This window comes from Pseudazoarcus sp. NS20, from assembly GCF_059703745.1.
Window position 1 is genome coordinate 1 of the sequence record NZ_BAAKIY010000005.1, and the last position, 53,519, is coordinate 53,519.

63 protein-coding genes (1 of these 63 running past the window's edge) are annotated in these 53,519 nt (G+C 63.1%); 13 read left to right on the plus strand and 50 right to left on the minus strand.

All coding sequences use genetic code 11. The features are described from left to right. Positions 1-268: 268 nt before the first annotated feature. The 6 genes from dnaB to hrpA form a co-directional block, all read right to left on the minus strand. Positions 269-1,657: a replicative DNA helicase gene (gene dnaB / locus AC6H0W_RS14210; RefSeq protein ID WP_497577851.1), complete on the minus strand. Its 1,389-nt coding sequence runs from the start codon at positions 1,655-1,657 to the stop codon at positions 269-271. A 127-nt stretch (positions 1,658-1,784) separates the two neighbouring features. Continuing rightward, on the minus strand, positions 1,785-2,237 hold the full coding sequence (gene rplI / locus AC6H0W_RS14215; RefSeq protein ID WP_497577852.1) for a 50S ribosomal protein L9: 453 nt from the start codon (positions 2,235-2,237) through the stop codon (positions 1,785-1,787). 12 nt (positions 2,238-2,249) lie between these two features. Continuing rightward, complete coding sequence (rpsR, locus tag AC6H0W_RS14220; protein WP_497577853.1) at positions 2,250-2,525, minus strand: 30S ribosomal protein S18; 276 nt, start codon at positions 2,523-2,525, stop codon at positions 2,250-2,252. Continuing rightward, positions 2,485-2,841, minus strand: coding sequence for a primosomal replication protein N (gene priB, locus AC6H0W_RS14225; protein WP_497577854.1), 357 nt, complete (start codon positions 2,839-2,841; stop codon positions 2,485-2,487). Before priB ends, rpsR begins: the two co-directional genes overlap by 41 nt. A 10-nt stretch (positions 2,842-2,851) precedes the next feature. Further along, a complete protein-coding gene (gene rpsF / locus AC6H0W_RS14230; protein WP_497577855.1) occupies positions 2,852-3,235 on the minus strand; it encodes a 30S ribosomal protein S6 in 384 nt (127 codons plus the stop codon). 132 nt (positions 3,236-3,367) lie between these two features. Beyond that, on the minus strand, positions 3,368-7,294 hold the full coding sequence (gene hrpA, locus AC6H0W_RS14235; RefSeq protein ID WP_497577921.1) for an ATP-dependent RNA helicase HrpA: 3,927 nt from the start codon (positions 7,292-7,294) through the stop codon (positions 3,368-3,370). Between the two features lie 214 nt (positions 7,295-7,508). Between hrpA and AC6H0W_RS14240 the strand changes: the two genes are divergently transcribed. Together AC6H0W_RS14240 and AC6H0W_RS14245 are read left to right on the plus strand one after the other, a co-directional pair. Then, positions 7,509-8,120 (plus strand): hypothetical protein, encoded by a 612-nt coding sequence (locus AC6H0W_RS14240; RefSeq protein ID WP_497577856.1) that lies wholly within the window; start codon positions 7,509-7,511, stop codon positions 8,118-8,120. Further along, positions 8,108-9,157: a metal-dependent hydrolase gene (locus AC6H0W_RS14245; RefSeq protein ID WP_497577857.1), complete on the plus strand. Its 1,050-nt coding sequence runs from the start codon at positions 8,108-8,110 to the stop codon at positions 9,155-9,157. The genes AC6H0W_RS14240 and AC6H0W_RS14245 overlap by 13 nt, the downstream gene beginning before the upstream one ends. 15 nt (positions 9,158-9,172) lie before the next feature. Here the strand turns inward: AC6H0W_RS14245 and AC6H0W_RS14250 are convergent, their stop codons facing one another. Next, positions 9,173-9,769: a Yip1 family protein gene (locus AC6H0W_RS14250; protein ID WP_497577858.1), complete on the minus strand. Its 597-nt coding sequence runs from the start codon at positions 9,767-9,769 to the stop codon at positions 9,173-9,175. A 153-nt stretch (positions 9,770-9,922) separates the two neighbouring features. Between AC6H0W_RS14250 and AC6H0W_RS14255 the strand changes: the two genes are divergently transcribed. Further along, positions 9,923-10,426, plus strand: a complete 504-nt coding sequence (locus tag AC6H0W_RS14255) for a DNA-deoxyinosine glycosylase (protein WP_497577859.1) — start codon at positions 9,923-9,925, stop codon at positions 10,424-10,426. Then, positions 10,423-11,661, plus strand: coding sequence for a TIGR03862 family flavoprotein (locus AC6H0W_RS14260; protein ID WP_497577860.1), 1,239 nt, complete (start codon positions 10,423-10,425; stop codon positions 11,659-11,661). The genes AC6H0W_RS14255 and AC6H0W_RS14260 overlap by 4 nt, the downstream gene beginning before the upstream one ends. Here the strand turns inward: AC6H0W_RS14260 and crcB are convergent. Continuing rightward, complete coding sequence (gene crcB, locus AC6H0W_RS14265; protein WP_497577861.1) at positions 11,642-12,037, minus strand: fluoride efflux transporter CrcB; 396 nt, start codon at positions 12,035-12,037, stop codon at positions 11,642-11,644. The genes AC6H0W_RS14260 and crcB overlap by 20 nt on opposite strands. 134 nt (positions 12,038-12,171) lie before the next feature. Between crcB and AC6H0W_RS14270 the strand changes: the two genes are divergently transcribed. Continuing rightward, positions 12,172-13,902 carry a glutamine--tRNA ligase/YqeY domain fusion protein gene (locus tag AC6H0W_RS14270; RefSeq protein ID WP_497577862.1) on the plus strand — a complete coding sequence of 577 codons (1,731 nt, stop codon included), beginning with the start codon at positions 12,172-12,174 and terminating at the stop codon, positions 13,900-13,902. Between the two features lie 69 nt (positions 13,903-13,971). Here the strand turns inward: AC6H0W_RS14270 and mnhG are convergent, their stop codons facing one another. From mnhG to AC6H0W_RS14340, 14 genes are all read right to left on the minus strand, one after another. Next, on the minus strand, positions 13,972-14,328 hold the full coding sequence (gene mnhG, locus AC6H0W_RS14275; protein ID WP_497577863.1) for a monovalent cation/H(+) antiporter subunit G: 357 nt from the start codon (positions 14,326-14,328) through the stop codon (positions 13,972-13,974). Further along, complete coding sequence (locus AC6H0W_RS14280) at positions 14,325-14,636, minus strand: monovalent cation/H+ antiporter complex subunit F (RefSeq protein ID WP_497577864.1); 312 nt, start codon at positions 14,634-14,636, stop codon at positions 14,325-14,327. Before AC6H0W_RS14280 ends, mnhG begins: the two co-directional genes overlap by 4 nt. Continuing rightward, the gene (locus AC6H0W_RS14285) at positions 14,626-15,135 is read right to left on the minus strand and encodes a Na+/H+ antiporter subunit E (RefSeq protein WP_497577865.1); all 510 of its coding nucleotides are present in this window, start codon (positions 15,133-15,135) and stop codon (positions 14,626-14,628) included. The genes AC6H0W_RS14280 and AC6H0W_RS14285 overlap by 11 nt, the downstream gene beginning before the upstream one ends. A 1-nt stretch (position 15,136) precedes the next feature. After that, positions 15,137-16,630, minus strand: a complete 1,494-nt coding sequence (locus AC6H0W_RS14290; RefSeq protein ID WP_497577922.1) for a proton-conducting transporter transmembrane domain-containing protein — start codon at positions 16,628-16,630, stop codon at positions 15,137-15,139. Continuing rightward, positions 16,630-17,046, minus strand: a complete 417-nt coding sequence (locus tag AC6H0W_RS14295) for a sodium:proton antiporter (protein ID WP_497577866.1) — start codon at positions 17,044-17,046, stop codon at positions 16,630-16,632. Before AC6H0W_RS14295 ends, AC6H0W_RS14290 begins: the two co-directional genes overlap by 1 nt. Further along, positions 17,046-19,613: a hydrogen gas-evolving membrane-bound hydrogenase subunit E gene (gene mbhE / locus AC6H0W_RS14300; protein ID WP_497577867.1), complete on the minus strand. Its 2,568-nt coding sequence runs from the start codon at positions 19,611-19,613 to the stop codon at positions 17,046-17,048. The genes AC6H0W_RS14295 and mbhE overlap by 1 nt, the downstream gene beginning before the upstream one ends. Before the next feature lie 414 nt (positions 19,614-20,027). After that, positions 20,028-20,744, minus strand: coding sequence for a pseudouridine synthase (locus AC6H0W_RS14305; protein WP_497577868.1), 717 nt, complete (start codon positions 20,742-20,744; stop codon positions 20,028-20,030). Between the two features lie 208 nt (positions 20,745-20,952). Then, positions 20,953-21,351, minus strand: a complete 399-nt coding sequence (locus tag AC6H0W_RS14310) for a Na+/H+ antiporter subunit G (RefSeq protein ID WP_497577869.1) — start codon at positions 21,349-21,351, stop codon at positions 20,953-20,955. A gap of 10 nt (positions 21,352-21,361) precedes the next feature. Further along, complete coding sequence (locus AC6H0W_RS14315; protein ID WP_497577870.1) at positions 21,362-21,631, minus strand: K+/H+ antiporter subunit F; 270 nt, start codon at positions 21,629-21,631, stop codon at positions 21,362-21,364. Then, complete coding sequence (locus AC6H0W_RS14320) at positions 21,628-22,146, minus strand: Na+/H+ antiporter subunit E (RefSeq protein WP_497577871.1); 519 nt, start codon at positions 22,144-22,146, stop codon at positions 21,628-21,630. Before AC6H0W_RS14320 ends, AC6H0W_RS14315 begins: the two co-directional genes overlap by 4 nt. Further along, on the minus strand, positions 22,146-23,669 hold the full coding sequence (locus tag AC6H0W_RS14325; protein ID WP_497577872.1) for a monovalent cation/H+ antiporter subunit D: 1,524 nt from the start codon (positions 23,667-23,669) through the stop codon (positions 22,146-22,148). Before AC6H0W_RS14325 ends, AC6H0W_RS14320 begins: the two co-directional genes overlap by 1 nt. After that, positions 23,666-24,013, minus strand: a complete 348-nt coding sequence (locus tag AC6H0W_RS14330) for a Na+/H+ antiporter subunit C (protein ID WP_497577873.1) — start codon at positions 24,011-24,013, stop codon at positions 23,666-23,668. The genes AC6H0W_RS14325 and AC6H0W_RS14330 overlap by 4 nt, the downstream gene beginning before the upstream one ends. Position 24,014: 1 nt before the next feature. Next, entirely contained in the window at positions 24,015-26,870 is a 2,856-nt protein-coding gene (locus AC6H0W_RS14335) for a monovalent cation/H+ antiporter subunit A (protein WP_497577874.1), read from the minus strand. Between the two features lie 329 nt (positions 26,871-27,199). Continuing rightward, the gene (locus tag AC6H0W_RS14340; RefSeq protein WP_497577875.1) at positions 27,200-28,150 is read right to left on the minus strand and encodes a D-2-hydroxyacid dehydrogenase; all 951 of its coding nucleotides are present in this window, start codon (positions 28,148-28,150) and stop codon (positions 27,200-27,202) included. Between the two features lie 231 nt (positions 28,151-28,381). Between AC6H0W_RS14340 and AC6H0W_RS14345 the strand changes: the two genes are divergently transcribed. Beyond that, entirely contained in the window at positions 28,382-29,119 is a 738-nt protein-coding gene (locus AC6H0W_RS14345) for an IclR family transcriptional regulator (protein WP_497577923.1), read from the plus strand. Positions 29,120-29,134: 15 nt separating this feature from the next. On the opposite strand, the gene AC6H0W_RS14350 is transcribed toward AC6H0W_RS14345, so the two are convergent. Together AC6H0W_RS14350 and AC6H0W_RS14355 are read right to left on the minus strand one after the other, a co-directional pair. Next, positions 29,135-30,016: an NAD(P)-dependent oxidoreductase gene (locus AC6H0W_RS14350; RefSeq protein ID WP_497577876.1), complete on the minus strand. Its 882-nt coding sequence runs from the start codon at positions 30,014-30,016 to the stop codon at positions 29,135-29,137. Further along, positions 30,016-30,894 carry a 2-hydroxy-3-oxopropionate reductase gene (locus AC6H0W_RS14355; RefSeq protein ID WP_497577877.1) on the minus strand — a complete coding sequence of 293 codons (879 nt, stop codon included), beginning with the start codon at positions 30,892-30,894 and terminating at the stop codon, positions 30,016-30,018. The genes AC6H0W_RS14350 and AC6H0W_RS14355 overlap by 1 nt, the downstream gene beginning before the upstream one ends. 84 nt (positions 30,895-30,978) lie before the next feature. Between AC6H0W_RS14355 and ybiB the strand changes: the two genes are divergently transcribed. Then, on the plus strand, positions 30,979-31,899 hold the full coding sequence (gene ybiB / locus AC6H0W_RS14360) for a DNA-binding protein YbiB (RefSeq protein WP_497577878.1): 921 nt from the start codon (positions 30,979-30,981) through the stop codon (positions 31,897-31,899). 45 nt (positions 31,900-31,944) lie between these two features. Here the strand turns inward: ybiB and AC6H0W_RS14365 are convergent, their stop codons facing one another. Both AC6H0W_RS14365 and AC6H0W_RS14370 read right to left on the minus strand, forming a co-directional pair. Then, complete coding sequence (locus AC6H0W_RS14365; protein ID WP_497577879.1) at positions 31,945-32,922, minus strand: pirin family protein; 978 nt, start codon at positions 32,920-32,922, stop codon at positions 31,945-31,947. A 13-nt stretch (positions 32,923-32,935) separates the two neighbouring features. Next, positions 32,936-33,535 (minus strand): FMN-dependent NADH-azoreductase, encoded by a 600-nt coding sequence (locus tag AC6H0W_RS14370; protein ID WP_497577880.1) that lies wholly within the window; start codon positions 33,533-33,535, stop codon positions 32,936-32,938. Positions 33,536-33,629: 94 nt separating this feature from the next. On the opposite strand from AC6H0W_RS14370, the gene AC6H0W_RS14375 reads away from it, so the two are divergent. Further along, positions 33,630-34,541, plus strand: a complete 912-nt coding sequence (locus AC6H0W_RS14375) for a LysR family transcriptional regulator (protein ID WP_497577881.1) — start codon at positions 33,630-33,632, stop codon at positions 34,539-34,541. 73 nt (positions 34,542-34,614) lie between these two features. Further along, positions 34,615-35,142, plus strand: a complete 528-nt coding sequence (locus AC6H0W_RS14380) for a disulfide bond formation protein B (protein ID WP_497577882.1) — start codon at positions 34,615-34,617, stop codon at positions 35,140-35,142. On the opposite strand, the gene AC6H0W_RS14385 is transcribed toward AC6H0W_RS14380, so the two are convergent. The 4 genes from AC6H0W_RS14385 to AC6H0W_RS14400 all read right to left on the minus strand — a co-directional run bounded on the left by AC6H0W_RS14385 (position 35,132) and on the right by AC6H0W_RS14400 (position 37,638). Further along, complete coding sequence (locus AC6H0W_RS14385) at positions 35,132-35,437, minus strand: PilZ domain-containing protein (RefSeq protein ID WP_497577883.1); 306 nt, start codon at positions 35,435-35,437, stop codon at positions 35,132-35,134. The two genes, AC6H0W_RS14380 and AC6H0W_RS14385, sit on opposite strands and share 11 nt — an antisense overlap. A 64-nt stretch (positions 35,438-35,501) precedes the next feature. After that, positions 35,502-35,876, minus strand: coding sequence for a sirohydrochlorin chelatase (locus AC6H0W_RS14390; RefSeq protein WP_497577884.1), 375 nt, complete (start codon positions 35,874-35,876; stop codon positions 35,502-35,504). After that, a complete protein-coding gene (locus AC6H0W_RS14395) occupies positions 35,873-36,682 on the minus strand; it encodes a tRNA threonylcarbamoyladenosine dehydratase (protein WP_497577885.1) in 810 nt (269 codons plus the stop codon). The genes AC6H0W_RS14390 and AC6H0W_RS14395 overlap by 4 nt, the downstream gene beginning before the upstream one ends. After that, positions 36,679-37,638: an MBL fold metallo-hydrolase gene (locus AC6H0W_RS14400; protein WP_497577886.1), complete on the minus strand. Its 960-nt coding sequence runs from the start codon at positions 37,636-37,638 to the stop codon at positions 36,679-36,681. Before AC6H0W_RS14400 ends, AC6H0W_RS14395 begins: the two co-directional genes overlap by 4 nt. Positions 37,639-37,726: 88 nt before the next feature. On the opposite strand from AC6H0W_RS14400, the gene AC6H0W_RS14405 reads away from it, so the two are divergent. After that, a complete protein-coding gene (locus AC6H0W_RS14405) occupies positions 37,727-38,863 on the plus strand; it encodes a MalY/PatB family protein (RefSeq protein WP_497577887.1) in 1,137 nt (378 codons plus the stop codon). Between the two features lie 52 nt (positions 38,864-38,915). Here the strand turns inward: AC6H0W_RS14405 and ssb are convergent, their stop codons facing one another. After that, positions 38,916-39,404: a single-stranded DNA-binding protein gene (gene ssb, locus AC6H0W_RS14410; protein WP_497577888.1), complete on the minus strand. Its 489-nt coding sequence runs from the start codon at positions 39,402-39,404 to the stop codon at positions 38,916-38,918. Between the two features lie 22 nt (positions 39,405-39,426). Next, positions 39,427-40,635, minus strand: coding sequence for an MFS transporter (locus tag AC6H0W_RS14415; protein ID WP_497577889.1), 1,209 nt, complete (start codon positions 40,633-40,635; stop codon positions 39,427-39,429). 161 nt (positions 40,636-40,796) lie between these two features. On the opposite strand from AC6H0W_RS14415, the gene uvrA reads away from it, so the two are divergent. Together uvrA and AC6H0W_RS14425 are read left to right on the plus strand one after the other, a co-directional pair. Next, a complete protein-coding gene (gene uvrA, locus AC6H0W_RS14420; protein WP_497577890.1) occupies positions 40,797-43,652 on the plus strand; it encodes an excinuclease ABC subunit UvrA in 2,856 nt (951 codons plus the stop codon). 25 nt (positions 43,653-43,677) lie between these two features. Next, a complete protein-coding gene (locus AC6H0W_RS14425; protein WP_497577891.1) occupies positions 43,678-43,977 on the plus strand; it encodes a hypothetical protein in 300 nt (99 codons plus the stop codon). A gap of 4 nt (positions 43,978-43,981) precedes the next feature. On the opposite strand, the gene AC6H0W_RS14430 is transcribed toward AC6H0W_RS14425, so the two are convergent. Together AC6H0W_RS14430 and galE are read right to left on the minus strand one after the other, a co-directional pair. Beyond that, positions 43,982-44,365, minus strand: coding sequence for a DUF2237 family protein (locus AC6H0W_RS14430; RefSeq protein WP_497577892.1), 384 nt, complete (start codon positions 44,363-44,365; stop codon positions 43,982-43,984). A gap of 15 nt (positions 44,366-44,380) precedes the next feature. Next, the gene (galE, locus tag AC6H0W_RS14435) at positions 44,381-45,400 is read right to left on the minus strand and encodes a UDP-glucose 4-epimerase GalE (protein ID WP_497577893.1); all 1,020 of its coding nucleotides are present in this window, start codon (positions 45,398-45,400) and stop codon (positions 44,381-44,383) included. 65 nt (positions 45,401-45,465) lie between these two features. Here galE and AC6H0W_RS14440 point away from each other — a divergent pair, with 65 nt between their 5' ends. Further along, positions 45,466-45,888 (plus strand): RNA-binding S4 domain-containing protein, encoded by a 423-nt coding sequence (locus AC6H0W_RS14440; protein WP_497577894.1) that lies wholly within the window; start codon positions 45,466-45,468, stop codon positions 45,886-45,888. A gap of 47 nt (positions 45,889-45,935) precedes the next feature. Here the strand turns inward: AC6H0W_RS14440 and rplQ are convergent, their stop codons facing one another. The 16 genes in view from rplQ to rplE are tightly spaced (at most 55 nt apart) and all read right to left on the minus strand, a layout consistent with a single transcriptional unit that may run on beyond the window. Continuing rightward, a complete protein-coding gene (rplQ, locus tag AC6H0W_RS14445; RefSeq protein WP_497577895.1) occupies positions 45,936-46,334 on the minus strand; it encodes a 50S ribosomal protein L17 in 399 nt (132 codons plus the stop codon). Positions 46,335-46,358: 24 nt separating this feature from the next. After that, positions 46,359-47,339: a DNA-directed RNA polymerase subunit alpha gene (locus AC6H0W_RS14450; protein ID WP_497577896.1), complete on the minus strand. Its 981-nt coding sequence runs from the start codon at positions 47,337-47,339 to the stop codon at positions 46,359-46,361. 40 nt (positions 47,340-47,379) lie between these two features. Further along, a complete protein-coding gene (rpsD, locus tag AC6H0W_RS14455) occupies positions 47,380-48,009 on the minus strand; it encodes a 30S ribosomal protein S4 (protein ID WP_497577897.1) in 630 nt (209 codons plus the stop codon). A 26-nt stretch (positions 48,010-48,035) separates the two neighbouring features. After that, positions 48,036-48,425 carry a 30S ribosomal protein S11 gene (gene rpsK, locus AC6H0W_RS14460; protein ID WP_497577898.1) on the minus strand — a complete coding sequence of 130 codons (390 nt, stop codon included), beginning with the start codon at positions 48,423-48,425 and terminating at the stop codon, positions 48,036-48,038. Positions 48,426-48,439: 14 nt separating this feature from the next. Further along, entirely contained in the window at positions 48,440-48,805 is a 366-nt protein-coding gene (gene rpsM, locus AC6H0W_RS14465; RefSeq protein WP_497577899.1) for a 30S ribosomal protein S13, read from the minus strand. Positions 48,806-48,860: 55 nt separating this feature from the next. Then, positions 48,861-48,974 (minus strand): 50S ribosomal protein L36, encoded by a 114-nt coding sequence (gene rpmJ, locus AC6H0W_RS14470; RefSeq protein WP_497574675.1) that lies wholly within the window; start codon positions 48,972-48,974, stop codon positions 48,861-48,863. Positions 48,975-48,999: 25 nt separating this feature from the next. Then, a complete protein-coding gene (gene infA / locus AC6H0W_RS14475) occupies positions 49,000-49,218 on the minus strand; it encodes a translation initiation factor IF-1 (RefSeq protein ID WP_497574676.1) in 219 nt (72 codons plus the stop codon). Positions 49,219-49,222: 4 nt separating this feature from the next. Further along, positions 49,223-50,548: a preprotein translocase subunit SecY gene (gene secY / locus AC6H0W_RS14480; RefSeq protein ID WP_497577900.1), complete on the minus strand. Its 1,326-nt coding sequence runs from the start codon at positions 50,546-50,548 to the stop codon at positions 49,223-49,225. Positions 50,549-50,563: 15 nt separating this feature from the next. Further along, on the minus strand, positions 50,564-51,001 hold the full coding sequence (rplO, locus tag AC6H0W_RS14485; RefSeq protein ID WP_497577901.1) for a 50S ribosomal protein L15: 438 nt from the start codon (positions 50,999-51,001) through the stop codon (positions 50,564-50,566). A gap of 2 nt (positions 51,002-51,003) precedes the next feature. Beyond that, complete coding sequence (gene rpmD / locus AC6H0W_RS14490; protein ID WP_497574679.1) at positions 51,004-51,186, minus strand: 50S ribosomal protein L30; 183 nt, start codon at positions 51,184-51,186, stop codon at positions 51,004-51,006. 3 nt (positions 51,187-51,189) lie between these two features. Further along, positions 51,190-51,714 (minus strand): 30S ribosomal protein S5, encoded by a 525-nt coding sequence (rpsE, locus tag AC6H0W_RS14495; protein WP_497577902.1) that lies wholly within the window; start codon positions 51,712-51,714, stop codon positions 51,190-51,192. Positions 51,715-51,726: 12 nt separating this feature from the next. Next, a complete protein-coding gene (gene rplR / locus AC6H0W_RS14500; protein ID WP_497577903.1) occupies positions 51,727-52,080 on the minus strand; it encodes a 50S ribosomal protein L18 in 354 nt (117 codons plus the stop codon). 11 nt (positions 52,081-52,091) lie between these two features. Next, entirely contained in the window at positions 52,092-52,625 is a 534-nt protein-coding gene (gene rplF, locus AC6H0W_RS14505) for a 50S ribosomal protein L6 (protein ID WP_497577904.1), read from the minus strand. Between the two features lie 9 nt (positions 52,626-52,634). Next, positions 52,635-53,030, minus strand: a complete 396-nt coding sequence (gene rpsH, locus AC6H0W_RS14510; protein ID WP_497577905.1) for a 30S ribosomal protein S8 — start codon at positions 53,028-53,030, stop codon at positions 52,635-52,637. A gap of 12 nt (positions 53,031-53,042) precedes the next feature. Then, positions 53,043-53,348 (minus strand): 30S ribosomal protein S14, encoded by a 306-nt coding sequence (gene rpsN, locus AC6H0W_RS14515; RefSeq protein ID WP_497577906.1) that lies wholly within the window; start codon positions 53,346-53,348, stop codon positions 53,043-53,045. Positions 53,349-53,355: 7 nt separating this feature from the next. Next, positions 53,356-53,519, minus strand: the 3' end of a protein-coding gene (gene rplE, locus AC6H0W_RS14520) for a 50S ribosomal protein L5 (protein ID WP_497577907.1). Its footprint extends 376 nt past the window's final position; only the last 164 of its 540 coding nucleotides appear in the window; its start codon lies beyond the right edge, outside the window; the stop codon is at positions 53,356-53,358.

The window sequence follows — 53,519 nt, forward strand, 5'->3', positions numbered from 1 at the left end:
CACACTTATCGATTGTCCAAATTTTTAAAGAACCGCTGCCACCCGGCAGCGAAGAAGCGAGATTATGTACAACTCACTTCACTTCGTCAAGCATCTCAGCGAAAAATCTTTAACGCCGAAACACCTCACAAATCCCCTCAAACCCGCTGCAAACAACACAATCAGCGGCGAAGAGGGGCGCATTGTATAGACACAAAAACATGCGTCAAGCCCCTTCCACCACTCTTTCCGAAATTTCTTTGCAAAGCACCCGGGGGCTCGATACGGATCAATAACTTACGGCGGATGCGAAATTTTCGAAGCGCGTGCATTCACCGCGGAAAGTGAGGCGCACCGTACCGGTCGGCCCGTTACGGTGCTTGCCGATGATCAGTTCGGCAGAGCCTTTGTCCTGAGAATCGGGGTTATAGACCTCATCACGGTAGATGAACATGATGATGTCCGCGTCCTGTTCGATGGCACCGGATTCACGCAAGTCGGACATCACCGGGCGCTTGTTGGGGCGCTGCTCAAGGCTGCGGTTGAGCTGCGACAACGCAATGATCGGCACGTCCAGCTCTTTGGCCAGCGATTTGACGGAACGGGAGATGTCCGACAATTCGGATGCACGGTTGTCACTGTCGCGCACACCGGTCATGAGCTGCAGGTAATCGATGACGATCAGGCCGAGCTTGCCGCACTGGCGCGCCAGGCGCCGGCAGCGCGCACGCAAGTCGATGGGGTTCAGGCCACCGGTTTCGTCGATGAAGATGGGTGCGTCGTACAACCGGCCCATGGCGGAAGTCAGGCGTTGCCAATCATCGTCGGTCAGCCGCCCCGTACGCAGCTTGGTCTGGTCGATGCGACCAATCGAGGAGATGAAGCGCGTGGCGAGCTGAGTGCCCGGCATCTCCATCGAGAAGATCGCCACCGGCAACTTGCAATCGACCGCGACGTGCTCGGCTATGTTCAAGGCCAAGGTGGTCTTACCCATCGCAGGACGGCCGGCGATGATGATCATGTCGGAAGCGTGCAGACCCGAAGTCTTGTCATCGAGATCCGCCAACCCGGTGGGCACGCCGGTGACTTCGTGGGGGTTGTCGCGGTCGTACAGCTCTTGAACGCGGTCGGCAACTTTCTGCAGCAAGGGCTGGATGGACACAAAACCGCTGGTGTCACGCGCGCCCGCCTCGGCAATCTCGAAGACCTTGGACTCGGCCTCGTCGAGCAGCGACTTGGCATCGCGGCCGGACGGGTTCAGCGCGCTTGCGGCAATTTCGTCCCCCACCGCCACCATCTTGCGCAGGATCGCGCGCTCGCGAACGATTTCAGCGTAGCGCCGGATGTTCGCGGCCGAGGGCGTGCTGTTGGCAATATCGGCCAGATAGGCCAAACCGCCGGCCTGCTCTGACTCGTTGGATTTTTCCAACGACTCGAACACGGTCACTACGTCGGCAGGCTTGCCGAGATCGACGAGCTTGGCGATGTGCGCGTAAATGCGGCGGTGATCATCGCGATAGAAGTCGCTCGCCGAAACCAGGTCGGCAATACGCTCCCACGCGGTGTTATCGAGCAGGATGCCGCCGATCAGCGCCTGCTCGGCCTCGATCGAATGGGGCGGCAGGCGGATCGCGCTGATCTGCGGGTCTTCGGAATACGGAGCTCTGGACACGGACATCTCGCCAATCAAATCGGTGGAACGGGGGTTGATTCTAGCCCGGATGAACGGCCACACCGCCGCCGAGCCCACAAATGAAAACGGGGCTGCCAAGGCAGCCCCGTTTCACAGACCGTGTCGCAGCAAATTACTGCTGGTCGCCCACCACTGCAACAGTGATCGGAGCCACCACGTCGGAGTGCAGTGCAACTTCAACCTGCACTTCACCGACTTGCTTCAGCGGGCCATCCGGCAGGCGGACGGTGCTGCGGTCAATGTCATGACCTTGAGCCTGCAGCGCTTCGGCGATGTCGGCGTTGCCGACGGAGCCGAACAGACGGCCGTCCATGCCAGCCTTGCGAACGATCTGAACCACCAGACCGTCGAGCTTGGAGGCAACCGCCTGAGCAGCGGCAAGCTTCTCGGCCTGAACGCGCTCGAGCTCGGCGCGACGGGCTTCGAATTCGGCCTTGTTGGCTTCCGTGGCGCGCTTGGCTTTGCCTTGCGGGATCAGGAAGTTGCGTGCGTAACCGTCCTTGACCTTGACGATGTCACCGAGGACACCGAGGTTCACGACTTTCTCGAGGAGAATGATCTGCATGTCCGTTTCTCCTTACTGGTGCAGGTCGGTGTAAGGCAGCAGGGCCAGGAAGCGAGCGCGCTTGATCGCGCTCGACAGCTGACGCTGGTAGCCGGCCTTGGTACCGGTGATGCGAGCCGGCATGATCTTGCCGGTTTCGGTGATGAAGTCTTTCAGCAGATCCACATCCTTGAAGTCGATCTCTTCGATCTTCTCGGCCGTGAAGCGGCAGAACTTGCGACGCTTGAACAGACCACCGCCGCGACGGTCATCCTTTTTCTTGAACTTGGACTTCGACTTGAAAGCCATTTTTCGTTCCTTCCAGAAATTCGATCGTATCCAGGTGAAGCACCAGGCTTCGACTGCGCTGGCTGCGCGCAGCGAGGAAGCCGGTCACCCGCATTGACATCCCCGGGGAAGCTGCAGCCAGCACTTTTGCCAGCTCGCCGATCGCCACCGCCTGCAACTCCATCGAAACATGCCGCGCCAATCCGGCTTCAACCTGCTTCGACGTGTGCTGCAACGCACATCCACTGACCGGAATACCGGCCGGGGTGAGGCGCAACGGCTGCAACTCAACCAGTTCCGCCTCAAGGCAGAGCCGGTTCAGCCCCGTGTCCGTCACCTTGGGCCGCTCAGGCCTCTTCGCTTGCGCTGTCGTCGTCACCTTCGGTGGCGACCGGGGTCAGCGAGCGTGCTTTCTCTTCCTTCATCATCGGCGAAGCCACGGTGACCGGGCCCTTACGCTGGATGACGAGGTGACGCAGCACGGCGTCGTTGAACTTGAAGGCGTGCTCGAGTTCGGCCAGCGCTTCGTTGCCGCACTCGATGTTCATCAGAACATAGTGGGCCTTGTGCATTTTCTGGATCGGGTAAGCCATCTGACGGCGGCCCCAGTCTTCCAGACGGTGGATCTGGCCACCGGTGCCGGTCACGAGCGATTGGTAGCGCTCGATCATCGCCGGGACCTGTTCGGACTGGTCCGGGTGGACGATGAACACGATTTCGTAGTGTCGCATGCGTACTCCTTGTGGTTTAGGACAGCCCCCCGGCATGCGAAGACCGGTGGAGCAAGGGAAAGCGCGCGAACATAACACGTTCCTGCGCCAAAAGAAAGACTTGCAGCGAGCGTGAGGCGCTTGTGTGCGCCATCAGCGCGGCCGCGCGTCCCAGATTTTCTGCAGGCGCTTCACGCTCACTGGCATCGGCGTCTTGAGCTCCTGCGCGAACAGGCTCACGCGCAGCTCTTCCAGCAGCCAGCGGAATTCTTCCAGTGCCGGCTCGACCACGCCGGCACGCAGACGCGTGAGCCGCTCGCGCTCGAAGGGCTGGGCGAGAGAGCGCCAATCGGCCATGTGCTGTGCATCGCGCTCCGGGTTGGCGCGCAGCTTGTCCAGGCGCAGTGCAGCCGCCTTGAGGTAACGCGGGAAATGCGCCAGGCGCTCCCACGGGTTGGCCAGCAGGAAATTCTTGGCGAGCATCGCGTCGACCTGCCCGCGCAGGTCGTCCGCTACCTCGGGAAAGCCCTTCATGCCGGAAAGCCGCTTTTCGAGTGCAGCACGCTCGGTCAGCACCTGCTGCGTCATGCGCATGAATTCCTGCGCCACAAGACTCATGCGTGGCTTGGCTTCACCACAGCGCGTGGCGAAGGCATCGGCGTCTTGCGGCAAGGGGTCGAGCAGACACACACGCTCAATGGTGGCGGCAACCAACTGGGCTTTCAGCTCGGCTTCGTTACCGAAGGGCATGAAGGCCAAAGCCAGTTCACGCAGCCCCGGCAGACGCTCGATGGCACGCACCTGGTCCTTGAGGTTCAGCGCGAACAGCCGCGCCAGTCCCTTGCGATGCACGCGGGCGGCTTCTTCCGGCGTATCGAAGGGGCGCAGGGAAACGCTGTCGCCATCATCGTGCAGCGCCGGAAAACCGATGACATCGCGCCCGGCCACACGCACTTCCAGCAATTCCGGCAGCGCGCCAAAGCTCCAGCTCGTGATGCCCGACTGACCACCGCCCTCACCTGCACTTTTGGCCTTGGCGGCAGGAGCAACAGCCTGGGTTGGCGCAGCGGCGGCTTCGGGCTCCACTTCGATGCGTGCCTTGCGGAAGCGCTCGGCCACCTCGCGGCCGAAACGCGCGCGCAGCTCGGCCAGATTGCGTGACTGCCCCAGCACCCGGCCATGCTCATCGATGACGCGGAAATTCATCGAGGCATGGGCCGGCAGGTTCTCCGCGCGGAACGACTCCATCGGCAGTTTCAGCGACACGCGCTCTTCGACGAAGGTCTGCAATGCGCGCAGCAACGCTTCGTCGCGCTCGAAGTCACCCGCCTCCACCGCGTCGACGAAGGCTGCGGCACTCTCGGTCAGTGGTTGCAGACGGTGTCGATGCTTTTGCGGCACGGTCTTGAGCAGCGCCAACACCTTTTCTTCAAGCAGCCCCGGCACCAGCCATTCGCAACGCGCGGCGGGAATCTGGTTGAGCATGGCCAGCGGCACGGTCAGCGTCACGCCATCATCGGCCGCGCCCGGCTCGTGCAGATAGGCGAGCTTGAGCTTCTGGCCCAGCACCTCGAACTGGGCCGGAAAGCGGTCGGTGGTGATGCCGGCCGCCTCGTGGCGCATGAGCTGATCGCGGGTGAGGTGCAGACGCTTGGGCTCGACCTTCTCGGCCGGTTTTCGCCACGCCTCGAAACTCGCCAGATCGACCACGTCCGCAGGCACTCGGTCATCGTAGAACGCCTCGATCAGCGTCTCGTCCACCAGCACGTCGGGGCGGCGCGACTTGTGCTCGAGGCGCTCGATCTCGGTTACCAGCTTGAGGTTGTGCTGCAAAAATGCCATGCCGCGCGCCGGGCCGTCGGCGATCTCGCCCTGCACCAGCCCTTCGCGGATCAGCAATTCCCGGCACAGCGCGGGGTCGATGTCGCGATAGCCCACGCCGCGCTGTGAATACAGCGTCAGGCCGTGCAGCGTACCGCGTTCCCAGGCGCGCACTGCGCCAGCACTCTTGGACCAGTGCGGCTCGGACACCTGGCGTTTGATGAGGTGGGCACCGACCTCTTCCACCCACTCCGGCTCGATGCGTGCAATGCAGCGGCCGAACAGGCGCGAGGTCTCCACCAGCTCAGCGCACATTGTCCATTTGCCGGCCTTCTTGGCCAGCGCCGAACCGGGGTGCGGCCAGAAGCGGATGCCGCGTGGCCCGACATAACTACCGGCCTGCGGCCCGCTGGCCTCTTCCGTACGCGTACCGATATTGCCCAAAAGCCCGGTGAGCAGCGCCTTGTGGATGGCTTCGTAGCCCGCCGCAAGCTGATTCTCTTTCCAGCCATGTTCGGCGCACAGCGTGGCGAGCTGACCGTGCACATCGCGCCATTCACGCATGCGCAAGTGGCTGAGGAAGTGCTGCTTGCACCACGCTTTCTGGCGGCTGCCGGATTCGTGCTTTACAACTTCGTCCCAAGCCTTCCAGGCGTTGCGATACCACAGGAATTCAGAGCGCTGATCCTGCTCGCCGCCGCGGAATTTGGCGTGTGCCTGATCGGCTGCACCGGGTGATTCTTGCGGGCGGTCGCGCGGATCCTGCACCGACAGCGCCGAGGCGATCACCAGCATCTCGGCAAGGCAGACGCGATCGCGCGCGGCAAGAATCATGCGCCCGATGCGCGGGTCGAGCGGAAGGCGCGCCAGCTCTTCACCGGTGGGCGTGAGCTCGCGTGCATCGTCGTCGGTCACCGCGCCCAGTTCCGCCAGCAACTGGTAGCCGTCGGCGACCATGCGCGACTGCGGCGCGTCGATGAAGGGGAAATCTTCGACCGCACCGAGACGCAGCGACTTCATGCGCAGAATCACACCCGCCAGCGACGAGCGCAGGATTTCGGGGTCGGTGTGCGCGGCGCGCGCGGTGAAATCGTCTTCGGCGTACAGGCGGAAGCACACGCCATCCATCACACGGCCGCAACGGCCGGCGCGCTGCTTGGCCGCCGACTGCGCGATGGGCTCGACCTGCAGTTGCTCGACCTTGTTGCGATAGGAATAACGCTTGACGCGCGCCAACCCAGTGTCCACCACGTAGCGGATGCCGGGCACCGTCAGCGAAGTCTCGGCCACGTTGGTCGCCAGCACCACACGCCGACCGCGCCCGTTTGAGAACACGCGCGCCTGTTCCTGCGCCGACTGGCGCGCGAACAAGGGGAGGATCTCCATGGCCGCTGCTGCGGGCGACTTGCGCAGCGCCTCGGCCGCCTCGCGAATCTCGCGCTCGCCGGGCAGGAACACCAGCACGTCACCGGGGCCGATGCGCTGCGCCTCATCCACCGCGTCGGCAATGGCTTCAGGCAGGTCGCGACTTTTGTCGCGCCGCTCCTTGCCCTCGGCCTCGACCGGCCGGTAGCGCATCTCGATGGGGTACAGGCGGCCCGACACCTCGATCACCGGCGCCGGCTTGCCGTCGATACTGAAGTGGCGCGCAAAGCGGTCGGCATCGAGCGTGGCCGAGGTGACGATGATCTTCAGATCCGGCCGTCGCGGCAGCAGGGTGCGCAGATAACCGAGCAGAAAGTCGATGTTGAGGCTGCGCTCGTGCGCCTCGTCGATGATGATCGTGTCGTAGGCCGACAGCGACGGATCGCCCTGCGTCTCCGCAAGGAGAATGCCGTCGGTCATCAGTTTGATGTAGCTGCTGGGCTTGAGCCGGTCGGTGAAACGGATCTTGTAGCCGACCGCCTCGCCCAGATCGCTCTTCAGTTCCTGAGCGATACGGGTGGCGGTGGCGCGTGCGGCAATGCGTCGTGGTTGGGTGTGGCCGATCAGGCCGGATGCTCCGCGCCCCAATTCCAGGCAGATCTTCGGCAACTGGGTGGTCTTGCCCGAGCCGGTCTCGCCGCACACGATGACCACCTGATGCGCGCGGATGGCCTCGGCAATCTCTTCGCGCTTTTGCGTCACCGGCAGTTCGGGCGGGAAATCCGGCTTCGGCAGATTTGCCGTGCGCTCCGCCAGCAAGGCACGCGAGCGCTGCTGCAAGGCGTCGAAATCGGCCTGCAGCTTGGCCCGCTTATCGCCCTTCTCGCGCCCCATGCGCCGTTCGAGCGCGCGCAGGCGCGGCCGGTCCGCGCTCAGGCAGTCGGAAAAACGCGGGGCTCGGGGGGCTTCGGGGGCAGAACTCACGGCGCGGACACTTGCATTCACAGGCCCGCGATTATGCCAGACCCGCCCCACGCCCTCGCCCGCACGGGCGCGCCAGCGTGCTGTCCTATACTGCACCGACCGACGCCGCCCGACGGATACCCGCATGCCCACTCGACGCAGCACGCGCGACCGCATTGTCGACACCGCCCTCGAACTGGCCGAACGCGACCACTGGGAGCGTGTGCGCCTGCACGACATCGCCGCAACGCTGAAGCTTTCGCTGAACGGCATCCGCGCACACTTCCGCGAGAAAGAGGACATCGCCGAGGCATGGTTCGACCGCGCCGATGAGGCGATGCTGAAGCGCAGTGAGGCGGCAGGCTTCGCCGATCTGGAGACGCATGCGCGCCTTCACGCGCTGATCATGGCGTGGCTGGACGCGCTGGCCGAACACCGCGCGCCCACCCGGCAGATGATTCTCGGCAAGCTCGAGCCTGGCCACCTGCACGTGCAGATTCCAGCCGTGCTGCGCATCAGCCGCACGGTGCAGTGGGTGCGCGAAGGCGCCGGGTGCAGGGCCGGCTTCGTGCAGCGCGCGCTCGAAGAAAGCGCGCTCACCACGCTGTATCTGATGAGCTTCATGCATTGGATGGGTGACGACAGCCCTGACTCGGCCGATACGCGCGCGCTGCTTGCCCGGCGGCTTGAGCGCGCCAAGCGCCTGCACCACGGCATCCATCGCGTTCTACCCGCCCAGGCGCAGTGGATCCGCTGACCCACGCCTTGAGCGGTGCGCTGGTCGCACGCGCCACTGCGCCGTCTGTTGCCCGCAACGGCCAGCCCGGGCTACGCGTGCGTATTGCTGCAGCGACCGCCGCGGCGGTGTTCCCGGACGTCGACTTCGTGCTGCGCCTGTTCGGCACGCTGACGTATCTCAATCAACATCAGGGCTTCACCCACTCGCTGGCGCTGCTGCCGCTGTGGGCGCCATTGCTGGCGATGATGTTTGCGCTTGCCGTCGGGAAGCTGCACTGGTGGCGCCCACTGCTTGCACCCGTCACGCTCGGGCTGCTGGCACACATCGGTGGCGACATCGTCACGGCGTATGGCCTGCAGCTCTTCGCGCCGCTGTCGGACATGCGCCTCGCCTGGCCGCTGGTGTTCGTCATCGACCCGGTCGTCACCGGCGTGCTGATCGCCGGATTGCTGCTCAGCCTGCGCACGCGCGCCGGGCGCAGTGCGGCGGTGATTGCGCTCGGGTGTGTGGTGGCCTACTTCGGCTTTCTCGCGCAGCAGCAGCGTGCGGCGCTGGAGCTTGCGTCGGCTCACGCCGCACGCCTCGGTGCGCATTCCACCGTCACCGCATTGCCGCAGCCGTTTTCGCCCTTCAACTGGATGCTGATCGTGGAACGCGGCGACGCCTGGCACGTCGCCCGCGTGAATCTGCGCCGCCTTGAGGGCGCCCCCGCCACGTCACGGTGGCCGTGGATCGCCGGACGCGTGGACGCTGCCTACGGCTCCGCCGCCCCCGACCACTGGGTTGAAGTGCCGCGCTTCGGCAGCGCCGATGACGCCGCATTCGCACGCGAGGCGTGGCAGCACGACAGCTTCGCGGCGTTTCGCCGCTTCGCGCGCTTTGGCCGGCTGCTGGAGATCACTTCCGACGAAACCCGGCGCTGCGCGTGGTTTGCCGACCTGCGCTTCGAAATGCCGGAGATTGAGCCCTCGTTCCGCTTTGGCGCCTGCCAGCAACACGCCAGCCCGCACAATTGGGAACTGGTGCGGGCGCGCGGCCGCTTCTGGATCGACTGACACGCTCGGCACGACTCAGCGCAGCCCCACCACCATGCTCAACAGCAACGACATCACCACCATCAGCGTGGCCCACACCACCACGCCGGCAAGCAGCACGAAGGTACCCAGGACGCGCGCACGGCTGCGACTGTCAAGACGGAACAGCGGATAAACGCCGTGATAGATCAACGCGGCCGAGCCCACCCAGGCTGCCAGCATCACTGCGCCGTTGAACCACACCGAGGGCACCAGCAAGGCCAGCGAGCCCACCCAAAGCGGCGTGGGCGCGATGGCGGCGAGCACGAAGGATTCCTCGTAGCTCGGCGCAGCGTCCACGACGTTGCCCATCTGCTGAATCATCGACGCCATCAAGGCCACCATGCCGATTTCGATGGCAAAGAACATCGCCGCCACGAGCACGGCCTCGCCCATCGACATGTGGGGGATCACCGCCGGCAGCACCGCGCCGGGCGTGACGACCATCGCATATACGAACATCGCGGCCGGCACGAGCGACATCGGCGCAACGTACATCCACATCAGGCGTCGCGGGTTCGGATGCATGCGCATCAGGTCTTGCCAGCCGTCGGAGTACGAATACATCATCTTCTGGAAGTTGTGCGTGTCCATGACCGCTCTCCTCATCGAGAACCGGACGCCTCCGGACGACGCTCACCGGATTCAGCATCCGATCAACTTGAGTATAGGAAGCAGCCGCGCAGACTTCACGGCACAATGTCGGCCCAAACGACCGCCGCGCAGCCTCACACCCTGCAGCCTTCGATGTCCAGACTCCAGGCCTTCCCGCCCGTGGCCTCGGCCACCGCACACAGCTTGATTCTCGGCAGCATGCCCGGGGCGGCTTCGCTCGCCGCGGGCGAGTACTACGCCCATCCGCGCAACCTGTTCTGGCCGATCATGGCCGAAGTGCTGGGTTTTGATGCCGCCGCTCCGTACGCCGAGCGCATCGCGGCGCTGAGCGCGCGGGGCTTCATCCTGTGGGACGTACTGAACGCCTGCCGCCGACAAGGCAGCCTCGACAGCGCCATCGAGGCCGAATCCATGGAAATCAACGACTTCGCCAGCCTGTTTGCACGCCACCCGCAGATCGATCGCGTGTTTTTCAACGGCACGCTCGCGGCGGATCTGTTTCGCCGCCGCGTACTGCCGACGCTGGGCGCGCAGGCTGAACAGCTCACGCTCATCCGTCTGCCCTCGACGAGCCCGGCGAACGCCGGCACGTCGGCGCAAGCCAAGCGCGCCGCGTGGGCGGCCATTCAGCGATGAGCGCCGTCACTACCGACATCGCCGTCATCGGCGGCGGGCCGGCCGGGCTGGCGGCGGCGGAAGTGCTGTCGGCCGGGGGATACCGGGTGGACGTCTTCGACGCCATGCCCTCGCCCGGCCGCAAGTTTCTGCTCGCCGGGATCGGCGGGCTCAATCTCACGCATTCCGAACCAACAGCCGAGTTCGTCGGTCGCTATGCCGAGCGCGCGAAGCAGCTCGCACCTCTGCTGCACGCCTTCGACGCCGCCGCCCTGCGTGAGTGGGCTGCCGGGCTGGGCGTGCAGACCTTCGTCGGCAGCTCGGGCCGCGTATTCCCCAACGAAATGAAAGCCGCGCCGCTGCTGCGCGCCTGGCTGCACCGCCTGCGCGAAGCCGGCGTTAGGCTGCATGTGCGCCACCGTTGGCTGGGCTGGTCGCAGGCCGACCTGCGCTTTGCCACACCGAACGGCGAAACCATGGTGACCACCGGTGCGGTGGTGCTGGCCTTGGGGGGCGGCAGTTGGGCCCGGCTTGGCTCGGACGGCGCATGGATACCGTGGCTCGCCGAGCGAGGCGTTGATATCGCGCCGCTGCGCCCCGCCAACTGCGGCTTTGACGTGGCGTGGAGCGAACACCTGCGCAAACGCCACGCCGGGCAACCGCTGAAAAACGTCGTTGCACGCGTGACGGACACCCACGGCACCGAGCATACACGCGCGGGCGAGTGCCTCATCACAGCCAGCGGCATCGAAGGCAACCTGATCTACGCCCTGTCGGCGCCGCTGCGCGACACGCTGGAAGCACGCGGCGAAGCCACCCTGCACCTCGACCTTGCACCGGGGCGCACGCAGCAACGACTGCAAGAAGACCTCGACCGCCCGCGCGGACGACGCTCGCTGTCGAGCCACCTGCAGAGCAAGGCCGGCATCGAAGGCGTAAAAGCCGCATTGCTGCGTGAATGCACCACGCGCGAGGTGATGGACGACGCCGCGCAGCTTGCCGCAGCCATCAAGAATCTGCCGCTGCGCCTGCTACGCCCGCGGCCGCTGGACGAAGCCATCAGCAGCGCCGGCGGGGTGCGCTTCGAGGCCCTCGACGAAGACCTGATGCTGAAGCAACTGCCCGGCGTGTTCTGCTGTGGAGAGATGCTGGATTGGGAAGCGCCCACCGGCGGATACCTGCTCACCGCCTGCTTTGCCACCGGCCGACAGGCGGGCGGCGGCGCGGCGCGTTGGCTCAGGCGCGCAGCGCCATGACCACGGTATAGCCCGCCCAGGCCATCGCCAACGAGCCGACCACGTGCATCAGCGTGTGTGCGGCCAGCCACCCCCACTCGCCACGCTGCAACAAATGCAGGCCTTCTGCCGAAAAGGTCGAGAACGTGGTCAGCCCGCCGAGCAGGCCTGTGGTGAGCAGCAATTTGATGGCGGGGGAAAGTGCAGCTCCGCCATGGACGAAGGCCAGCACCGCCCCCATCAGGCCACCGCCAATAAGATTGGCCACCAACGTGCCGAGCGGCACCGACACGAACACCGGGTTGAGCAGCAAGCCCAAGCCCCAGCGCAACCATGCACCACAGGCGGCGCCAATGCCGACTGCGGCGAATGCCGCAAATGCACCGTGGGGGTTCATCGACCACACTCCTGAGCGTGCGCGTGCATGCCTAAATCACCGGGTTAGCTGAATGCGCCAGTGTAGCGGATGCGCCTCGCAGGGTAGAATTCCGCCCTGCCCTATCTTCGGCCCGCACATTCATCGAGGCTACAGTGTCCGAACATTCCAAGAACGCACCGGCTCCCGGCAACTTCATCCGCAGCATCATCGAAGACGACAACCACAGCGGCAAGTGGTCGGGTCGCGTGGAGACGCGCTTTCCGCCCGAGCCGAACGGCTACCTGCACTACGGTCACGCCAAGTCGATCTGTCTCAACTTCGGGCTCGCCGAGTATTACGGCGGCGTATGTCATTTGCGCTTCGATGACACCAACCCGGAGAAGGAAGACCAGGAATACGTCGATGCCATCATCGACGCGGTGAGCTGGCTGGGTTTCGAGTGGGGTGAGCATCTGTACTTCGCCTCGGACTACTTCGAGACCATGTATCAGTGCGCGGTCAGCCTGATCAAATCCGGCAAGGCCTATGTGGATTCGCTGCCCGCCGACGAGATGCGCGCGCTGCGCGGCACGCTGACCGAACCGGGCAAGGAGAGCCCCTTCCGCACCCGCAGCGTCGACGAAAACCTCGACCTCTTCGCGCGCATGCGTGCCGGTGAATTCGCCGACGGCACGCACGCCTTGCGCGCCAAGATCGACATGGCCAGCGCCAACATCAACCTGCGTGACCCGGTGATCTACCGCATCCGCCGCGCGGCGCATCACCGCACGGGCAACCGGTGGTGCGTGTATCCGCTGTATACGTTCGCGCACCCGATCGAAGACGCCATCGAGAACATCACGCACTCGCTGTGCACGCTCGAATTCGAAGATCAGCGCCCGTTCTACGACTGGCTGCTGGCGACGCTGGCCGAGGCCGGCATGTTCGATCTGCCGGTACCTCAGCAGATCGAGTTCGCCCGCCTCAATCTGAACTACACGGTGCTGTCCAAACGCAAGCTGATCCAGCTCGTCGAAGAAGGCTTTGTGGACGGCTGGGACGACCCGCGCCTGCCGACGCTGATCGGCGCGCGCCGCCGCGGCTTCACGCCCGAAGGCTTCCGCATGTTTGCCGAGCGCATCGGCGTGTCGAAATCGGACGCATGGATCGACATGAGCGTGCTCGAAGAGTGCATGCGCGAGCACCTCAACGAAGCCGCCGAACGCCGCGTCGCAGTGCTCGACCCGCTCAAGCTCATCATCACCAATTACCCGGAAGACGGGGAAGAGCTGTGCGAAGCGCCCAACCACCCGCTCAAGCCCGAGCTTGGCAAACGTGAAATGCCGTTCACGCGTGAGCTGTGGATCGAGCGCGAAGACTTCATGGAAGAGCCCGTGAAGGGGTTCCGCCGCCTGTTCCCTGACAACATGGTGCGCCTGCGCTACGGCTATGTCGTGAAATGCACTGGCTGCGAGAAAGATGCCGACGGCAATGTCATCGCCGTGCTGGCCGAATACATGCCGGATTCCAAGAGCGGCACGCCCGGCGCTGACAACTACAAGGTCAAGGGCAACCTGCACTGGGTGTCGGCAAAACACGGTTATCGCGCCGAAGTGCGCCTGTACGACCGCCTGTTTGCCTATCCGAACCCCGGCGCACGGCGCGAGGGTGATGCGCCGGAGCTGGAACGCAGCTTCACCGACGACATCAACCCGGACTCGAAGAGCCTCATTTCGGCTTGGCTCGAACCGGCGCTGCGCCGCGCCCGGCCGGAAGAACGTTTCCAGTTCGAACGTCACGGTTACTTCGTGGCTGACCGCGTGGATTCCGCAGACGGAGCGCCGATCTTCAACCGCACGGCGACGCTGAAGGATTCCTGGGCAAAGGCCGCCGGGGCCGCCTGAGCAAACCAATCGGGCAAAAAAAGGCCGGAGTCGCGTCAGCGCTCCGGCCTTTTTTTACCCGTATCAGGCTCAGCGCTCCACCGGCTTCTCACCCTTGTTGCGCTCGGCTATCGCGTCGCCCAACGGCCCCAATACAGGCTTGAAACCAGCGCGATACGCCGCGCGCGATACAGCGTGCGCAGCCAGCGGCGCCGTCGCAAGCAATACGAGCAGAGCAAAGATGGCTTCCATGGCGACTTCACCACTGGAGGCGGCTGCCACGCCGGCAAGAATCAGCACGGCGCCCAAGGCTCCGGCTTTGCTCGCTGCATGCATGCGGCTGTAGCAATCCGGCAGGCGTGACACCCCGACCGCACCGAGAAGACAGAACAAGCCCCCGAGTAGGACCAGCGCCGAAGCCAGCCACGACATCACTGAACCACTCATTGCTCGTCCCTCCGAGTGAAACGGTCGCCGTCGTCGTCCTTTCGGAACAACAACGTGAATGCCACCGTACTAAGGAATGACGCCAAGGCAAGCACCACGGCCACGTCCAGAAACACCGACTGAGCGGTCATCAAGGAAACCGTGGATATACCCGCCACACCCAGCAGGGTCAGCGCGTCAATCGCCACCACCCGGTCGGCTCCCGTGGGCCCACGCAGCAAGCGCAGCAGAATCAGGGCCGCACTGACCCCCAGCAACACCACTACCAGCGGCAACACCCAGAATGCACCGGCAAGTTCAACGGTCATTGAATTTCTCCTCGGCAGCTTCGGCGGAATCGCCGGCATCAACCCACGCCAGCAGTCTCGCCTCGATCTCGCGAATACCCGTTTCGACGGTCTCGATCCTGGTGGCATCCAACGCGTGCACATACATCAGGCCGCTTTCGGACTCATACTCGAGCGCCATCGTCCCGGGCGTCAGCGTGAGCAGGCAACCTACCAGCGTGGCGTAGCGCTCGTCCTGCAACTGCAGGCGGATGGCCACGATGGCGGGGTTGGGCGAACGGTTCAGGCCGAACACCACACGTGCCACATCAAGGCTGGCACGAATGATTTCCCATGCAAACCAGAAGGCAAAGCCGACGCCCAGCTCAAGCCGTCGCACGTAACCGCGCATGCCCATCAGGCCGGCGCCCATCTTCAGCACCAAATAGATCAGGATCGTCGAGACCACCACACCCATGGGCGTCAGCGCGTTTGAGAAGGCCGCCAGCGCAAAGGCCAGCAGAAGATGCATGCCAAACATGTTATTCGCCTCCCACGTGCGCCATGCGCTGCAGATAGCCCACCGGCTCGGCGAGCTGCTCGGCGGCGGCGATGGCGTACTCCATTACAGGGCCCGCAGCAAAACCGATGACGACGGTCATGGCGGCCAGCGCCGTCACCGCCCACCAGGTGGCACGCATGCCCGGAATCGGTTTGATTGCCTCTTCGCCCTGAGGGTGCGGCTTGAGAAAAGCCTCGTTCCAGATCTTGCTCATCGACAACAGAGTGAGGATGCCGGTGGCCAACGCAATGCCTGCCGCCCACCAGAACCCACCCTCCAGACTCGCCTTGACCAACACCAGCTTGGCCCAGAAGCCCGACAAGGGCGGAATGCCCGCCAGCGACAATGCCGGAATGGCGAACAGGATCGCTAGCAATGGCCACTTGGCGTACAGCCCGCCCATGGCCACAAGCCGCTCCGAGCCCGTGAGGCGCGCCGCGATGCCGCCGACGAAGAACAGATTGGCCTTCACCACGATATGGTGAATCAGGTAGAACACCGCGCCGGCCAGCGCCAGCGGAGTGGCCAGCGCCAGCCCCAGAATCATGTAGCCGACCTGACTCACGATGTGGAAAGACAGGATGCGGCGCACTTCCATCTGGGCCGCGGCACCCAGCACACCGATGAGCATCGTCGCGCAGGCAATCCACAACAGCACCACATGGGCGTCGCCATACTCGGGCCACAACAACGTGACCATGCGGATCAACGCATACACGCCGACCTTCGTCAGCAGCCCGGCGAACAGCGCCGAAACCGGCGTCCATGAGACGTGATACGAAGCCGGCAACCAACCGAACACCGGGAACAAGGCGGCCTTGATCGAGAACGACAGTAGCATCAACACCACGGCCATCGTCGAGCCCGGCGGGACTTCGCCGGAGCGGAAGATCATCGCCAGTTCGCCCATGTTGAGCGTGCCGGTGGCACTGTAGATCATGCCCGCGGACAGCAGGAAGAGCAGCGTTGCCAAAAGGTTCAACACCACGTAGGTCATCGTGCCGGCCAGACGGCGACGCCCGCCGCCCAGCGAAAGCAGCGCGAACGACCCGATCAGCAGCACCTCGAACCACACGTAGAGGTTGAACACATCGGCCGTGATGAAGGCACCACACACGCCGCACAGCAAGCCATGCACGAAGATGTGGAAATCACGTGCGACCTCGGCTTCACCTTCACGGTGCAGTCCGTACAGCACTGTGGCCAGGCCCACCGCGCCGGTGATGGCAACCATCACCGCCGACAGCCGGTCGATCACCGCCGAGATGCCGTAGGGTGCTTGCCAGCCACCGAACTGGCCGGCCAACACCACATCGGAAGCGGCGAGCCACACCAAGGCCACGCCCACCACCAGCAAGGCAGCCGCGCCAATCACACTGACACGCCGCACGAGTGCGTGATGCGGGCGCAGCAGCAGACACAGCACCAGCGTTGCGAGAGGAACCACAATCGGTGCAACAAGGAGGAAATTCATCATGCGCGAACCTCCTCGGCCTTCACTTCAGGATCATCCTCCGCGCCCGTATCGCCGCGCCCGTCCGGGGCCGGCTCCTCGGTTACCGCGGTCACCACGTCAGTGGTGGTGATGCCATGCGTTTCGCGCACGCTTTTCAGCACCGCCAAGGCGAACACGAACAGCCCGAAACCGATCACGATGGCCGTCAGCACCAGCGCCTGCGGCAGCGGGTTGGCGGCATCGATCGGCACGTTGTCGGCGGTCACGAAGGCAGCGGACTCACCGAAGAAGCGGCCGGAGGTCAACACGCCGAGGTTGATGGCGTTGCCGATCACGACCACGCCGAGTACGACACGAACCAGATTACGGTCGAGCAGCATCCATACGCCGATACCGGCCAGGCCACCCACCGTCAGTGCAGCAATGATTTCCATCAGGTAGCCCTCCCTGCAAGCCGTTGCACCATGTGCATGACCGATCCGAAGACGGTCAGGAACACGCCCACGTCAAACAACAGCGGCGTCCCCAGTTTCACCCCCATCAGTTCGAACCACAGGCCGGTCAGGAAGCTGTCGCCCACCAGGATGCCGAACAGGCCAGCCACCAGAGCGCACGCCAGGCCGACCCCGATCAGGCGTGGCGGGGAGGTCCACATCAGATCACGTGCAACGCGGTTGCCGAACGACAGCACCAGCAGGATGAAGCCGATCGCGCCAACCAGACCACCGATGAAACCGCCCCCGGGCAGGTTATGACCGCGCCACAGCAGCATCAGCGAAACCAGCATCAGCACCGCAGCGAACGGACGCAGGCCCTGGCGCAACATGGAAGAGGCGAATTCCGGCTCGGGACGCTCGTGCAACACGGCAGGCTTGCACCCACTCAGCAAAGTGGCTGCCGCGAGCGCTGCCAGTGCAACCACGACGATTTCGCCCAGCGTATCGAAGGCACGGAAGTCCACCAGGATGACGTTCACCACGTTGCTGCCGTGACCACCTGGGTAACTGTTGGCAAGGAACCACTCCGCGATGTCGCCGGGCAGCGGATGATCGACCGCAGCAATCAGCGCCCCCGCGACGGCCAGGCCAAACAGCGTGGCAACCACCGCGTGGAAGATGCGCACCGAGCCACGGCGAGCCCCCACGCTCGGGATACGCGGCATGGTGCGGAAGACAAACGCCAGGAACACCACCGTCAGGGTCTCGACCATCAACTGCGTGATGGCAACGTCCGGCGCGTTGGCGGACAGGAAAACCAGCGCCAGGCCCAAGCCGCTGGCGCCCAGCGCCGTTACCAGCGCCAGGCGCCCACGCATCACCGCCGCCGCCGCTGCCCCACTGAGCGCAATCAGGCAACCCAGCACACCCGGAAGCGTGATCGGCGAGTACGCGCCGCCAGACAGCAGATTCTCTTCGCTCACGATCAGCGCCACGAAAATCACCGCCGAAACGATCAAGCTCATCATGGTCATGTGCAAACGCAATGACCCGTGCTGGAAATTGGCGGCAATGCTGCCTGCGAAGGCAAAGACCTTCTTGATCAGGCGATCCCAGATGACGTCGCCACTGGTGTTCCAGAACACGCGGAAACGTGCCAACTGACGCCGGACCACATGGCGGTAGCTGTAGAACAACGCGCCGAGCGTGACGGTGATGACACTCGCAATCACGGCAGGCGTGATGCCGCCCCATAGGTAGAGCTGCACATCCACGTCACCACGCGATACCGACTGCACGGCTGCATTGACGATCCATGTTTCCGGCCAATTGTTCCAGGCGCCGAGAATGAAGCCACCCAGCGCCAGCAACACCGGTCCCAGCCACATCGGCAGTGAAACCTCGTGCGGGTGCTTGTTGGGGTACGGCCCTTCCTTGCCGAGGAAGGTGCGGATGAACACCAAAGCCGCGGCGGCGAGCAACAGGGCGTTGGTCAAAACCATCGCGATGGTGACGACCCAGCCCACCATGCCCATCTCGATCAGGCCGGCGTACTTGAACTCCTTGGCGATGAAGCCGAAGAACGGCGGCAAGCCCGCGTTGGAGAAGGCCGCCAGCGCCACGGCAGCGCCGGTCAGCGGCATGTAGCGGATCAAGCCACCGAGCTTGGATATCTCACGCGTGCCGGTGGAATGATCGATGGCCCCCACCGCCATGAACAGTGCGCCCTTGTAAAGCGAGTGCGCCAACAGATACAGCACGAAAGCCTGCAGACCGTAGGTGGTGTTGGTGCCGATCAGCATGGTCAGCTGCCCCAACACCGTCACCGTTGTGTAGGCCAGCAAGCGCTTGAGGTCAGTCTGACGAATCGCCAGCACGGCACCGATGATGGCAGTGGCCGCACCGAAGGCCACCAGAATCATGCTCCAGCCGCCTTCCCCACCCATCACCGGATTGAGACGTGCCATCAGATACACACCGGCCTTAACCATGGTGGCGGAGTGCAGATAGGCCGACACCGGCGTTGGGGCGTTCATGGCGTTGGGCAGCCACAGGTGGAACGGCACTTGGGCAGACTTGGTGAAGCAGCCCAGCAGCACCAGCACCATGATGGCGTAGAAGCTCGGATGCGCTTCGATGGCCGCGATGTCGAGGCCCGAGAAGGTCCAGCCGTTACCGGCAACCCCCAGCAACAACAGACCGGCGAGCAGTGCCAGACCACCACCGCCGGTGATCAACAAGGCCTGCAATGCAGCGCGGCGGGAAACGCCACTCTCGTGCTGGAAGGCGATCAACAGGAACGACGTGACGCTGGTCAGTTCCCAGAAGATGAACATCACGATGAGATCGTCGGCCAACACCAGACCGAGCATCGCCATCATGAAGAGCAGCAGATAGCTGTAAAAACGACCAAGGTGGTGGTGATCGTGCAGGTAGGCACCTGCATACAGCACGATCAACGACCCGATCCCCGTCACCAGCAGCGCAAACAGCAGAGACAGACCATCCAGCCTCAGCGTGATCGCGATGTCGAGCGCCGGCACCCATGCCAATGTCGAGGACATGGGCGAGCCGCCTGCGACCAGCGGGATACACGAAACAAACCATAGAAAAGCGCCAAACGGCGCAATGGCCAACAACCAACCTGCACGGTCGCCCATACGGCGAGCCAGCATTGGCGCCAGCAGCGCTGAGAGCGCAATTGCAATAATCGCGCTCAGCATGATGCCTCCTCCCGGAGTACACCTGGATGCATGCCTCTCCCTCCCACTTCGGACCGCCAGGGCGGCGAATCCTTGTTCTTCTGGTCTGACGCGGCGCGTTCTGAGGCGCCGCGGCGGCTCCATCTCGGTTCATGCCGAGACATGAGTCACGCCATCAGGGTAAACCATGATGGCCTGCCAGACAAAGGGACAACGAGAGGGTGAATTTTGTTCAGTCGACTCTGCAAAATCGACGTCGTTTGCGAGAAAACGCGTTCAGAAGGCCTCGTCGGCGCGCAGGAAACGCCACTGCCCGGGGGGCAAATCACCCAAGACCACGCGCCCGATGCGGATGCGTTTCAGCGCCACCACCTTCAGCCCGACCAGCTCGCACATACGGCGAATCTGGCGTTTTCGACCTTCACGCAAACGGAACCGCAAAGTGCCTTCGCGAGCCCACTCCACCTGGGCCTGACGCAACTTGCGTCCATCGAGCTCCAGCCCGTGGTTGAGCAGTTCCAACCCGCCGGGAATCAGGTCACCCGACACGCGCACGAGGTATTCCTTCTCGACCTCGGAGTCATCGCCGATCAACTGACGCGCCACGCGGCCATCCTGGGTCAACACCAGCAAGCCCGTGGAGTCGATGTCGAGGCGCCCCGCTGGCGCGAGGCCACGCAGCAGCGCTGGGCGGAAGAGTGGCCCTTCGCGTTTGTACTGCGACTCTGCAGTGATCAACGACACGGCAGGCGTGTGCCCGTCTTCGGCCTGCGCAGAAACATAGCCCAGAGGCTTGTGCAGGAGGATCGTGACGCGGTCGGATTGACGTTGCTTGGCCTCACCCGCCAGATGGATTTCAGCATTCGGATCAATGCGTACACCCAGCTCACTGACCCGCTCACCGTTCACGAAGACCCAACCACGCTCGATGTAGGCGTCAGCTTCGCGGCGCGAACACATGCCGCGTTCGGCCATGACTTTCGACAAGCGCACCCCTGCTGCAGAGGCCGCCCCCTGCTCCGGAGGCGCAGCCCGCTGCTCAGGGGCGGGAGAGGAAGTCGATCGCGTGCTGCGGGGAGCCGTCGTGCTACCCGCCGCAGGCTTGCGGCGCACGTCCGGGCGCGGTTTTGCGGCAGGCTTGGCACGGTCGCCCGCAGCGACGGGGACAGAGGCACGCGCGACGCGTCGGCGACGCGGGATATCAGCCACGTTTGTCAGCCGGATCCTGCTTTGCCGCATCTTCGTGCCCCGGCGCCGGATCGAAGGTCGCCCAACCGCAGTTGCGGCCGGTCGGGGGAAGCTTGTCGGCGCGGTTCTGCTCGTGCAGATAGGCCTTGGCAACGAAATGGGCCGTGATCGGTGCGGTCATGAACAGGAAGAACACGATCAACACCTCATGAATCGAGAAGTTGCCGCTGAAGGCGAAATACACCACCGACGCGAACAAGGCGCTTCCGATACCCAGCGTGGTCGCTTTGGTCGGAGCGTGCAGACGGCTCATCAATTCGGGCAACTTGATCATGCCCAGCGAGCCCACCAACAAGAACACCCCGCCGATGATGATCAACGCCGACACGATGAATTCGACAAACAGATTCATTACCGCCCCCTCACTCGATCACGTCGCCGCGCAGCACGAAGCGGCAATACGCAACCGTTGAAATGAAGCCGAACATCGCGAACAGCAGCGCGGCTTCGAAATACACCGTGGTGCCATGGTAGATGCCGTAATAGATGATCATGGCAATGGCGTTGATCACCATGGTGTCTACGGCAATGACGCGATCCATCACCGTCGGCCCTTGCGCCAGCCGCCACAGGTTGAGCAACAGCGACACGGAAACGGCAAAGAAACCGAACATCAGAGCAAACTCGATCATCCGAAAATCTCCATCAGACGGGCCTCGTAGCGCGCCTTCATCTCGCGCACCGCCGTTTCGGCGTGCGGGGCGTCGAGGCAATGCACCAGCAGGCTACGTCCGTCGGCAGAAATGTCGCTGCTGACGGTACCCGGTGTCATGGTGATCGTGCCCGCCAGAATGGCGATGGCCTCGGGCGTCTTGAGGTCGATCGGCACGGTAACCCAGCGCGTATTGAGCTCCTTGACCGGGCAAAACAGGATGAGCCTGGCGACGATCACGTTGGCCACGATCACGTCCCACGCCACCAGCAACATGAACTCGAAGGCCTTGGGCCACGAGCGCACGACCGGGCGATCCGGCCAGAACTGACTGGTCAGAATGGAGATCGCAATGGCCAGGATGATGCCGACAACCAAACCACCAGCGCTGAAATCATTGAGCAGGAACAGCCACAACACGACCAGCGCGGCCGCCAACAGGGGATGCGGCAGCCAACGCTGCAAGAAGCTGCGCTTATGTTTCTTGGCGTGCATCAACGGCCTCCTGCATGTTCGCCGAACAGCACGGCGGATTGATAGTCACCCGGGTTGAACAGCTGGCTGGCCGTTTCCTCAAAGTAGTTCATGGCAGGGCCGGCGAAGGCCGTCATCAGTACCGTCAAGGCCAACAATGCACCAATTGCGAAATACGGCAGCGCACGCGCACGCACGCGGCTGCGCATCTCGCCCTCCTGCGCCGTGCTCTTCCAGAACAAGGTGCTTCCGGCCCTGGCGAAGCCGATGATGATCAACAGGGAGGTCGCGAGAATCAGCCCCCACATCCAGGCGGCCTCCGGCGCCTCCCGCACCGCGTCGAGAATCAGCAGCTTGCCAAGGAAGCCGGACAGCGGCGGCAGGCCGGCCATGGCAATCGCGCCGACGAAGAAGAACGCAGAGACCAATCCGACCTGCATGAAGCGCGGCGCGACATTCAGCAGATCGGCATGCCCCGGGCGACGTTCCGTCACCAGGTCCACGATCAGGAACAGGGCACCGGCGGCAAGAGTCGAGTGCACCAGGTAGTACAGGGCAGCAGCCATTGATTCGGGTGTAAACACACCGACGGTCATCAACAAGGTGCCCATTGATGCCACGACGGCAAAGCTCACCATCTGGCCCAGACTGCGCGACGCCAACACACCGAACGCACCGACAACCAGGGTGATCATCGCTGCCGGCATGAGCCAAGGCTCGGCGATCCAGGCGACTTCATCGGAGGTGCCGCCGAAGATCAGTGTGTAGACCCGGATGATCGAATACGCCCCGACCTTGGTCATGATCGCGAACAGCGCCGCCACCGGAGCCGGAGCGTTGGCGTAGGTGCCCGGCAACCAGAACTGCACCGGCACCAGCGCTGCCTTCACCGCAAAGACGATCAGCAACAACATCGCACCAGTGTGCAGCAAGGCCTGGTCTTCGGCCGGAATGTCGCGCACGCCCACAGCGAGGTCAGCCATGTTCAAGGTACCGGTGACCGCGTAGATCAGACCGACCGCGAACAGGAACAAGGTTGAGCCGAGGAGGTTGATCACGACGTACTGCACGCCGGCCTTGACCCGCAAGGCACCCCCGCCGTGCACCATCAATCCGTACGATGCGATCAGCAGCACCTCGAAGAACACGAAGAGGTTGAACAGGTCGCCGGTGAGGAACGCGCCGTTGATGCCCATCAGCTGGAACTGGAACAGCGCGTGGAAATGCTGACCACGCTTGTCCCAGCCCGAGATCGCGTACAGCAGCACGAACAGGCCGAGCAGCGAAGTCAGCACCAGCATCAGCGCCGACAGACGATCGAGCACCAGCACGATGCCGAAGGGGGCGACCCAGTTGCCCAGTGCGTAACTCGAAATCGTGCCATCAAAGGCCATGCCCATGAGAATGCCGGAGACGATCACCAGCAGCCCGGCGGACGCTACCGAAAAGATGCGGGCGAGCACGATGTCGAAACGCATCGCGAGCGCGATCAACGGCGCCACCAACGCCGGAAGCAGAACGGGAAGGATGATCCAGTGATTCATTTCTCGCTCTTCCCTTCGCCAGGCAATGCCACGTCTACATGATCGGTATCGCTTTCGATGAAGGCACGCAGCGCCATGACGACAAGCACCGCCGTCATGCCGAACGAAATGACGATCGCGGTGAGCACCAGCGCCTGCGGCAGCGGATCGCTGTAGCCGGTGGCCAGATCACTGATGACAGGCGGTTTGTTGATGACCAGGCGGCCCATCGCGAACAGGAACACGTTGACCGAATAACTCAGCAAGGCAAGGCCCAGCACGACAGGATAAGTGCGCGCACGCAATACCAGATAGATGCCGGCTGCGGCCATGGCGCCAACCGCGGTGGCTACAAGAAATTCCATGTCAGTTCTCCCCCGCGCCAACGGCGCTGCGACGCGACGGATCAATGTCCATCGGTTCGGCATTCACTGCTTGCTTACCCATGCGGCGCCCCAGGCGCGACAGATTGGCCAGCGCCAGCATCACCGCACCAACTACGGTCAGGAACACCCCGACGTCGAAGGCAATCGCACTTGCCACCTCGAACTTGCCGACGATCGGCCAGTGCAGATAGGTGAAGGCGCTGGTGAGGAACGGATAATCGAGCACCATTGCGGCAATCCCCGTCGCCGCGGCGATCAGCACGCCGGCGCCGATCATAGCGTGGTAATCCACGCGCATGCGCTGGGCTGCCCAGCCATAGCCACTGGCCATGTACTGCAGAAGCAGCGCGATGGAGGCCACCAGACCGGCGATGAAACCGCCGCCCGGCGAGTTGTGACCGCGCAGGAAGATGTAGGCCGCCACCATCATGGCCAAGGGCAGCATGATGCGCGTCGCCACAACCATGATCATCGGGTGCCGATCCGCCGACGTGCGCATGTCCGGCGACCACGACGCCAGCTTGGCGCCGAGATCGCCGCGCATGACCCCGTCGAGCAGGGCAAAGATGGTCAACGCGGCAATGCCGAGCACGATGATCTCGCCGAAAGTGTCGAAACCGCGGAAGTCCACCAGGATGACGTTGACCACGTTGGTACCGCCACCGCCCGGCACCGACTGGTTCAGGTAATACGCGGACAGGCTTTCGTAGTTGCGCGACAGCACCGCCCACACCAGTCCGGCGATGCCCAGGCCCGCCACGCCGGCAATCGAGGCGTCACGCAGCTTGCGCCCGCCGCTGCTCTCGCGCGGAGTTTCTTTCGGCATGAAATACAGCGCCAGCAGGATCAGGATGACCGTGACCACCTCGACCGAAATCTGCGTCAGCGCCAGATCGGGAGCAGAGAAGTACAGGAAGCCGACCGACACGATCAGGCCCACCACACCAACCGACACCAGCGCCAGCATGCGGCGGTGATGCATGCTCACCGTGGCGATGCAGCAGCCCACCAGCAGCAACCAGCCCACCACGGCCGCAGGGGCAATCGCCAGCGGCTCGCGCGTGCCGGAGCCATGCTCATGCGTAAAGAACGTGATGGCTCCCACCGCCACCGTGCCGACCAACATGAACGCCGCGTACCGCTGCAGCGAACCGTTGTGCAAGCCATGCACTGCGCGCTGGCTGATGCGCACCAAAGCATTGAGGCCGGCAAAGAACATGGCCTTGGCGTCCGGGTGCGGGCCAGCCTGCCAGATGGCACGGACGTTGGTATAACGCCAGAGGGCAAACAGACCGATGCTTACCGCCGCCATCGACATGAACAGCGCAGGCGTGAAACCGTGCCAGATCGCGAGGTAGAAATCAGGTACCGGACCACCGATTACCGCAGCCGAGGTCACCCGCACCAACGGCCCCGCAATGGTTTCGGGGAATAAGCCGACCAGCACCACTAGGACCACCAGCAGCATCGGCGGCAGCGACATGCCCATCGGAGGGTCATGTGGCTTGCTCGGGTAATCGTCGCGCTTCGGCCCGAAGAAGACATGCACGATGTAGCGGAAGGAATAGGCCACCGAGAACACCGCACCCAGCGTGGCGAACAGCGGAATCACCCAGCCCTGTCCCAGCCAACTGGCCTTCCAGGCCTCATCGAGCATCATCTCTTTCGACAGGAAGCCGTTGAGCAGCGGCAGGCCCGCCATTGATGCGGCGGCGATTATCGCCAGCGTGCCGGACAGCGGCATCAGCAGCATCAAGCCACCCAGCCGCTTGATGTCACGCGTCCCCGTCTCGTGGTCGATGATGCCGGTGTTCATGAACAACGCCGCCTTGAAGGTGGCGTGGTTGAGAATGTGGAATACGCCGGCCACCGCAGCCATCGGCGTGGCCAGGCCGAACAGGAAAGTCACCAGCCCCAGATGGCTGACCGTCGAAAACGCCAGCAGACCTTTCAGGTCATCCTTGAACAAGGCGATACCCGCGGCGATCACCATCGTCGCCAGCCCCGTCGTGGCAACCAGATAGAACCACCAGTCGGTACCGGCCAGCGCCGGCCACATACGCGCCAGCAGGAAAATGCCGGCCTTCACCATGGTCGCCGAGTGCAGATAGGCCGAAACCGGTGTCGGCGCGGCCATGGCATGCGGCAGCCAGAAATGGAACGGGAACTGTGCGCTCTTCGTGAAGCAGCCGATCAGGATCAGGATCAGCGCCGGAACGTACAGCGGAGAGGCTTTGATGACATCGCCGTGCTGGAGGATCACCGTGAGGTCGTAGGAACCAACGATGTGTCCGAGGATCAACATGCCTGCAATCATGGCCAAGCCACCGCCGCCGGTGACGGCCAAAGCCATGCGGGCGCCCTGACGGCCTTCCGGCAAGTGCTTCCAGTAACCGATCAGCAGGAACGATGCGAGACTCGTCAGCTCCCAGAAGATCAGCAGCAACAGGATGTTGTCGGACAGCACGATGCCGACCATCGCCCCCTGGAAGAGCAGCAGATAGGTATAGAAGTTACCCATCGGGTCTTCCTTCGCGAGGTAGAACCGCGCGTAGGTGATGATCAGCAGGCCGATGCCGAGGATCAGGCCGGCGAACAGCAGGCCCAAACCGTCGAGAAAGAAATTGACGTTGAGCCCTAAGCCAGGCAGCCAATTCCAGCCGGCCTGAATGACCTCGCCACGGAACACCGCGGGGGCATGGGTCAACAGCAAGGCGAACGCCAACAGCGTCACGGATCCGGTCGCAATTGCACAGGCATTGCGACCGGCACGGATCATCAGTGCCGGCAATACCGCCCCGAGAAAGGGCAGCATCACGATCAAGGCAAGACTCATTGTTATGGTTTCCTGTCGTCCTCGTCCACAACCCCAGGCGCCGAAGCAAGCCCCAGGGCCTAGGGCGTCACCCAGCATGCAATGGCGGCCCCTCCTCAGACGGCCGCCAAGACGCGCGAAAGCGCTACTGCCAAACGGTGATGCGGAGCCGAATCCAGACTCAAAAAAACCCTGTTCCGACACCGGCCGGCGCAGGGTTCTGCGGTTCTTCTTTAACTTACTTGGATTCGGCAGGCCGTTAAAATACCCCAAGACCACCCTGCCGGGTCAAGTCAGTCGACCGCAACAAGATGACCTTGGTCAATTCCACGAGTCCCGCCCGACTTCCCTCAGGCGACGCGGTTGCGCGGCACCCCGGCCACAAAGGCTTCGATGTTGTCGATGACCTGATCGGCCAGCGCCCGCATCGCGGTATCAGACGCCCACGCCATGTGCGGTGTCACGATCAGATTGGGAATGTCCGTTGCCAGCAGCGGGTTACCGTCCGTCGGCGGTTCCTTCGAGAGCACGTCCACGCCTGCGCCGGCAATCGTCCCTGCGCGCAGCGCATCGGCCAGCGCCTGCTCGTCGACGAGGCCACCGCGCGAGGTATTCACCAGCACCGCTGTGGGCTTCATCATCTCCAGCTCTGCTTTGCCGATCATGCCGCGCGTGCTTTCATTGAGCGGGCAATGCATGGAGATCACGTCGGCTTCTCGGATGACCCGCTCAAAGGCTGTGTAGCCCTCGCGCACTTCGTTGGCGCCCCGACGTTCGGCGGACAGGATGCGCATGCCGAAGGCCGAAGCCAGCCGAGCCACGCCCTGCCCGAGGCTGCCGCTGCCGAACAGACCCAGCGTTGCACCGTGCAGATCGCCCACCGGATGTCCGAACAGACAGAAATTACCGCTCTTGGCCCACAAGCCGTTCTTCACGTCGTCGTTGTAGGCCAGCAGACTGCGACGCAGCGCCATCATCAGCAGGATGGCGTGCTCGGGCACGGTATTGACGGCGTAGCCGCGCACGTTCGACACCACGATGCCACGGTCCTTGCAGGCCGCGAGATCAATGTTGTCGGTGCCGGTCGCCGCCACGGAAACCATCTTGAGATCGGGCAGGCGCTCTAGGTCGGCGCGAGTAAGCCTGACCTTGTTGACGACAGCCACCTGCGCGCCTTGCAGACGCTCAAGCACGCGGTCGGCCGAAGTCAGCGGATACTCGATCCACTCATGTGCAATCGAAGGCGTTCGAAAACTCACGGCGACGGATTCGCCCTCGAGATTCACGATGCGGATGCTCATTGTCTGTTCTCCGTAGGGTGACTGCTGCGATCCGGCATGGTACCGGCGCATAACGGTCGCGGCACCTCGCAATATCCCCTAGCGCGCCGGCCCGCCACCCGTGAAGCTACGCAACCCTGTTTCACTAGGCGAAACGCAGCGCCTTGGTTACACTCCGGACAGGCTGATTCCAACGGTATCGCTGTGACCCAAGCTGCGGAAAACAAGAACCCCATCCAGGTGATCGAGCGCATGATGACGCTGCTCGACGTACTTGCTGCGCACCCGGATCCGGTCCCGCTCAAGCAGATCGCGCTCGAAAGCGGTCTGCACCCCTCGACAGCGCACCGCATTCTCGGCGCCATGGGGCAAAGCGGCTTCGTGGAGCGCGGTGATGGCGGCACCTACCGCCTCGGCATCCGCCTGCTCGAACTCGGGAACATCGTGAAATCGCGCATCTCGCTACGCGACACCGCCATGCCCTTCATGCTCAAGCTGCACGCCGAAACCGGCGAGAGCGTGAACCTCGGCATGCGCGACGGTGACGACATGGTGTATGTCGAGCGCACCTCGAGCGGGCGCTCGTCGGTGCGCGTGGTGCACATCGTCGGCGCACGTGCGCCGCTGCACACCACGGCCTCGGGCAAACTCTTCCTGATCGAAGACGGGCGCGACAAGGTGCGCGAATACGCCAAACGCACCGGCCTCCCCGGCAGCACCCCCGCCTCGATCACAAACCTCGACAAACTCGAACGCGAACTCGCCGAAGCCCGTCGCCACGACGTGGCCTTCGACCTCGACGAAGTCGAACTCGGCGTGCGCTGCATTGCCGCCGGCATCCGCGACGACAGCGGCGAACTGGTCGCCGGGCTGTCGCTGTCCACACCCTCCGAGCGCTTCAAACGTGACTGGGCGCCGCTGGTACGCAGCACCGCGCAGGAAATCTCGCGGGCGCTGGGCTTCAGCGAGCCCGCCGCCCAGCGTCGCTGAGCGGCGCAGCACGCATCAGGCGCGGCCTGATGCGTCGGCCGCTTCCAAGACCTTCAGCAAACTCGACGTGTCGTCGTAGCCCCACCCCTGATTCATCAGCGCGTTGAGCTGCTGCCAAGTCTGTGCGGCAATCGGCAGCGGCGCACCGATCTTCACCGCCTCGTCGAGCAGAATGCCGAAATCCTTGTGGTGCAGCCGCGCCTGGATACCGGCCGAGAAATCACGCTTTACCATGCGTTCGCCCATCACCTCCATCACGCGCGAAGCCGCCGAGCCGCCCATCAGCGCCGTACGCACGGCGGCGAGATCGACATCGTGGGCACGCGCCAGATGCATGGCTTCGGCGCAGGCCTGCAAGGCGCACACCATCACCATCTGGTTGCACGCCTTGGCCACTTGCCCGGCGCCAGGATCACCGACGCGCACGATGGTCTTGCCCATGCAGGCAAACAAGGGGCGCACGCGCTCGAACACCTCTTCCCGTGCACCCGCCATGATGGCCAGCGTGCCAGCCACCGCCGCCTGCTCGCCCCCCGACACCGGCGCATCCACCCACTCCACGCCTTTCTCGGCATAGCGGCATGCAAACGCCCGCGCCGCATCCGGCGCGATGGTGCTCATGTCGATGTGCACCGCACCCGACTTGAACCCCGCCGCCAACCCGTGCTCGCCGAAGGCCACGCCTTCTACGTCCTTGCTGTTGGTGATGATGGTGATCACCACATCGCACGCGGCCGCCAGCGCCGCCGGCGTGTCGTAGGCGGTGGCGCCTTGCTCGAGCAGGGGCGCCAGCGATTCCGGGCGACGCGCCCACACGCCCAGGGCATGCCCACCGCGCATCAAGTGCTCCGCCATCGGGCGCCCCATCACGCCCAGTCCGATGAATCCGACGCGCATCACCCTTCTCCCCCGCTCATGCGTTCAAACAGTTTGAGCATGGCCACCGAATCCTCTTCGCCGAGGCCACTGCCGACCATCGCGTTGTACAACTGGGCCGCCGCCGCCGCGGTGGGCAATTGCAGACCGAGGCGATGCGCCTCTTCCAGCACGATGCGCATGTCTTTCTGATGCATCCACGACTTGAAGCCGGGCTCGAAATCGCGCTTCACCATGCGCCCGCCATGCACGTCGAGAATGCGCGAGGCAGCAAAACCGCCCAGCAACACTTCACGCACGGCACCGGCATCCACGCCGCTCTTGCGGGCGAAGTTGATGGCCTCGGCCACCGCTGCCACACCCACGCCGGTGACGATCTGGTTGCAGGCCTTGGCTACCTGGCCTGCGCCGTTGCCACCGATGTGCGAGATGGTCTTGCCCATGGCCTCGAACAGCGGCTTGACGCATTCGAAGGCCGAAGCGTCACCGCCGACCATGATGGTCAGCGCAGCGTTGATGGCGCCGGGCTCACCGCCCGACACCGGCGCATCCAACATGGTCACGCTGCGCTCGGCGAGGCGCCGCGCCATCGACTGCGTGAGCTCGGGCGAAATGGTGCTCATGTCGATGTGGATCAGGCCCGGCCGCGCGCCGTCGGCAATGCCGTCCGGCCCGAGCGCGACGCGCTCGACGTCCGGCCCGTCACCGACCACCGTGATGACCACATCGACCGCCCCGGCCACGTCGGCAGCGCTGCTGCCCGCCGTCGCACCGGCATCCAGCAGCGGCTGCATGGCCTCAGGGCGGCGCGCCCACACGCGCAGGGAATGCCCCGCGCGCAACAGGTTGAGCGCCATCGGACGCCCCATCAGGCCCAGCCCGATGAATCCCACGTTCATTGAACACCTCCGGAAAACACACGCCCGGCGAAAACCGGGCGCAGATCGCTATACGGCTTCACGGCGACGACGGATAATCGCCCCATGAACTTCGCCCCAATCATCAAGGAAATCGGTCGCGGCGCCAAGGGCGCGCGATCGCTCGACGTTGCCACCGCTGAAACGCTGTTCGGCGCCATGCTGGACGGCACCGTGCCCGAGCTCGAACTCGGCGCGGTGATCATCGCCCTGCGCGTGAAAAGCGAATCGCTCGACGAGTTGCTCGGCTTCAAACACGCCATGGATGCGCGCGGCGCTCACGTGAAGGTGCCCGACGGACCGCGCTGCGTGGTGCTGCCGACCTACAACGGCGCACGCCGTCAGGCCAACCTCATGCCGCTGCTGGCGCATTTGATTGCGCGCGAAGGCGTGCCGGTATTGATTCAGGGGCGCCACGATTTCGACAGCCGCACCAGCCCTTTCGAATTGCTCGCGGCCTTGGGCATCGAAGCCGCCGCCAGCGTTGAGCAGGCCGAAACCCAGATGGCCGAGGGCCGCATCGCCTGTCTGCAACTCGAACGTCTGCTGCCCGGCCTCGCCAGTCTGCTGTCGCTGCGCTTGCGCTTCGGCGTGCGCGGCAGCGGCCACACCATGGCCAAGCTGCTCGACCCCTGCCCGACGCGCAGCGTGCGCGTGGTGTCGGTGACGCACCCGGAGTACCTCGAACGCATGAACGACTTCCTGCGTGCCGACGGTGGCGTGGCCATGCTGCTGCGCGGCACCGAGGGCGAGGCGTTTGCCAACCCGCGCAGGCGACCGCGCATGGAGGCGTTCGTGAATGGCACGGCCAGCGAAGCCTGGCCGGCAGAGGAAGGAGGTGCCCCGCCGCTCGCAGGGCTGCCGGACGTGCCCGGCGTGGCCGACAATGCCGCGCTCATTCGCGACATGCTCGACGGCCGGGTGGCAATACCGCAACCAGTGCAGGATCAGGCAAAGACGCTGGTGGAGCTGGCCAAGGCACCGTAGGTCCGATTCAACGCGCCACGGCCTTACAACCGCGCATGCCCCGCGTCAGGCCGCGTGGAATTTACCCGCGCGAAAATCCTCGACCGCCTGCCGGATCTCATCCACGGTATTCATCACGAACGGCCCGTGCTGCACGATGGGCTCGCCCAGCGGCCGCCCGGCAATCAGCAAGGCACGCGCCGGTTTGTCGCCCGTTTGCAGCCGCACGCCGTCGGATTCGGGTGCATTGTCGAGAATCGCCATGCGACCGGCAGCAATGCGCTTGCCACCCACCTCGAGCTCGCCGCGATACACATAGATGAAGGCATTGTGCTGCGCCGCCAGTGCGTGCTCGAAAACCGTGCCGGCGGGCAAGGCAATGTCGGCGTACAAGGGCGCGGTCACGTCGCGCGTCATCGCGCCTTCGACACCGTGGCTGCGCCCGGCCACCAACTTCACCACAACACCGGACGAAGTGACGAAGGCCGGAATATCCGCTGATTTCAGATCCTGATAGCCCGGCTCGCACATCTTGTCGCGCGCCGGCAGGTTCAGCCACAACTGAAAACCCTCCATCAAACCGTCTTCCTGCTCGGGCAACTCCGAATGCACCAGCCCGCGGCCAGCCGTCATCCATTGCACCCCGCCGTTCTCCAGCAGGCCTTCGTTGCCGCCGCTGTCGCGGTGGCGCAAGCGGCCGGCAATCATGTAGGTGACGGTTTCGAAGCCGCGATGCGGGTGATCGGGAAAGCCGCCGATGTAGTCATCCGGGTCGTCGCTGCGGAACGCGTCGAGCATCAGAAAGGGGTCGAGGCGTTGCTGCAGGTCGTCGGTGAGCACGCGGGTGAGCTTGACGCCGGCACCGTCGGAGGTGGTGACGCCGACCACCAGACGCTCGACACCGCGCGGGCGCTCTACACGCTCGTCGCTCGCGGCCTCGCGATTCGGCGTGATGGCTTCGATCTCGCTGTAGCGCTCGGCCTCACTCTGACCGAACATCAGACGTTTGAACGTATCGGCAAAACCCCGGTTTGTCGTGCTCATCGTTTTTCCGCACTCAGGCGAGCGCGGCCTCCAGTTGAAGCTCCGCATCGGCGAAGGCTTTTTCCACGGCCTCGGGCCCCATGCCCAGACCTTCAGCGTAGACGAAACGCACGTCGGTCATGCCGAGGAAGCCCAGCACCATTTTCAGATACGGCACTTGGGTATCACCCTCGGTGTCGCGATAGAAGCCGCCACGCGTCAGCGCAACGTACACCGTCTTGCCCTTGAGCAGGCCTTCTGGCCCGTTCTCGGTGTACTGAAAGGTCACCTTGGCGCGCGCGATGGCGTCCACCCAGTTCTTGAGTTGGGACGAAATCGTGAAGTTGTACATCGGCACGCCGATCACCAGCACATCGGCGGCCTGCACCTCGGCTATCAGTGCATCATCCAACGCAACGCGGGCCGCCTGCTCGGCCGTGCGCTGCTCGGCCGGCGTGAACAGCGCATTCAACGCTGCCTCATCCAGCACCGGATGCGGCGTCACGGCCAGATCGCGCACCTTGAGCTCAGCCTTCGGCTGCCGCCCTTTCAAGCGCTCGACCATGCGGCAGGCAAGACGGGTGGATTGGGAGCCCTCGCTGCGGGCGCTGGTGTTGATCTGCAGAATGTTCATGGCCTTCTCCGTCAGGAGTGAGTGGGATGAAAGCCATGTTATTCGAACGCATCGAGCGCATTAACGGGCAATACTGGATATGATTGTTCCCATCATGGAACAATCCAACGCCATCGACCCGACGGACCTGCTCATCTTTGCCCACATCGTGGACTCGGGCAGCTTCACGCGCGCGGCGGCGCAACTTGGCCTGCCCAAATCCACCGTGTCGCGCAAACTCACGCAACTGGAGGAGCGACTGGGCGAGCGCCTTTTGCAGCGCACCACGCGCAAACTCACATTGACCGACTTCGGTCACAGCATCGTCACGCATGCCCGTCAGATCGCGGCGGAGGTCGATGCAGCCAATGCGCTGGCCGAACACCGGCAGGCCCGCCCCACTGGCCGCCTGCGCGTATCGATGCCGGCGGACCTGGCCGACGTTCTGCTGCACGACGTGCTGGCGCGCTACGTCGAGCTCTACCCCGAGGTGTCTCTGGACCTCGACCTTTCCCCGCGCCGGGTGGATCTTATCGGCGAGAACTTCGATCTGGCCCTGCGCTTCGGTGACATGCCGGACGACGCCACGCTGGCGGCGCGCGCGCTGGGGCGCTCCGTCCTCGGCGCCTATGCCTCGCCGGACTACCTGATCCGCCATGGACATCCGCGCATCCCGGAAGAACTCAGCCAGCATGACGCGCTGTGTCTGGTTGGGCGCGACGGCATGGCTCGGCCATGGGCCTTGTCGAACGGCAAGCGCAGCGTGCTGGTGCCGCCGCGCGTGCGCGTCACCGCCAACTCACCCAAGCTGTTGGCAGCGTTGGCGTGCGAGGGCAAAGGCATCACGCTGCTACCCTACAATTACCCGGCACAGGCCATCCGCGAGGGCCGACTGACCCGCGTGTTGCCCGACTGGCACATGGACGGCGGTCAAGGCTGGGCCGTTTTCCCCAGCCGCCGGCTGATCCCGCCTCGAACGCGCGCCTTCATTGATCTGCTCGTCGAGCACCCGTCCATGTTCGGCTGAAATGCTCGCGCAGCGCACGCGCTCCGCTGGCAATACCCTACAATCAGCCCTCGATTCACGTGAAGCCAACGCCATGCCCAGCCTCACTCCGCGCCAACTTTTCTTCGCACTTTTTGTCGTTTGCAGCACCCTGCTGGGGTTCGGCATGTACTTGCAGCACGTGGTCGGCCTGGAGCCTTGTCCAATGTGCATCATGCAGCGCTACGCTTTCGTGGCAGTGGCCTTGATTGCCTTGCTCGCGGCGCTGCACGGGCCACACCGGGCCGGCACGGTGACCTACGGTCTGCTCACGCTGATTTCGGCACTGGCCGGCGGCGCGGTGGCAGCACAACAGACGCGGCTGCAACTCGCCCCTCCGTCACTCGAAGAATGCGGGCCGGGCTTCGAGTATCTGGTGGAGAACTTCGGGCTGGCAGAAGCACTGCCGATGATGTTCCGCGGCTCGGGCGACTGCTCGGTGATCGACTGGAGTTTTCTGGGCCTGACCATCGCCAACTGGTCACTGCTGTGTTTTGCATTGATCGCCATGCTGGCGTGCTGGCTGATTGCGCGGGGCGGCAAGCGCCGCTCATCCTTGTGGGACGTGCAGATCAGCCGATGATCTCGATGATTGCGCCGCCGATTTCATAAAGGCCCGACGCAACCTGATGGCAACGCCGCACCTCCACCCGCGCCACCAGCGGCGGACGCCCCAAGCCGCTTGCCGGGGCCGGCACTTCGACCACCAGCACCTCCGCTTCGCCGGGTACGTAGGCGGCACGCAGTGTCATGCCACCCACCGATATGTCCACGCATTCAGCGGGCATGCTTTCCCGCCCGTCGAACACCAGGCGTGCGGCCGAACCCATGGTGAGCCGGCGATGGATACGGCGATCAAGCGGAGGGGTTGTGGACATGATTCAGACCTGCATGCAGTGACACCATTCTAGCTACCGCGCGCAGGGAACGGCGCGCACGACGCTACACAGTGGCGCCCTGTATTGCATACGCCGCCATCGCGGCAATGACGCTGTCGGTCTCGCCGACGGCCGACAGCAAATTGATCTGGCACTGAGGGTGCAAGGCTGCGGCCTGCTCCAACAGTTCCGGCAAATCTTTCTTCACGTGCCCGCCCTGCGCCAAGAACATCGGCACGACGGTAATGCGCTGCATGCCGGCACGCGCCAGCGCATCAATGGCTTCCACCAGCCCTGGTTGCATGAACTCGAGAAACGCCAACTCCACCGGCGTGTCGGGTGCGGCGACGCCAACCGCCTCACGCACGCGCTGCATCGGGCGTGCCCATTCGGGGTCTCTCGCGCCGTGACCGAACAGGACGATGCCGCTCTGATTCATTGCTGTCCATCTCCATTCAATGCCGCCTTGGCAAGCACTTCAAGGGCCTGTGAAGCCGCGAATAATCCGAAGCTTGCCGTCACCACCATGCTCGATCCATAGCCCGCACACGCCAGGCCCATCGGGCCGGCCTCGCATACCGTATCGGGCAACTCAAGCGGCTCATCGGAATACACCGCCGAAATACCGAAACGCCGCCGCGGATCCCGCGAAAATCCGTGCTCTGCACGCAGACGCTTGCGTAGTTTGGCGAGCAGCGGATCTTGCTCGGTGCGCGTCAGATCGTCGACGCGAATGCGGGTTGGGTCGGCTTTACCCCCTGCTCCACCACACACGACCAAGGCTACGCCGGCATCCCGGCAAGCCAGCACCAGCGCCGTCTTGGCGCGTACGTTGTCGATGGCATCAATGACCACATCGCAGCCGTCGATGAGCGCAGCGGCGTTGTCTGCAGTGAGAAAATCCTCGATCGCTTCCACGTGCGCATTCGGATCGATGGCGGCGATCCGCTCGCGCATGGCGAGCACCTTGGCTTGCCCCAAAGTAGGCTCAAGCGCGTGAATCTGCCGGTTGATGTTGGATTCAGCGACGTGGTCGAGGTCAATCAGGCGCAACCGCCCCACCCCGCTGCGTGCCAAGGCCTCCGCTGCCCAAGACCCTACGCCGCCCACACCCACCACACAGGCCCGGGCACCGGCCAGTGCCGTCAGCACCCGCGAGCCATACAGGCGCGCAATTCCACCAAAGCGGCGCGCGCGATCGACTTCGTGGCTGTAGGCGGGGGCGAGGGCCTGCGGCTGGGTCACGCCGGCACCAGCTCCGGGCATTTGTCGAGCCACATGCCCAGGCCTTGAGCGTTCATGTCGAGATCCTGCCGCAACAGTTCGATGACCTCGTCCTCGCTCATCGGAGCACCTTGGCGCTCGACCTCGTCGCGCACGATCTGCTCCAACCCGGCCAGAATTTCGACGTGTCGCTTGAGACCATGGCCGCGTGCAGCACGCGCCACCGCAACTTGCGCATCGATCTGGCGATGCAGATCGGCCGCGATGCGCTCGACACCGGTCAGGCGGCTGTAATGCCCGAGATAGACCGCCTCGGGGCGCAGCGCCACAATGCGATCAATCGATTCGTGCATGGCCTCGGGATCGAACTCCGAAGGCATCGTGGAGGGGAACACGAACACGCGGCCGTCGCTGTCGAGCGCACGATACGACACGCCGAAGGTATCGCCGACGAAGCACGAACGAGCCAACTCGTCCCACAAAGCAATGTGATGGCGGGTATGCCCCGGCGTGTCGAGCACGCGGAAACTGCGATCAGCCAAGTGGATGCACAGGCCGTCTTCGGCCGCAATGACACGCGAAGCCTCGATCGGTACCGGCTCGCCGTAAAGCTCCAGGACACGATCCGACCCGTACACCTCGGCGTTCGCCCCCCACAGCCGGCTCGGGTCAACAAGATGACGCACGCCGCGCGGATGCACCACGGCCTTGGCATTGGGCAGCGCCCGCATCAGTGGACCGGCACCCGCAGCATGGTCCAGGTGAATGTGGGTCAGCACCAGCCAGTCCACATTGCCCGGCTCGATCGCAGCCGCTTCGAGAGCCGCCAACACGCGCTGTACCGAACTTGCCGTTCCAGCGTCGATAATGAGTGCGCGACCGCGGTGAATCACCACGTGTATGGCCGCAAGACCTTCCCGGCCGTAGCCGGCGTCGATCGCAAGAACCCCATCGGGGTGAGCGGTCACGAACTGCACATTATCTCCTCAGGGGCTACACGCCCTTTTTAGTCGCGGTATTGTATATGCCCTAAGGTTTTTCCCGACCTCGAACACATCTGCTCACATGATTTTCGATTTCGACCGCCAGATCGACCGAAGCGCACTCCCCGGAGAGAAATGGGGGCGCTTTTCCGGCCGCGACGTTCTGCCACTGTGGGTGGCCGACATGGACTTCGCGGCCCCCCCGGAAGTTCTCGCCGAACTCAAAAATCGCGTCGATCACGGCGTCTTCGGCTACACCTATGCATGGCCTTCGCTCACCAAGGCGGTCATCGCCGGCATCGAACGCGACCACGGCTGGCGCATCCAGCCCGACTGGCTCGTCTGGCTGCCCGGCGTGGTCACGGGGCTCAATCTGGCCTGCCGCGCCGGCGCCCCACCGGGCTCGAAGGTATTTACGGCGACGCCAGTGTATCCGCCCTTCCTCGCCACACCAGGCAACGGCGACTGCCAGCTCGTCACGGTACCGATGCAGGAGTGGAACGGCCGCTGGGAATGGGATCAGCCTGCCACCGAAGCGGCGCTCGATGAAAAAACCCGCCTGTTTCTGCTGTGCCACCCGCACAACCCCACCGGCAGGGTCTTCGATGCCGACGAATTGGCGTGGATCGTTACGCTCGCCGAGCGACACGACCTCATCCTCTGCTCCGACGAGATCCACTGCGGTCTCGTGCTCGACGAGAACCGCCCGCATCGACCCACCGCCTCTCTCTCCGCTGCAGCTGAGCGACGCACCATCACGCTGATGGCGCCCTCCAAAACCTGGAACATCCCCGGCCTGCATTGTTCGTTCGCCATCATTCCCGACGACGGCCTGCGCCGCCGCTTCACGCACGCCATGCGCGGCGTCGTGCCTACACCCAACGTACTCGGACTTGTCGCCACCGAAGCGGCCTACCGCCATGGCGACGTGTGGCGCCAGGCCTTGCTGACTTACCTGCGCGGCAACTGCGACCGGGTGATGCAGGAAGTCGCCGCCATGCCCGGACTGCGCACGACGCGTCCGGAAGCAACCTATCTGGCCTGGATCGACTGCCGTGATGCGGGGCTGGACGACCCAGCCGCATTCTTCGAAAACGCCGGAGTCGGCCTCTCCGACGGCACACCGTTCGGCATGCCCGGCTTCGTGCGCCTGAACTTCGGCTGCACCCGCGCTACCCTCGACGAGGCCTTGCGGCGCATGCGCGCAGCGCTGGGTTGAAAATGAAACGGCGCCCTCAAGGCGCCGTTTCATTTTCGCAGCCAAACCCCGATCAGAACGGAATGTCGTCGTCGAAGTTGCCGAAACCGCCACTGTCCGCCGGCTTCGAGGCGGCGGGCTGCGGTGCCGGGCGCTGCTGGCGCTGCGGCGGGGCATCGTCGTAGCCGCCCGAGTCCTGACGAGCCATCGGAGCATCGCCACCACCGGAACGACCGCCGAGCATCTTCATTTCGTCGGCACGAATCTCGGTGGTGTAGCGCTCCTGGCCGTCCTTGTCTTGCCACTTGCGCGTTTGCAGGCGACCTTCGATGTAGATCTGGCTGCCTTTGCGCAGGTATTGCGCAGCGATCTCGGCAAGTCGGCCGAACATCACCACGCGGTGCCATTCGGTGGCTTCGCGCTTCTCGCCGGTGGACTTGTCCTTCCAGGTGTCGGTCGTGGCGATGCGCAGGTTGCAGATCGCGTCGCCGGACGGTGCGTAGCGCGTTTCGGGATCGGCACCGAGGTTACCGATCAGGGTTACTTTGTTCAGGGATGCCATCCCGTCCTCCTGGTTCGTCGAATCAACCCGCGCGCACTGCAGGCTCAACCCTGCGAGGCGGCGGCGTCATGGTGAAAGCGAGTGCCAGCCAGATCAGCGCGATTACGGCGCAGACAAGATTGACCGCACCGGAACCGAAATGATGGGCGATCAAGCCGCCGAGCAAGCCCCCGAGAAAGAGGCCGGCAGACTGCAGCGTATTGTACACACCGAGCGCGGTTCCCTTCGATTGCGGCGGCGCGATGCGCGAAATCCACGAGGGCTGGGTGGCCTCAAGCACGTTGAAGGCGATGAAGAAGCCCGTCAGCCACAGCGCCAGGCTGAATACACCGTTACCCGCAAACATCAAACCCAGCTGCACGAGCACCAGCAGCATGATGGATGCATTAAACACAAGTTTCAACTTGCCGTGACGCTCGGCCAGGATGATGGCCGGCACCATGAACACGAACGACACCAACACGGCCGGCAGATAGACCTTCCAGTGCTCCACCAACGGCAGCCCCCCCGTGGTGACCAGCATTGCCGGCACCAGCACCCACATGGTGGTCTGGATCAGATGCAGGGCGAACACGCCGAAGTTGAGTCGCATCAGTTGCCCGTTGCGCAGCACTTCGCCAAAACTGCCTGCCGTGGGGCGCGGCACCGGCGGGGCGTCGGGCACCACCTTGAGGACCAGAAAGATTGCCCCAATGCCGAGAAGCGCCGTGAGCCAGAAAATGCCGCTCATGCCGATCGCGGCGTACAGCAGCGGCGCCGCCACCATCGAAAAGGCAAAAACCAGGCCGATGCTCGCCCCGATCATGGCCATGATTTTGGTGCGATGCTGATCTCGCGTGAGATCGGCCGCCAACGCCGTCACTGCCGCGGAGATTGCGCCCGCGCCCTGCAGCACGCGCCCGAGAATGACGACATGGATGTTCGGCGCCAGTGCAGCCACGGCACTGCCGAGAATGAACAACACCAAACCGAAGACGATCACCGGCTTACGACCGAAGCGGTCCGACGCTGCGCCGAACGCAATCTGCAGAAAGGCCTGCGTCAGCCCATAGGCACCGATTGCCAGACCGACCAGAGTCAGATCATCCCCGCCCGGGATCTGGTGCGCATGCACCGCAAACACCGGCAGGATCAGGAACAGTCCGAGCATGCGCAGCCCGAAGATGGCAGCCAGGCTCGCGCCGGCGCGTCGTTCTTCGACGGACATCTTGTCGTGCGCGGGAGTGCTCATGCGGGTAACGGAAGCTTCGGACGAAAGCCGCGATTCTAACAGCCGCGCGGCTAATCGCGGCATCGCCCCTGTCACACACGCAAGCCACTGAGGCCTCACAGGTTTGTGCCGGGCGCACCTTCTCTCGTATAGTGGCGTGTTAATCCAATCCAGCAGACGCCATGGACGAAATCCGCATCCGCGGTGCCCGCACGCACAACCTCCGCAACATCAACCTCGATCTGCCGCGCAATCGACTGACGGTGATTACCGGGCTGTCAGGTTCAGGCAAATCTTCGCTCGCGTTCGACACCTTGTACGCCGAGGGTCAGCGCCGCTACGTTGAATCGCTGTCGGCTTACGCTCGGCAGTTTCTGCAGTTGATGGAGAAGCCCGACGTCGACCTGATCGAGGGTCTTTCGCCCGCGATCTCCATCGAGCAGAAGGCCACCAGCCACAACCCGCGCTCGACGGTCGGCACCGTCACTGAGATCCACGACTACCTGCGTCTGCTGTATGCCCGCGCGGGCACGCCACACTGCCCCGACCACCCGGATCAGAAGCTTGAGGCTCAGACGATCTCGCAGATGGTCGACCACGTGTTGGCGCTGCCCGAAGACACCCGTCTGATGATCGTTGCGCCGGTGGTCTCCGGCCGCAAGGGCGAGCAAAGTGATCTGTTTGCCGAACTGCGCGCGCAGGGTTTCGTGCGTGTGCGTGTGGATGGCGAAGTGCATGATCTGGATTCACTGCCGGCGCTCGACAAGGCTCGCCGTCACACGGTTGAGGTCGTCATCGACCGTCTCAAGGTGCGCCCCGACCAACGTGGCCGCATTGCCGAATCCTTCGAGACCGCCTTGCTGCATGCGGAAGGCCGAGCCATTGCCGTCGAGCTCGACAGCGGCCGCGAGCACCTTTTCTCCGCCCGTTTTGCCTGCCCGATCTGCAGTTATGCGCTGGCCGAACTCGAGCCGCGCCTGTTCTCGTTCAACAACCCGGCTGGCGCCTGCACGACCTGCGACGGCCTGGGCCACGTGGAGTTCTTCGACCCGGCGCGCGTGGTTGCCCACCCGGAACTGTCTCTCTCATCGGGTGCGATTCGCGGCTGGGACCGGCGTAACCAGTTCTACTTCCAGATGCTCACCGGCCTCGCGGTGCATTACGAATTCGAGGTCGAGACGCCGTTTGGCGAATTGCCGGAGAACATCCAGCACATCGTGCTGCATGGTTCCGGCAACGAGAAGATCACGTTCCGCTACTTCTCCGACAGCGGCAAGATGGTGTCGAAAGAGCACCCTTTCGAAGGCATCATCCCCAACCTCGAACGTCGCTTCCGCGAAACCGACTCGCAAACCGTGCGGGAAGAACTCGCCAAGTACCGCGCGACGCACGCCTGCCCGGCCTGTGGCGGCTCGCGCTTGCGCAGTGAGGCCCGCCATGTGTTGATCGGAGACCAACCGATCAACCGTATCGCCGCCATGCCGCTGTCCGAGTGCCGCAATTTCTTCGACAGCCTGGCTCTGAGCGGCCAACGCGCGCTGGTGGCGGAGAAGATCGTCAGTGAAATCAGCAATCGCCTGGGCTTTCTGATCGACGTCGGGCTGGGCTACCTTTCGCTCGATCGCTCAGCCGACACCCTCTCCGGGGGCGAAGCCCAGCGCATCCGCCTTGCCAGCCAGATCGGCTCCGGCCTGACGGGCGTCATGTACGTACTCGACGAGCCGTCCATCGGCCTGCATCAGCGCGACAACGACCGCCTGCTCGATACCCTGCGCAAACTGCGCGACCTGGGCAACACCGTCATCGTGGTCGAACACGACGAAGACGCCATCCGGGCCGCGGACTACGTCGTCGACATGGGCCCGGGCGCAGGCGAACACGGCGGCAAGGTCATGGCCATGGGCTCGCCTGCCGACGTCATTGCCGACGAGGCGTCGCCCACCGGCGCCTACCTTTCCGGCCGGCGCAGCATCGCCATTCCCGAGCGGCGACAGCAGCCTGACCCGTCCCTCGCACTGCAGCTCACGGGCTGTCGCGGCCACAACCTGAAGAATGTCGATCTCGAGATCCCCTGCGGCTTGTTGACGTGCGTCACCGGCGTGTCGGGCTCGGGCAAATCGACCCTCATCAACGACACGCTGTATGCCATCGCCGCGCGTCACCTGTACGGCTCCAACACTGAGCCCGAGGCCTACGACAGCATCGAAGGGCTGGACCACTTCGACAAGGTCATCAGCGTCGATCAATCGCCCATCGGCCGAACGCCCCGCTCCAACCCGGCCACCTACACCGGGCTATTTACCCCCATCCGCGACTTGTTCTCGGGCGTGCCCGACTCACGTGCGCGCGGATATGGGCCGGGCCGCTTCTCGTTCAACGTCAAGGGCGGGCGCTGTGAAGCTTGCCAAGGGGACGGGCTGATCAAGGTCGAGATGCATTTCCTGCCCGACATGTACGTACCTTGCGACGTGTGCCACGGAAAACGCTACAACCGCGAAACACTCGAGATCCGCTACCGCGGCAAGAACATTCAGGAAGTGCTCGAGATGACGGTCGAGCAGGCACTCGAGTTCTTCACCGCAGTGCCCAGCATCGCCCGCAAGCTTGAAACCATGATGGATGTCGGCCTCGGCTACATCCGGCTGGGACAAAGCGCCACCACGCTATCCGGCGGGGAGGCGCAACGCGTGAAACTCGCGCTCGAGCTTTCCAAACGCGACACCGGCAGAACGCTCTACATCCTCGACGAGCCGACCACCGGCCTGCATTTCCATGACATAGAATTATTGCTCAGGGTGCTGCAACGCCTGCGCGACCACGGAAACACCGTAGTGGTTATCGAGCACAACCTCGATGTGATCAAGACGGCCGACTGGATCGTGGATCTCGGCCCGGAAGGCGGCGGCGGCGGCGGCACCATCGTCTGTCACGGCACGCCGGAGCACGTCGCCGAACACCCGGCGAGCCATACCGGGCGCTATCTCGCGCGTGCCTTGGCACAAAGCCGGGCGTTCCGCGAGGCCGCCGAGACGCGGTGATTCAGCGCATTGCGGGGGGAATCGAATGAACGGGGATTTGAATGATGCCGAAGCACGGTTCATGGAGCGCATCGAACGACGCGTGGAATTCCTCAAAACCTTGATTTCGGTACAACTCGGGCTGTATCTCCCGCCTGACGAGATGCAACGCCGGCATGCCATCGAGACCATCGTGCGCATGACGGCACGCCAGAGGGAATTACCCTATATCCGGCCGGAAACCATGCAGCACGCCACCGACATGCTCGCCGGACACTTCGAAAGCATGCAAAGACTGCTGCCCAACGACGTTCAATACCGTAATCGCGTTCGCAAGCACTGGTAAGCGCTCAGGCTTCCAGGGCGCACTCACGCAAGAGCTCCAGCGGCACGATTTCCAGCGCGGCACGATGCGTCGCCGCCAGAACCACTCCGGGCGCGGCGCCTGCGCGATACGCCTCCAGCCAGCGCGCGGCGCACAAGCACCAGCGGTCCCCCGGCCGCAAACCGGCAAAACGAAACTCGGGCCGCGGAGTGCTGAGATCATTACCCACCGAATACGAGTAATCGAGAAACTCGCGCGTCACTTTCACACACACCACGTGACGCCCGACATCCTCAGCACTCGTCTCGCAGCAGCCGGTGCGGAAAAAGCCCGTCAGTGGTGCGTAGCTGCAAGCCAACAACGGGCCGCCCAACACATTCAATTGCTCTTCGATTTGCGTATCACTCATGACACGTCCTCCCTGTCATTCACCATAGCCGTCCGGATTGGCCGCCTGCCAGCGCCATGCATCCCGACACATTTCATCCAGCCCGCGCTTCGCCCCCCACCCCAACAGGCGCGCAGCGCGCGAGGGGTCTGCCCAACATTCAGCGGCGTCCCCTGCACGCCGGGGAGCAAAACGGAAGGGGATGGGCTTCCCACTGGCTTTCTCGAAGGCTCGTACCAACTCGAGCACGCTGTAGCCTTGCCCCGTACCGAGGTTGATGCAGTTAAGCCCCTCAAGTTCGTTGAGTCTGCCCAAGGCCTTTACGTGCCCGTCCGCCAGATCCTGAACGTGAATATAGTCACGCACACCGGTACCGTCCGACGTCGGATAATCGTTGCCGAACACTTGCAGCTCTTGCAACCGCCCCACCGCGACCTGACTCAGATACGGCATCAGATTGTTCGGAATGCCGCTCGGGTCTTCTCCGATCGTACCGCTCGAATGCGCCCCGACGGGGTTGAAATAGCGCAGCACCACCACCGACCATCGCGGGTCAGCACGCACCACGTCGGCGAGCACCTGCTCCATCATCCATTTGGTCCAGCCGTACGGATTCTGCGGTGCAGTCGGCGCCGACTCCTGAAGCGGAACGCTCTCAGGGTCTCCATACACCGTAGCTGAAGAACTGAATACCAGCTTGCGCACGCAGGCCGCCTTCATGGCCCGCGCCACTGAAATCGTGCCACCGACGTTGTTGTCGTAATACTCAAGAGGGTTCGCTACAGACTCACCGACGGCTTTCAACGCGGCGAAGTGCACCACAGCATCCACCGAATGCGCCTCAAACACCTCCAGCAGGGCAGCACCGTCACGAACATCGATGCGATGAAACCCCTTCAAACTGCGCCCGGCGATAGCCTCGACGCGCTTCAACGCCAAGACGCGCGAATTGCACAGGTTATCCACCACGACCACTTCATGACCTGCTTCAAGCAAAGCAACGCAGGTATGGGAACCGATGTAACCGGCACCGCCGGTCACCAGCACACAAGCCATTCAGGCCTCCGTAGAATATGCGCAGGGGGCGAGTCGCCCCGCACTTCGCATCAAGGATACCAGCCATGCCGCGCGGTCGAAATTCACCCCAAGCGACTGAACACAACACTTCTGAAACCTCCATCCGCATCGATAAATGGCTGTGGGCCGCGCGCTTCTACAAAACCAGAAGTCTCGCCACTGAGGCAATCGACGCCGGCCATGTGAAGGTCAACGAACAACGTTACAAACCGGGGCGGTTAATTCGCGTCGGCGACATCGTTCAGATCAATCGCAGCGGAGATGAGCGTGAGCTGGTGGTCCAGGCATTGAGCCTGCGTCGCGGGCCGGCCAGCGAAGCTCAAGGCCTGTACGAAGAAACGCCGCTCAGCATTGAAAGGCGTGCCGCTGCAGCGGCCTTGCGTGATTTGGCGCCCTCCCCCGATGGCACCGGGCGCCCGACAAAGCGTGACAGGCGCAACCTGCAGCGCTTGAGAGAAAGCAGCTAAAACAAAAGGGGCCCGCAGGCCCCTTTTTCAAACAGCGAGAAAACGGATCAAGCCGCTTCCTTGGCTTCCACCTGCGCTTCATCGCCTTCCGGACGATCAAGCAATTCGATCAGCGCCATCGGTGCATTGTCACCGTCGCGGAAACCGAACTTCAGAATGCGCAGGTAGCCACCATTGCGTTCGGCGAAACGCGGGCCCAGCTCGTTGAAGAGCTTGACGACCATGTCGCGGTCGCGCAGGCGGTTGAAAGCGAGGCGGCGGTTTGCCACCGTCGGCTTCTTGCCCAGCGTGATCAGCGGTTCAACGACGCGGCGCAGCTCTTTTGCTTTCGGCAGGGTCGTTTTGATGACCTCGTGCTGAAGCAGCGCGTTGGCCATATTGCGGAACATCGCCTGGCGGTGGCTGCTGGTCCGATTCAGCTTGCGAAGACCGTTGCGGTGACGCATTTTCTCTTACCTCATTCGACGCGCTTAACCGAGCTTCTCAAGCCCGGCCGGCGGCCAGTTTTCAAGTTTCATGCCAAGCGTCAGACCACGGGTGGCCAACACTTCCTTGATTTCATTCAGCGACTTGCGACCCAGATTCGGGGTCTTCAGCAGCTCGGTTTCGGTGCGCTGGATCAGATCACCGATGTAGTAAATGTTTTCAGCCTTCAAGCAGTTGGCCGAACGCACCGTCAACTCGAGATCGTCGACCGGACGCAGCAGCACCGGATCGATGGTCACGCTTTCGACTCGCTCTTCAACCGGCTCGGTGCCTTCCAGCTCTGCAAACACCGACAACTGATCCATCAACACGCGCGCGGCATAGCGGATGGCTTCTTCCGGATCTACCGCACCGTTGGTCTCGATATCGATCACCAGACGGTCAAGGTCGGTACGCTGCTCGACACGAGCGCTCTCAACCATGTAGCTGACGCGACGCACCGGGCTGAACGAGGCGTCCAGCATGATGCGACCGATCGTCTTGTTCTCGGTATTCTCGGGACGAACGTTCGACGGCTCGTAACCACGGCCTTGCTGAACACGGATTTCCATGTCGAGCTTGCCGCCCGGCGCCAGGTGAGCGATCACGTGATCCGGGTTGATGATCTCGACGTCGTGACCGATCTCGAGATCAGCAGCCGTAACGACACCTTCGCCGTTCTTCGTCAGACGCAGCGTAGCCTCCGAGCGGTTGTGCAACTTCAGCACAACACCCTTCAGGTTCAGCAGGACGTCAACGATGTCTTCACGCACGCCATCCAGCGTGGAGTACTCATGGAGCACGCCTTCGATGGTGACTTCCGTCGGGGCGCTACCCGGCAGCGAAGACAGCAGAATGCGACGAAGCGCATTGCCCAGCGTATGACCGAAGCCACGCTCGAACGGCTCCATCGTGACACGCGCTTGCACCGGCGAGATGTTCTGCACGTCGATGATGCGCGGTTTCAGCAGTGCATTGCTTTGCATCAGCAGTTCCTCGGGCCTTATGTCCTAGGGCTAACCGGAGTTAGCGGGAATAGAGTTCGACGACCAGGTTCTCGTTGATCGTCGGGGGCAGTTCAGCGCGCTGCGGATAGGCTTTGAACGTGCCTTTGCCAGCCTTGGCATCGACGTCCAGCCATTCCGGGAAACCACGCGAGCTGGCGGCCTCGAGAGCTGCTTTGACGCGCAGCTGACCACGAGCGGCTTCGGTCAGCTCAACCACGTCGCCCGGCTTCACGATGTAAGACGGGATGTTCAGGCGCTTGCCGTTGACCAGAATCGAGTTGTGGCGAACCAGCTGACGCGATTCGGCACGCGAGCCACCGAAGCCCATGCGATACACGACCGAGTCCAGACGGCCTTCCAGCAACTGAAGAAGGTTCTCGCCGGTTTGACCACGGCGACGATCGGCTTCAGCGAACACGCGACGGAATTGACCTTCGAGCACGCCGTACAGACGACGGATCTTCTGCTTTTCGCGCAGCTGAACGCCGTAGCCGGAGAGGCGCTGACCCGAACGCTGGCCATGCTGACCCGGCGCATAGGAACGGCGCTCGATCGAGCACTTGTCGGTGAAGCACTTTTCGGCCTTGAGGAACAGCTTCTCGCCTTCGCGGCGGCACTGACGGCACTTGGGATCCAGATTACGAGCCACTTTTTACTCCTTGGAAATGCGCCACGTCAGATACGACGCTTCTTGGGCGGGCGGCAACCGTTATGCGGCACCGGCGTGACATCCGTGATGCTGGAAATCTTGATGCCGAGGGCGTTGAGTGCGCGCACGGCGGACTCGCGACCGGGGCCGGGGCCCTTGATGCGCACTTCGAGATTCTTGATACCGCATTCCTGGGCAACCTTGCCAGCAGCCTCTGCTGCGACCTGGGCCGCAAACGGGGTGCTTTTGCGCGAGCCTTTGAAGCCGGCACCGCCGGACGTGGCCCACGACAGAGCATTACCCTGACGATCGGTAATCGTGATGATGGTGTTGTTGAAGCTCGCGTGAACGTGTGCGATACCTTCAGCAACGTTCTTCTTGATCTTTTTGCGAACCTTCGCAGCAGTCTTAGCCATTTAATAACCCCTGATTACTTCTTCTTGCCGGCGATCGACTTGCGCGGGCCCTTGCGGGTACGTGCATTCGTACGCGTACGCTGACCACGCAGCGGGAGGCCGCGACGGTGACGGAAACCACGGTAGCAACCGAGGTCCATCAGTCGCTTGATGTTCATCGTTACTTCGCGACGCAGGTCGCCTTCAACGACGAACTTCGCAACACCATCACGCAAACGGTCCATGTCCGATTCGGTCAGATCTTTGACCTTGACCGAACGGGCAATACCGGACTCGTCGCAAATTTTCTGGGCACGGGTGCGGCCGATGCCGAAAATGGCAGTCAGCGCGATCTCGACGTGCTTATGGTTGGGAATGTTGACCCCAGCGATACGTGCCATTCGGCTATACCCCAAAAAGCGAAACGTTAAATTTTAATCTTAGGCAGCGAGGAGATCAACCCTGGCGCTGCTTGTGACGCGGATCCGTGCAGATGACGCGAACCACGCCCTTGCGACGAACGACCTTGCAGTTGCGGCACAGCCGCTTGACCGAAGCCTGAACTCTCATTTTTGTTGCTCCTAATATTCCTTGATTACTTCGTCCGGAACACGATCCGGGCCTTGCTCAGATCATACGGCGTGAGCTGTACCGTGACCTTGTCACCCGGAAGAATCCGGATGTAATGCATACGCATCTTTCCGGAGATGTATCCGAGCACGACATGGCCGTTCTCGAGTTTCACGCGGAAGGTCGCGTTAGGGAGGTTTTCGAGAACCTCCCCTTGCATCTCGATTACGTCTTCCTTCGCCATCCGGTCACCTGGTGGGGAAACCAGAGCCCTTGAAGTTTGCTTTCTTCAACAGGCTTTCGTACTGATGGGACATCACATGCGACTGCACCTGGTTCATGAAATCCATCGTCACGACCACGATGATCAACAGCGACGTACCACCGAAGTAGAACGGCACATTCCAACGCAAAATCAAAAACTCGGGCAACAAGCACACCAGCGTGATGTAGACCGCACCCACCATCGTCAGACGCGTAAGAATCTTCTCGATGTAACGCGCCGTCTGATCGCCCGGACGAATCCCCGGCACAAAAGCACCGCTCTTCTTCAGGTTATCTGCCGTCTCGCGCGGGTTGAACACAAGCGCGGTATAGAAGAAGCAGAAGAAGATGATCGCCAACGCGTACAACATCACGTAGATCGGCTGCCCCGGAGCCAACGTCGACGAAATGTCACGCAACCACGTCATGCCCTCTGAAGCACCAAACCATTGACCCAAGGTCGCCGGGAACAAAATGATGCTCGAAGCGAAAATCGGCGGAATCACGCCTGCCATGTTCAGCTTCAGCGGCAGATGCGAGCTCTGACCGCCATACACCTTGTTGCCGACCTGACGCTTCGCATAGTTCACCAGAATCTTGCGCTGACCGCGCTCGACGAACACCACGAAACCGGTAACCACTACCACCAGCACGCAGATCACCAAGGCCGTGAAGGGATGCATCGCACCGGTACGCACCAGCTCGAACAACCCACCGATCGCACTGGGCAAGCCCGCGACGATACCGGCAAAAATGATCAGCGAAATACCGTTGCCGATGCCACGCTCGGTAATCTGCTCGCCGAGCCACATCAGGAACATCGTGCCCGTGACCAGCGTGGCAACCGTCACAAAACGGAACATCAGCCCCGGATCCAGCACCAAGCCCGCTTGTGTTTCGAGCGCAATCGAAATACCGATTGCTTGAGCCAGCGCCAACACCAGCGTTCCGTAGCGGGTGTACTGGGTAATCTTTCGACGCCCGGCCTCACCGTCTTTCTTCAGCTGCTCCAGCGACGGCACAGCCACCGTCAAGAGCTGCATGATGATCGACGCGGAGATGTACGGCATGATGCCCAGCGCGAAGATCGTGAAACGCGAAAGCGCACCACCGGAGAACAGGTTGAACACGCCCAGAATGCCGCCGGCCTGAGACTGGAACAGCTCTGCGAGCCGCTCCGGGTCGATGCCGGGAACCGGAATGTGCGCGCCCAAACGATAAACGATGAGCGCACCGAGCACGAAGAGCAAGCGACGCTTGAGATCTCCGAAACGCCCGGTGCTACCCAGCGTGGCTGCGGTGTTTGCCACTGTGCCTTCCTTGCCTTATTCGGCCGAGACGGAACCGCCGGCAGCTTCGATCGCCGCGAGCGCACCCTTGGTGGCACCGATGCCACGCAGAGTCACTTTGCGACCGATCTCGCCGGACAGGATGACTTTGGCCGACAGCGAGTCAGCGGGAATCACGCCAGCCTGCTTCAGAGCCAGCAGATCGATGTCGTCGATCGGCAGCTTGTCGAGTTCGGACAGACGAACTTCAGCATTGCGAGCACGCGTCAGCGAGACGAAGCCACGCTTCGGCAGGCGACGCTGCAGCGGCATCTGACCGCCTTCGAAACCGACTTTGTGGAAACCGCCGGCACGCGACTTCTGACCCTTGTGGCCACGACCGCAGGTCTTGCCCAGGCCGGAGCCGATACCACGGCCAACGCGGCGCGAAACCTTCTTGGAGCCCTCACCGGGCTTGATGGTGTTCAGACGCATAATCAACCCTCGGACTTCACAAGGTACGAAACCTTGTTAATCATGCCGCGCACTTCAGGGGTGTCCTGCAGCTCGACCGAATGATTCAGCCGACGCAGACCCAAGCCACGAACCGTAGCGCGGTGCGATTGTTTGGTACCGATCACGCTTTTCACGAGCGTGACCTTGATCTTCTTATCAGACATCGCTTACCCCAGGATCTCTTCGACGGACTTGCCGCGCTTGGCAGCAATCTCCGCCGGCGTGCTGATCGCGAGCAGACCGTTGATCGTCGCGCGCACCACGTTGTAAGGATTGGTCGAGCCGATGCACTTGCAGATGACGTCGGTCACGCCCATCACCTCGAACACCGCACGCATCGGACCGCCGGCGATGATGCCGGTACCGTTCGGCGCCGGCTGCATCAGAACGCGCGCGGCGCCATGATGACCGATCACGGTGTGCTGCAGAGTGCCATTGCGCAGGGCAACCTTGTTCAGCTTGCGACGAGCTTCGTCCATGGCTTTCTGGACAGCGACCGGCACTTCGCGGGACTTGCCCTTGCCCATGCCGATGCCGCCGTCGCCATCACCGACTACCGTCAGCGCTGCGAAGCCGAGGATGCGACCGCCCTTGACGACTTTGGTGACGCGATTGATGGCAACCATCTTCTCGCGCATGTTGTCATCGCGCTCTTCAGCCGCAGGCGCTCGTTTGCTTTGTTGCTTGGCCATACGATTCCTCGCTTAGAACTTCAGTCCGCCTTCGCGGGCTGCATCGGCCAGCGCTTTGACGCGACCGTGATAAAGAAAACCGGAGCGGTCGAAAGCGACCTGCTCGATCCCGGCCGCTTTGGCGCGTTCGGCGATGAGCTTGCCGATCACGGTAGCAGCTTCCTTGTTCGCACCGGTCTTGAGCTGGGCGCGGACGTCCTTTTCCACCGTGGAAGCAGAGGCGAGCACCTTCGAACGGCAACCCGAAATCACTTGCGCGTAAATATGCGCATTCGTCCGGAATACCGTGAGACGCGCTGCTTTCAGTTCCGCGAGTTTGGCCCGGGTTTTGCGGGCACGACGCAGACGAGCTTGTTTTTTGTTCATGAAAACCGCCCTTACTTCTTCTTGGTTTCCTTGAGCACGATCACCTCGTCCGCGTAACGAACGCCCTTGCCCTTGTAGGGCTCAGGTTGGCGATATGCCCGCACTTCGGCCGCAACTTGGCCGACTTGCTGCTTGTCAATCCCTTTGATCAGGATCTCGGTCTGGGTCGGCGTTTCCACCTTCACACCGGCCGGCATCTGATGCACGACAGGATGCGAAAAGCCCAGCGACAGGTTCAGCTTGTCACCTTGCGCTTGCGCACGGTAACCGACGCCCACCAGCGTGAGCTTCTTCTCGAAGCCTTTGCTCACACCCGTGACCATGTTGTTCACCACAGCGCGCGCCGTACCGGACATGGCGTGACCGTTGGCAGCACCATCGCGCGGCGCAAACACCACCGCCTCACCATCCTTCTCGATGAAGATGTTGTTGCCAAACTGCTGATTCAGCGTACCCAGCGGCCCCTTGACCGTGACCAGGCCCGCGTTGATCGTCACTTCCACACCTTTCGGAAGCGCAACCGGATTCTTCGCTACACGAGACATGGTTACTCCTTAGGCGACGTAGCAGATGACTTCGCCACCGACACGGCCGGCACGAGCCGCACGATCGGTCATGATGCCGCGCGGGGTCGACACAATGGCGACACCGAGACCGTTCATCACACGCGGAAGCTTGTCGCTACCCTTGTAGATACGCAGACCAGGGCGACTGACGCGCTCAATGCGCTCAATGACCGGGCGGCCGGCGTAATATTTCAGACCGATGTCGAGTTCCGGCTTACCGCCGTTCTCGCGCACGGAATACGAATCGATGTAGCCCTCGTCCTGAAGCACTTTCGCAATGGAAATCTTCAGTTTGGAGCTCGGCATCGTGACCGTAGCTTTCTGCGCTTGCTGTCCATTACGGATGCGCGTCAGCATGTCGGCGATCGGATCGGACATACTCATTTCATACCCTCCTTACCAGCTCGCCTTGGTCACGCCGGGCACTTCGCCGCGGAACGCGAGTTCACGCAGCTTGTTGCGACACAGACCGAACTTGCGGAACACACCACGCGGACGCCCCGTCAGCGTGCAGCGATTGCGCACGCGCGACGGACTTGCATTGCGGGGCAGCTGCTGGAGCTTCAGGCGCGCAGTCATGCGCTCCTCTTCGGACAGCTTGCTGTCGTTCACCTGAGCGATCAGCGCAGCACGCTTCGCGGCAAACTTCTCCACGGTCTTGCGACGCTTTTCCTCACGATTGATCAGAGCCAATTTCGCCATAACAGCCTCAATTCTTGAACGGGAACTTGAACGCCGCGAGCAGCGCCTTCGCTTCCTCGTCGGATTTGGCGGTCGTCGTGATGCTGATGTTCATCCCGCGAAGAGCATCGATCTTGTCGTACTCGATCTCGGGGAAGATGATCTGCTCTTTGACGCCCATGTTGTAGTTGC

What these genes read in the sequence shown, in the direction of transcription:
- dnaB (WP_497577851.1), bottom strand. Translation starts at nt 1,657, where the DNA reads ATGTCCGTGTCCAGAGCTCCGTATTCCGAAGACCCGCAGATCAGCGCG.
- rplI (WP_497577852.1), bottom strand. Translation starts at nt 2,237, where the DNA reads ATGCAGATCATTCTCCTCGAGAAAGTCGTGAACCTCGGTGTCCTCGGT.
- rpsR (WP_497577853.1), bottom strand. Translation starts at nt 2,525, where the DNA reads ATGGCTTTCAAGTCGAAGTCCAAGTTCAAGAAAAAGGATGACCGTCGC.
- rpsF (WP_497577855.1), bottom strand. Translation starts at nt 3,235, where the DNA reads ATGCGACACTACGAAATCGTGTTCATCGTCCACCCGGACCAGTCCGAA.
- hrpA (WP_497577921.1), bottom strand. Translation starts at nt 7,294, where the DNA reads ATGGGGCGCGAGAAGGGCGATAAGCGGGCCAAGCTGCAGGCCGATTTC.
- AC6H0W_RS14240 (WP_497577856.1), top strand. Translation starts at nt 7,509, where the DNA reads ATGCCCACTCGACGCAGCACGCGCGACCGCATTGTCGACACCGCCCTC.
- AC6H0W_RS14250 (WP_497577858.1), bottom strand. Translation starts at nt 9,769, where the DNA reads ATGGACACGCACAACTTCCAGAAGATGATGTATTCGTACTCCGACGGC.
- AC6H0W_RS14255 (WP_497577859.1), top strand. Translation starts at nt 9,923, where the DNA reads ATGTCCAGACTCCAGGCCTTCCCGCCCGTGGCCTCGGCCACCGCACAC.
- AC6H0W_RS14260 (WP_497577860.1), top strand. Translation starts at nt 10,423, where the DNA reads ATGAGCGCCGTCACTACCGACATCGCCGTCATCGGCGGCGGGCCGGCC.
- crcB (WP_497577861.1), bottom strand. Translation starts at nt 12,037, where the DNA reads ATGAACCCCCACGGTGCATTTGCGGCATTCGCCGCAGTCGGCATTGGC.
- mnhG (WP_497577863.1), bottom strand. Translation starts at nt 14,328, where the DNA reads ATGAGTGGTTCAGTGATGTCGTGGCTGGCTTCGGCGCTGGTCCTACTC.
- AC6H0W_RS14280 (WP_497577864.1), bottom strand. Translation starts at nt 14,636, where the DNA reads ATGACCGTTGAACTTGCCGGTGCATTCTGGGTGTTGCCGCTGGTAGTG.
- AC6H0W_RS14285 (WP_497577865.1), bottom strand. Translation starts at nt 15,135, where the DNA reads ATGTTTGGCATGCATCTTCTGCTGGCCTTTGCGCTGGCGGCCTTCTCA.
- AC6H0W_RS14290 (WP_497577922.1), bottom strand. Translation starts at nt 16,630, where the DNA reads ATGAATTTCCTCCTTGTTGCACCGATTGTGGTTCCTCTCGCAACGCTG.
- AC6H0W_RS14295 (WP_497577866.1), bottom strand. Translation starts at nt 17,046, where the DNA reads ATGGAAATCATTGCTGCACTGACGGTGGGTGGCCTGGCCGGTATCGGC.
- mbhE (WP_497577867.1), bottom strand. Translation starts at nt 19,613, where the DNA reads ATGTCCTCGACATTGGCATGGGTGCCGGCGCTCGACATCGCGATCACG.
- AC6H0W_RS14310 (WP_497577869.1), bottom strand. Translation starts at nt 21,351, where the DNA reads ATGAATCTGTTTGTCGAATTCATCGTGTCGGCGTTGATCATCATCGGC.
- AC6H0W_RS14315 (WP_497577870.1), bottom strand. Translation starts at nt 21,631, where the DNA reads ATGATCGAGTTTGCTCTGATGTTCGGTTTCTTTGCCGTTTCCGTGTCG.
- AC6H0W_RS14320 (WP_497577871.1), bottom strand. Translation starts at nt 22,146, where the DNA reads ATGCACGCCAAGAAACATAAGCGCAGCTTCTTGCAGCGTTGGCTGCCG.
- AC6H0W_RS14325 (WP_497577872.1), bottom strand. Translation starts at nt 23,669, where the DNA reads ATGAATCACTGGATCATCCTTCCCGTTCTGCTTCCGGCGTTGGTGGCG.
- AC6H0W_RS14330 (WP_497577873.1), bottom strand. Translation starts at nt 24,013, where the DNA reads ATGGAATTTCTTGTAGCCACCGCGGTTGGCGCCATGGCCGCAGCCGGC.
- AC6H0W_RS14335 (WP_497577874.1), bottom strand. Translation starts at nt 26,870, where the DNA reads ATGAGTCTTGCCTTGATCGTGATGCTGCCCTTTCTCGGGGCGGTATTG.
- AC6H0W_RS14340 (WP_497577875.1), bottom strand. Translation starts at nt 28,150, where the DNA reads ATGAGCATCCGCATCGTGAATCTCGAGGGCGAATCCGTCGCCGTGAGT.
- AC6H0W_RS14345 (WP_497577923.1), top strand. Translation starts at nt 28,382, where the DNA reads ATGATGACGCTGCTCGACGTACTTGCTGCGCACCCGGATCCGGTCCCG.
- AC6H0W_RS14350 (WP_497577876.1), bottom strand. Translation starts at nt 30,016, where the DNA reads ATGCGCGTCGGATTCATCGGACTGGGCGTGATGGGGCGCCCGATGGCG.
- AC6H0W_RS14355 (WP_497577877.1), bottom strand. Translation starts at nt 30,894, where the DNA reads ATGAACGTGGGATTCATCGGGCTGGGCCTGATGGGGCGTCCGATGGCG.
- ybiB (WP_497577878.1), top strand. Translation starts at nt 30,979, where the DNA reads ATGAACTTCGCCCCAATCATCAAGGAAATCGGTCGCGGCGCCAAGGGC.
- AC6H0W_RS14365 (WP_497577879.1), bottom strand. Translation starts at nt 32,922, where the DNA reads ATGAGCACGACAAACCGGGGTTTTGCCGATACGTTCAAACGTCTGATG.
- AC6H0W_RS14370 (WP_497577880.1), bottom strand. Translation starts at nt 33,535, where the DNA reads ATGAACATTCTGCAGATCAACACCAGCGCCCGCAGCGAGGGCTCCCAA.
- AC6H0W_RS14375 (WP_497577881.1), top strand. Translation starts at nt 33,630, where the DNA reads ATGGAACAATCCAACGCCATCGACCCGACGGACCTGCTCATCTTTGCC.
- AC6H0W_RS14380 (WP_497577882.1), top strand. Translation starts at nt 34,615, where the DNA reads ATGCCCAGCCTCACTCCGCGCCAACTTTTCTTCGCACTTTTTGTCGTT.
- AC6H0W_RS14385 (WP_497577883.1), bottom strand. Translation starts at nt 35,437, where the DNA reads ATGTCCACAACCCCTCCGCTTGATCGCCGTATCCATCGCCGGCTCACC.
- AC6H0W_RS14390 (WP_497577884.1), bottom strand. Translation starts at nt 35,876, where the DNA reads ATGAATCAGAGCGGCATCGTCCTGTTCGGTCACGGCGCGAGAGACCCC.
- AC6H0W_RS14405 (WP_497577887.1), top strand. Translation starts at nt 37,727, where the DNA reads ATGATTTTCGATTTCGACCGCCAGATCGACCGAAGCGCACTCCCCGGA.
- ssb (WP_497577888.1), bottom strand. Translation starts at nt 39,404, where the DNA reads ATGGCATCCCTGAACAAAGTAACCCTGATCGGTAACCTCGGTGCCGAT.
- AC6H0W_RS14415 (WP_497577889.1), bottom strand. Translation starts at nt 40,635, where the DNA reads ATGAGCACTCCCGCGCACGACAAGATGTCCGTCGAAGAACGACGCGCC.
- uvrA (WP_497577890.1), top strand. Translation starts at nt 40,797, where the DNA reads ATGGACGAAATCCGCATCCGCGGTGCCCGCACGCACAACCTCCGCAAC.
- AC6H0W_RS14425 (WP_497577891.1), top strand. Translation starts at nt 43,678, where the DNA reads ATGAACGGGGATTTGAATGATGCCGAAGCACGGTTCATGGAGCGCATC.
- AC6H0W_RS14430 (WP_497577892.1), bottom strand. Translation starts at nt 44,365, where the DNA reads ATGAGTGATACGCAAATCGAAGAGCAATTGAATGTGTTGGGCGGCCCG.
- galE (WP_497577893.1), bottom strand. Translation starts at nt 45,400, where the DNA reads ATGGCTTGTGTGCTGGTGACCGGCGGTGCCGGTTACATCGGTTCCCAT.
- AC6H0W_RS14440 (WP_497577894.1), top strand. Translation starts at nt 45,466, where the DNA reads ATGCCGCGCGGTCGAAATTCACCCCAAGCGACTGAACACAACACTTCT.
- rplQ (WP_497577895.1), bottom strand. Translation starts at nt 46,334, where the DNA reads ATGCGTCACCGCAACGGTCTTCGCAAGCTGAATCGGACCAGCAGCCAC.
- AC6H0W_RS14450 (WP_497577896.1), bottom strand. Translation starts at nt 47,339, where the DNA reads ATGCAAAGCAATGCACTGCTGAAACCGCGCATCATCGACGTGCAGAAC.
- rpsK (WP_497577898.1), bottom strand. Translation starts at nt 48,425, where the DNA reads ATGGCTAAGACTGCTGCGAAGGTTCGCAAAAAGATCAAGAAGAACGTT.
- rpsM (WP_497577899.1), bottom strand. Translation starts at nt 48,805, where the DNA reads ATGGCACGTATCGCTGGGGTCAACATTCCCAACCATAAGCACGTCGAG.
- rpmJ (WP_497574675.1), bottom strand. Translation starts at nt 48,974, where the DNA reads ATGAGAGTTCAGGCTTCGGTCAAGCGGCTGTGCCGCAACTGCAAGGTC.
- infA (WP_497574676.1), bottom strand. Translation starts at nt 49,218, where the DNA reads ATGGCGAAGGAAGACGTAATCGAGATGCAAGGGGAGGTTCTCGAAAAC.
- rplO (WP_497577901.1), bottom strand. Translation starts at nt 51,001, where the DNA reads ATGCGTCTGAACACCATCAAGCCCGGTGAGGGCTCCAAGAAGGTTTCG.
- rpmD (WP_497574679.1), bottom strand. Translation starts at nt 51,186, where the DNA reads ATGTCTGATAAGAAGATCAAGGTCACGCTCGTGAAAAGCGTGATCGGT.
- rpsE (WP_497577902.1), bottom strand. Translation starts at nt 51,714, where the DNA reads ATGGCCAAGCAACAAAGCAAACGAGCGCCTGCGGCTGAAGAGCGCGAT.
- rplR (WP_497577903.1), bottom strand. Translation starts at nt 52,080, where the DNA reads ATGAACAAAAAACAAGCTCGTCTGCGTCGTGCCCGCAAAACCCGGGCC.
- rplF (WP_497577904.1), bottom strand. Translation starts at nt 52,625, where the DNA reads ATGTCTCGTGTAGCGAAGAATCCGGTTGCGCTTCCGAAAGGTGTGGAA.
- rpsH (WP_497577905.1), bottom strand. Translation starts at nt 53,030, where the DNA reads ATGAGTATGTCCGATCCGATCGCCGACATGCTGACGCGCATCCGTAAT.
- rpsN (WP_497577906.1), bottom strand. Translation starts at nt 53,348, where the DNA reads ATGGCGAAATTGGCTCTGATCAATCGTGAGGAAAAGCGTCGCAAGACC.